The organism is Pantoea sp. Cy-639, assembly GCF_011752525.1.
In the GTDB taxonomy this organism is placed as follows: domain Bacteria; phylum Pseudomonadota; class Gammaproteobacteria; order Pseudomonadales; family Pseudomonadaceae; genus Aquipseudomonas.
Genome location: NZ_VWXI01000003.1, coordinates 172,229 through 229,899, shown reverse-complemented (window position 1 = coordinate 229,899; position 57,671 = coordinate 172,229). Strand labels below are relative to the sequence as shown.

Sequence of the window (57,671 nt, the reverse complement as noted above, 5' to 3'; positions counted from 1 at the left end):
GCTCGCGGCCTGTACGATTGCTGGCTCTACAGTCACCTGCAGCGGTGCGGCCAACCCGCTGGCACCGAGCTATTCCAACAGCGCCAACGGACTCACGGTGAACGTCAACCCTGGCGCTACCCTGGGCACGTTGCTGGGGGTGGGCGGCACCTCCCTGTCGCTCGTGGGCAGCGGCAACACGCTGAACAACTCCGGGACCATCGACCCGACATTGCTGGGGCTGTTGAGCATCCAGTCCACTGCCGTGCAGATCGGCAACACCACCACCAGTGGCACCCTCACCATCACCAACAACGCCACCGGTACGATCAAAGGCACCGGCGCCCTGTTGGGCGCGAATCTGCTCGGGCTGACCGGCATGGCCCTGGATGCGCGCAACGGCGCGAGCGGCACGACCAACATCAGCAACGCCGGCAGCATCGGCTCCTCGGCGCTGGCCAGCCTCACGGTGATCAGCGAAGACACCCCAGTCATCGCCGTCACCGGCGGCGGCACGGTGAACTTCACCAACACCGGCACCATCCTTGGCCGGGCGGCTTTCGAGGCATCCACCGCTGGCAACACCTTCACCAACGCCGGCACCATCACCGGCAGCCTGGCGATGGGCGCCAACAGCACCAACCGCTTCAACGCGATCACCGGCTCCAGTGTCAGCGCCGGCTTGGGTATCGGCGTGACGCTGCTGGTCACCAGCAACCCGAACCTGGCCTTCGCGGCAGCGGGCAAGATCGACGGCGGCGCTGGCGGCACCAACACCCTGGCACTGCAGAACCTCGTCGGTGGCGGCAGTGGCACCTCTGGCAGCGGCACCATCAATGCCACCAACTACATCAACTTCAATCGCCTGATCGTCGACAGCGGTACCTGGTCCCTGATCGGGCAGTTGCTCAACGGCACCACCCTGACCACCCTCAACGACGGCCAGGTCAACTTCGACAACGCCAGCGCCTTCGGCAGTGGTGCCATCACCGTCAACGGGGGCGGCCTGGCCGGCACCGTCAATGGCCTGAACCTGGCCAACGCGGTGACGCTCAATGCCGGCCTGAATGTCGGTGGCGCCACCGACATGGGGCTCAACGGCGTGGTTTCCGGTGTCGGCAGTCTGACCAAGACCGGTACCGGGCTGCTGACCCTGGGTGGCACCAACCTCTACAGTGGCGGCACCACGTTGTCTGCGGGCGGGCTGAACCTCACCAACGCCGCAGCGCTCGGCACCGGTGGCCTGACCGTCAGCGGTGCCGGCAGCCTGCAAGGCAGCGTGCCGCTGGTGTTGAACAACGCCGTGGCGCTGAATGCGGCCCTGAGCTTGCCTGGCAGCAACGCCCTGACCCTCGGTGGCGTGCTCAGCGGCAGCGGCTCGCTGGTCAAGAGCGGCACCGGCAACCTGTCGCTGAACGGCATCAACACCTTCACCGGTGGCACCAGCCTGGGTGGCGGCACGCTTACCCTGGGCAACAATGGGGCCCTGGGCAGCGGTGGCCTGACCGTGACTGGCAGTGCCACCCTGGACAGCACCTCGGCACTCAACCTGGGCAATGCGATTGCCCTGAGCGCCGGTACCCTGACCCTGGCCGGCAACAACGCGACCACCCTCGGCGGCGTGATCAGTGGCACCGGCGCACTGGCCAAGGCCGGTGCTGCCGACCTCACCCTCAATGGCATCAACACCTACAGCGGTGGTACCACCCTGGCGGGGGGCAAGCTCATTCTCGGCAGCAGCAGCGCGCTGGGGACGGGCGCCCTGACCCTGGGCGGCAACGCCAGCCTCGATAGCAGCGCGGCCGTCAGCCTGGGCAACGCCGTCAACCTGGGGGCCAACACCCTCAACCTGCTGGGCAGCAACGCGACCACCCTGGGCGGGGTGATCAGCGGCACCGGCACGTTGATCAAGAACGGCGCCGGCAGTCTCACCCTCAACGGCAACAACACCTTCAGCGGCGGTACCACCCTCAATGGCGGCGCCCTGACCGTAGGCTCCAGCACCGCCCTTGGCAGTGGTGCGCTGAGCCTGGGCGGCAATGCCAGCCTCGACGCCAGCACGGCGGTCAGCCTCGGCAATGCGATCAACCTGGGAGCCAACACCCTCAACCTGCTGGGTACCAGCAGCACGACCCTGGGCGGGGTAGTCAGCGGCACCGGTGCGCTGGTCAAGAACGGCAGTGCCGGCCTGACCCTCAATGGCAACAACACCTTCAGTGGCGGCACCACCCTCAATGGCGGGGTGCTCACCGTTGGCAACAACAACGCCCTGGGGACCGGTGCCCTGACCCTGGGCGGCAACGCCAGCCTCGATGCCGGCGTGGCGGTCAACCTCGGCAATGCCATCAACCTGGCGGGCAACACCCTGACCCTGCCGGGCACCGCTGCCGCGACCCTGGGCGGTGTGATCAGCGGCACCGGCGCGCTGGTGAAGAACGGCAGCACCAACCTGACCCTCGGTGGCGCCAATACCTTCAGCGGCGGCCTCACCCTCAACGCCGGTACCCTGACCCTGGCCAACGCCGCCGCGCTGGGCACTGGCGCGCTGGCCGTCGGCGGCGCCTCGACCCTGGCCAACACCGTGGCCATGACCCTGAACAACGCCGTCGGCCTGGGCGGCAACCTGACCCTGACCGGGGCCAACAACCTTACCCTGGCCGGCAATCTCAGCGGCACCGGTGGCCTGATCAAGAACGGCAGCGCCACCCTGACCCTGAGCGGCAGCAACACCCAGAGCGGCGCCACCACGCTCAACGCCGGTACCCTGGTGGTCGGCAGCAACACGGCCCTGGGCAGCGGCGCGCTCAACGCCGCGGCCAACACCACCCTGGACAGCAGCATCGCCGGACTCAACCTCACCAACGGCCTGAACCTGACCGGCAACCTGAACCTCGCCGGCAGCAACGACCTGACCCTGAGCGGCGTGATCGCTGGCCCCGGTGGCCTGACCAAGGCCGGCAACACCACCCTGACCCTGACCGGCGCCAACACCAACAGCGGCTCCACCTTCCTCAACGGCGGTACCCTGGTGGTCGGCAGCAACACCGCCCTGGGCACCGGTACGCTCAACACCGCCGTCGGCACCCACCTGGATGCCAACACGGCGGTTACCCTCGGCAACGCCGTCATCGCTGCCGGCCCGCTGACCCTCGACGGCACCGCCGACCTGGGCCTGAGTGGCGTGATCAGCGGGATCGGCTCGCTGGTCAAGAACGGCAACGCCAGCCTGACCCTGAGCGGCAACAACACCTTCACCAACGGCACCCAGCTCAATGCCGGCACCCTGGTCCTGGGCAGCAACACCGCGCTCGGCATCGGCGCTCTGACCCTGGGCGGCAACGCCAACCTCGATACCAGCACCGCCGTGGCCGTGACCAACGGCGTCAACCTGGGCAGCAACACCCTGACCGTGCTGGGCAGCAACGCCACCACCCTCAGCGGTGTGCTCAGCGGCACCGGGGCCCTGGTCAAGAGCGGCAGTGCCGGCCTGACCCTCAACGGCAACAACAGCTACAGCGGCGGCACCACCCTCAACGCCGGGTTGCTGACCCTGGGCAACAGCAATGCCCTGGGCACCGGCGCCCTGACCCTGGGTGGCAACGCCAGCCTCGACAGCAGCGGCACGTTGAACCTGGGCAACGCGATCAACCTGGCCGGCAACACCCTGACCCTGCCCGGCAGCAACACCACCACCCTGGGCGGGGTGATCAGTGGCACCGGCATGCTGACCAAGAACGGCGCCACCAACCTGACCCTGACCGGCGCCAACACCTTCAGCGGCGGCCTCAATCTCAACGGCGGCACCCTGACCCTGGCCAGCGCCGCCGCCCTCGGCAGTGGCGCGCTGAACGTCGGAGGCGCGGCCACCCTGGCCAACTCGGCGGCGATGACGCTCAACAACACCGTCAACCTCGGCGGCGACCTGACCCTGCCCAACACCAGCAACCTGACCCTGGCCGGTACCCTCAGCGGCACTGGCGGGCTGATCAAGAATGGCGCCGCCACCCTGACCCTGACGGGCAACAACACCCAGAGCGGTGCCACCACCCTCAATGCCGGGACCCTGGTGGTCGGCAGCAACACCGCGCTGGGCACCGGCGTGGTGAATGCCGCCAACAACACCACGCTGGACACCAGCGCCGCCGGCCTGAACCTCGGCAACGCGTTCAACCTGGCCGGCAACTTCATCCTGCCCGGCAGCAACGACCTGACCCTCAGCGGCCCCATCAGCGGTGCTGGCGGGGTGACCAAGAACGGCGGCACCACCCTGACCCTGAGCGGCAACAACAGCAACACGGGTCTTACCCGCCTCAATGCCGGGACCCTGGTGGTCGGCAGCAATACCGCGCTGGGCACCGGTACCCTCAATACCCTGGCCGGCACCCACCTGGATGCCAGCACGGCGGTCAACCTGGCCAACGATGTCAGCATCGCCGGCCCGTTGACGATCGATGGCACCGCCAACCTGGGCCTGAGCGGCGTGGTCAGCGGCATCGGCTCGCTGGTCAAGAACGGCAACGCCAACCTGACCCTGAGCGGCAATAACCTCTACACCAACGGCACCCAGCTCAATGCCGGCACCCTGACCCTGGGCAGCAACACCGCGCTGGGCATCGGCGCCCTGACCCTGGGCGGCAACGCCAACCTCGACGCCAGCACCACCGTGGCCGTGACCAATGGCATCAACCTTGGCGTCAACACCCTCAACGTGCTGGGCAACAACGCCCTGACCCTCGGCGGGCTGATCAGCGGCACGGGTTCGCTGACCAAGAATGGCAGCGCCGGCCTGACCCTCAACGGCAACAACACCTACAGCGGCGGCACCACTCTCAACGCCGGGTTGCTGACCCTGGGCAACAACAACGCCATCGGCAGCGGTGCCCTGACCGTGGGCGGCAACGCCAGCCTCGACTCCAGCGCCGCGCTCAACCTGGGCAACGCCATCGCCCTCGGCAACGGCGCCACCCTGACCCTGCCGGGCAGCAACGCCACCACCCTCAGCGGGGTTATCAGTGGCGCTGGCGCGCTGACCAAGAACGGCAGCACCAACCTGACCCTGTCCGGCGCCAACACCTTCAGCGGTGGCCTCAATCTCAACGCCGGCACCCTGACCCTGGCCAGCGCCGCGGCACTGGGGACTGGCGCGCTCAACGTCGGCGGCGCCTCGACCTTGGCCAATGCTGCGGCGATGACCCTGAACAACGCCGTCAACCTCGGTGCCGACCTGAGCCTGGCCGGTGCCAACAACCTCAGCTTGACCGGCACGATCAGCGGCACTGGCGGCCTGATCAAGAATGGCGCCGGCACCCTGAGCCTGAGCGGCAACAACACCCAGAGCGGCAACACCACGCTCAATGCCGGCGCCCTGGTGCTGGGCAGCAACACGGCGCTGGGCACCGGCACGCTGAATGCCGCCAACAACACCTCGCTGGACACCAGCGTGGCGGGCCTGAACATCGGCAATGGCCTCAACCTGGCCGGCAACCTGGTCCTGCCTGGCAGCAACGACCTGACCCTGAGCGGCGTCATCGGCGGCAGCGGCGGGCTGACCAAGAACGGCAGCACCACCCTGACCCTGACCGGCAACAACAGCAACACCGGCAACACCAACCTCAACGCCGGGCGCATCGTCGTCGGCAGCAACACCGCGCTGGGCAGCGGCGCACTGAATGCCACCGCGGGCACCGGCCTCGATGCCAGCACAGCGGTCAATCTCGGCAACAACGTCAACCTGGCTGGCGCGTTGAACATCGGCGGCACCGCCAACCTCGGCCTGGGTGGCGTGGTCAGCGGCATCGGCAGCCTGGTCAAGAACGGCGCCGCCACCCTGACCCTGTCCGGCCCCAACACCTACCTGGGCGGTACCCTCCTCAATGCCGGCGGCCTGGTCCTCGGCACTGCTACTTCGCTGGGTTCCGGCAAGCTCACCGTGGCGGGCGCCGGCAGCCTCGACAACAGCGCGGCGATCAGCGTCGGCAACGCCATCACCTTGAACGCCGACCTGACCCTGGGCGGCAGCAACAACCTGACCCTCGGTGGCCTGATCGACGGCTCTGGCCGCCTGATCAAGAACGGCGCCGCCACCGTCACCCTCAATGGCGTCAACACCTATGCCGGCGGCACTGTGCTCAACGCCGGTGGACTGGTGCTGGGCAATGCCAGCGCCATCGGCAGCGGCGGCCTGACCGTGGGCGGTGCGTCGAGCCTGGACAGCAGCACTGGCCTCACCCTGGGCAACGGCATCACCCTGAACGGCGACCTGACCCTGGTGGGCAGCAACAACCTGACCCTCGGCGGCGTGGTCGGCGGCACGGGGCAACTGGTGAAGAACGGCAGCACCACCCTGACCCTCAATGGCGTCAACACCTATTCGGGCGGCACCACGCTCAATGCCGGTGGGCTGGTACTGGGCAACGCAGGCGCCCTGGGCAGCGGCACCCTCACCGTGGCCGGGCCGGCCAGCCTCGACAACAGCTCGCCGCTCAACCTGGGCAACAACATCAACCTCGGTGCCAACCTGACCTTCGCCGGCAACAACAACCTGAGCCTCTCCGGCAATATCAGCGGCGCGGGCGGCCTGACCAAGAACGGCCTGGCCGACCTGACGCTCGGCGGCAACAATACCTTCACCGGCCCGATCGACTTGCTCGGCGGCAGCCTCAGCACCCTTACCGGCACGGCCCTGGGCAATACCTCGGGCGTCAACGTCGCAGCCGGCGCCAGCTTGAACCTCGGCGCCAGCGCCACCATCGGCGGCCTGACCGGCGCTGGCGCGGTGGATGTGTCTGGTAGCAACAACCTGACCGTGGGCGGCAGCAACCTGAACAACGTGTTCAGCGGAGCCCTGGCAGGCAGTGGCGGGCTGATCAAGGTCGGCACCGGCAGCCTGGAGCTGTCGGGCGTGAACACCCTGGTCGGCAACACCACCGTCAACGGCGGCCTGCTCAACGTCAGCGGCTCGCTGGCCAGTGCCAACGTGCAGGTCAACAGTGGCGCCAGCCTCGGCGGTACCGGCAGCCTGCTCGGCGCCGTCGACATCGCCAACGGCGCGCACCTGCTGGCCAACAGCGGGGCCACGCTGAACACCGGCAGCCTGACCCTGCACAGTGGTTCGATCCTCGATTTCGGCCTTGGCTCGCCGGCTACTGGCGGCACCGCGCTGGTCAACGTCAACGGCAACCTGACCCTCGACGGCACGCTCAACGTCACCGACATCGGCGGCTTCGGCGTCGGTGTCTATCGCCTGTTCGACTACACCGGCGCGCTGGTGGACAACGGCCTGGGCATCGGTAGCGTGCCAGGCAGCATGCTGCCCGGCGACCTCCAGGTGCAGACCAGCATCGGCAGCCAGATCAACCTGCTGGTCGGTGGCGCCGGTGGTACGGTGCAGTTCTGGGACGGCAGCCAGAGCATCGCCAACGGTGTGATCGACGGTGGTACCGGCACCTGGAACAGCGGCAACACCAACTGGACAGACGTCAATGGCGTGCTCAACACCACCTGGGGCGATGCCTTCGCCGTGTTCCAGGGCACGGCGGGCGATGTGACCGTGGTCGGCAGCCAGAGCGCTACCGGCCTGCAGTTCGTCACCAACGGCTATCGCCTGATCGGCAGCGGCAACCTGAACCTGGTCAACGGCAGCAACGGCGCCTTCGCCGTGCGTGTCGACCCCGGGGCCACCGCGACCCTCAATGTCGGCCTGACCGGCAGTGGCGAGCTGGCCAAGCTCGACAGCGGCGTGCTGGTGCTCAATGGCGCCAACAGCTACAGCGGCGGCACCTTGCTGCAAGGCGGGAGCATCGTCGTCGGCAACAACACGGCGCTGGGCAGCGGTGCCGTGAGCACGGCGACGGGCACCACGCTGGACAGCAACACCGCGGTCACCCTCGGCAACGGCTTCACCCTCGGCGGTGCCCTGACCATCGCTGGCAGCGCCGACCTCGGCCTGACCGGCGTGGTCGCCGGGGCCGGCAGCCTGGTCAAGAATGGCCCGGGCAACCTGACCCTGGGCAACGCCAACAGCTACAGCGGCGGCACCACCCTCAACGGCGGTACCCTGACCGTGGGCAATGCCCTGGCGCTGGGCAGCGGCGGGCTGGTGGTCAGCGGCGTCTCGAACCTGGCCAGCAGCGGCAACCTGAGCCTGGCCAACAGCATCGCACTCAATGCCAACCTGACCCTGCCCGGAACCAGCGACCTGAGCCTCGACGGTGTGGTCAGCGGCACCGGTGGCCTGACCAAGGCCGGCAGCGGCACCTTGACCCTCAATGGCAGCAACAGCTACTCGGGCGTCACCAACCTCAACGGCGGCACCCTGGTGCTCGGCAGCAACACCGCGTTGGGCAGCGGCGTCTTGAATGCCCTGGGCGGCACTACCCTGGGCAGCACCGCCAGCGTGACCTTGGCCAACCAGGTCAACCTGCTCGGTAACCTGACCCTCAACGCCGCGCAGAACATGGTGCTCAACGGCAGCGTCAGCGGTGTCGGTGGCCTGATCAAGAACGGCGCTGGTTCGCTGAGCCTGAACGGCAACAACACCTACCTGGGTAATACCAGCCTCAACGGCGGCACCCTGGTGCTGGGCAGCAACACCGCCCTGGGCCTGGGCGCGCTCAACGCGGCAGCAGGTACCACCCTGGACAGCAGCAGCGCGCTCACCCTCGGCAACATAGTCAACCTCGCCGGCAACCTCACCGTGGCCGGCAGCAATGACCTGACCCTGGGCGGCCTGGTCAACGGCGCCGGTGGCCTGACCAAGAACGGCGCGGCCAACCTGACCCTCAACGGGGCCAATGGCTACCTCGGCGGCACCACCCTCAATGCCGGCACCCTGACCCTCGGCAACAACCAGGCATTGGGGCTTGGCACCCTGGTGGTCGCTGGCGCCGCGAACCTCGGCACCAGCACTGCGCTGAACAACGTCGCCAACCAGGTGGTGCTCAATGCCAATCTGGACTTCGTCGGCAGCAACGACCTGACCCTGGGCGGTCAGATCAGCGGTGCAGCCGGCCTGACCAAGACGGGCAGCGGCAACCTGACCCTGGGCGGCAACAACACCTATACCGGCGGCACCACCCTGGCCGCCGGCCAGCTGACCCTGGGCAACAGCAATGCGCTGGGCAGCGGCAACCTGTCGGTCACCGGCAACAGCGCCCTCGGCAGCAGTGGCCCGCTCAGCCTGGCCAATGCCATTGGTCTGGGCACCGGCGCCACCCTGAGCGTCGGCGGGACCCAGGCACTGACCCTGGGCGGCATCATCAGCGGCGGCGGCGCGCTCACCAAACAAGGCACCGGCAGCCTGACGCTCGGCGGCAACAACACCTACACCGGCGGTACCACCCTGCAGGCCGGCAGCCTGATATTGGGCAGCGTCAACGCCATCGGCAGCGGTGCGCTCAACGTCGATGGCCCGGCGGTCCTGGACAGCACCCAGGCGCTGAGCCTGGCCAACGCCGTCAACCTGACCGGCGCCGCGCTGACCCTCGGTGGCAGCCAGGACCTGGCCTTGACCGGCGTGGTCGGCGGCAACGGCGGCCTGGTCAAGAACGGTGCCGCGACCTTGACCCTGAGCGGCGCCAACAGCTACACCGGCGGCACCACCCTCAACGCTGGCGGACTGCTGGTGGGCAGCAACACGGCCCTTGGCAGCGGCGCCCTGAGCGTGGCCGGCAACACCAGCCTGGCATCGACCGGCAGTGTCAACCTGGGCAATGCCGTGCACCTGGGCGGTACTCTCAACATGCCGGGTAGCGGCGACCTCACCCTCAGCGGTGTGATCGACGGCGCCAGCGGCTTGAACAAGTCCGGCAGTGGCACCCTGACCCTGACCGGCGCCAACAGCTATGCCGGTGGCACCACCCTCAACGGCGGCAGCTTGCAGGTCGGCGGTGTCAGCGCCCTGGGCCTTGGCGGCCTGACCGTCGCTGGCGCTTCCACCCTGGGCAGTACCGGCAACACCCTCCTGGCCAACAACATCACCCTCAACGCCGGGCTGACCGTCGCCGGCAGCAACGACCTGGCGCTCAACGGTGTCATCAACGGCACGGGCGGCCTGGTCAAGAGCGGTACCGGCACCCTGGCCCTGAACGGCAACAACGGCTACCAGGGCAACACCGAACTGGCCGCCGGCACCCTGAGCCTGGGCAGCAGCGGGGCCCTGGGCACGGGCTCGCTGAACGTCACCGGCAACGCCACCCTGGCCAACGGCTCGCCAATGGCCCTGGGCAACAACATGGACATCGCCGCTGGCAGCACCCTGACCCTGGATGCCGCCAACGCGCTGGTACTCAGCGGCAACCTCAGCGGCAGCGGCAACCTGGTCAAGACCGGCCTCGATGACACCACCCTGGTCGGGGTGAAGAGCCTCACCGGCAGCGTCGACATCCAGGCCGGCTCCCTCACCACCCTCGGTGCCGGCCTGCTCGACAGCGCCTCTGGCATCAACATCGGTGCCGCCGGACAGCTCATCCTCAATGGCAACGCCAATGCCGCCAGCCTGACCGGCCCCGGCCAGGTGCAGGTCGGCGCGGGCGCCACCCTGAGCGTGGGCAGCAACAACGCCAACGGCACCTTCGCCGGCAGCCTCGGCGGTGCGGGCAACTTCGACAAGGTCGGCACCGGCACCCTGACCCTGGGCGGCACCAGCACCTTGCTGGGTACCAGCCAGGTCAGCGCCGGTACCCTCCAGGTCAACGGCGGCCTGACCAGCGCCGGCCTCAACGTCGCCAGCGGCGCCAGCCTCACCGGTAGCGGCAGCGTCGGCGGGCCGGTGACCATCGCCAACGGCGGTCACCTGGTCGGCAACAGCGGGGCCACCCTCGGCCTCGGTTCGCTGGCGCTCAACAGCGGCTCGATCGTCGATGTCGGCCTGGCTTCGCCGTCCACCGGCGGCACCGCGCTGTTCAACGTCGGTGGCAACCTGACCCTCGCCGGTACCCTCAACGTCAGCAACATTGGCGGCTTCGGCAACGGCGTGTACCGCCTCTTCGACTACGCCGGTGCGCTCACCGACAACGGCATGGCCTTCGGCACGCTGCCGCTGGGCGTGGGCCTGGGCGATGTGAACCTGCAGACCGCCCTGGCCAACCAGGTCAACCTGCTGGTCAGCGCCGCTGGCCTGAATATCCAGTTCTGGGATGGCAGCCAGACCGTGGCCAACGGCCAGGTCGACGGCGGGACCGGGGTGTGGAACGCCACCAACACCAACTGGACCGACCTCAACGGCCTGACCAACACCGCCTGGGGCAGCACCTTCGCCGTGTTCCAGGGCACCGCCGGCGATGTCACCGTCAACGGCAGCCAGAGCGTCAATGGCATGCAGTTCGTCACCAACGGCTACCGCCTGCTGGCCGGTACCGCCGGTGCGCTCGACCTGGTCAACGGCAGCGGTGGCGACACCAGCGTGCGGGTCGACCCGGGCGCCGTGGCCACCCTCGATGTCGGCCTGACCGGCAGCGGCACGCTGAACAAGCTCGACAGCGGCACCCTGGTGCTCAACGGCAACAACAGCTATAGCGGCGGTACCGTGCTCAGCGGCGGCACCCTGATCGTCGGCAGCAACACCGCCCTCGGCACGGGTGCGGTGGATACCACCGCCGGGACCACGCTCGACAGCAACGCCTCGGTGGCCCTGGGCAATGCCTTCGCCCTCGCGGGCCCGCTGAACATCGCCGGTACCAACGACCTGGCGCTCGGCGGCACCCTCAGCGGTGCTGGCGGCCTGGTCAAGGCCGGTGGCGCGCGCCTGGCCCTGAGCGGCAACAACACCTACGCCGGGGGCACCGCGTTGAACGGCGGTACCCTGGTGGTCGGCGCCAACACCGCCCTCGGCACCGGCGCACTGAACGCGGCCGCCGGCACCAGCCTGGACAGCAGCCAGGCCGTGACCCTGGGCAACGGCGTCAACCTGGCCGGCAACTTCACCGTGCTGGGCAGCAACGACCTGACCCTCGGCGGCACCGTCGCTGGCACCGGGCGCCTGTTCAAGGCCGGCCTGGCCCGCTTCGCGCTGCTGGGCGCCAACACCTACAGCGGTGGCACCGAGCTGCAGGCCGGCACCCTGGTGGTCGGCAACAATGCGGCGCTGGGCACTGGCGGCCTGGACGTCACCGGCAACGGCAGTATCGACAGCAGCACTGCGGTCACCCTGGCCAACCCGGTGAACGTCAGCGGAGTGCTCAACGTACTCGGCAGCAACGACCTGCACCTGAGCAGCGTGCTCAGTGGCGCCGGCACGTTGAACAAGAGTGGCCTGGCCGACCTGACGCTGTCGGGCAACAACAGCTTCAGCGGTATCCTCAACCTGCTGTCCGGCAGCCTCAGCACGATCGGCACCACCGCCCTGGGGACCCAGAGCGAGCTGAACGTCAGCAATGGCGCGACCCTCAACCTCGATGGCAACACCACCCTGGGCGACATCGGTGGTACCGGCGCGATCCAGATCGCCGCCGGCAACAGCCTCAATGTCGAGGGCGGCACCTTCGACGGCAACATCAGCGGTACCGGCACGCTCAACAAACTGGGCGCCGGCACCCTGGCGCTGCGCAGTGCCAACAGCCTGACCGGCAACACCAACGTGCAGGCCGGTGGCCTGAAAGTGGACGGCTCGCTGGCCAGCAGCGCGGTCAACGTCGCCAGCGGCGCCACCCTGTCTGGCGCCGGCAGCCTCGGCGGCACGGTCACCGTCGCCAGCGGCGGCAACCTGGCCGCCACCAGCGGCGCGACCCTGTCGGCCGGCAACCTGACCCTGGACAGCGGCTCGAACTTCAACGCTGCCCTCGGCACCGCCAGCAGTGGCAGCACGCCGCTGGTGAACGTCGGCAACAACCTGACCCTCGGCGGCACGCTCAACGTCACCGACATCGGCGGCTTCGGCGCCGGTGTCTACCGCCTGTTCGCCTACGGCGGCAGCCTGGTCAACAACGGCATGGCCATCGGTACCACGCCAGTACCGGCCAGTGACCTGGTCGTGCAGACCGCCGTTGCCAACCAGGTCAATCTGGTGGTCGGCGGGGCCAGCAACGTCTTGTTCTGGGATGGCAGCCAGACCGTCGCCAACGGTGTGATCGACGGCGGCAGCGGCATCTGGGATGCCACCAGCACCAACTGGACCGACGCCAACGGCGTGCTCAACACCCCGTGGAACGATACCTTCGCGGTGTTCCAGGGCGCCGCCGGCACGGTCACCGTCAATGGCAGCCACACCATCACCGGCCTGCAGTTCAGCACCGACGGCTACGTGCTCAACGCCGGCAGCGCTGGCGAGCTGCTCGGCAACGGCATCACCAACCTGCGCGTCGACAACGGCGTCACCGCCACCCTCAACGTCGCCCTCGATGGCACCGGCAGCCTCGCCAAGCAGGACGCCGGCACCCTGGTGCTCAATGCCGCCAACGGCTACAGCGGCGGCACCGCGCTCAACGGCGGCACCTTGGTGGTGGGCAACAACAGCGCGCTGGGCAGCGGCACCCTGACCGCCGCCGCTGGCACCACGCTGGACAGCAACACCGCCGTCACCCTGGGCAACAACGCCGTGCTCAATGGCGCCCTGGCCATCGCCGGCAGCAACGCCCTGACCCTCAACGGCGCCATCAGCGGCGCGGGCGGGCTGGTCAAGAACGGCGCCGGGCAACTGACCCTGGGCGGTGCCAACAGCTACACCGGCGGGACCCAGATCAACGCCGGCAGCGTGGTGGGCAACACCAGCAGCCTGCAGGGCGCCATCCTCAACAACGCCGCGCTGACCTTCGAGCAGAACACCGACGGTAGCTACACCGGCAACCTCACCGGTAACGGCACCCTGGCCAAGAACGGCACGGGCCAGTTGCTGCTGACCGGCGTCAACAGCTTCACCGGCGCCACCAGCGTCAATGCCGGCAGCCTGATGGTCAACGGGCTGCTCGACAGCGCCACGGTGCAGGTCGCCACCGGCGCCCGCCTTGGCGGCAGCGGTACCCTGAGCGGTGCGGTCCAGGTCGCCAATGGCGCCACCCTGGCCGCAGGCCAGAGCGCCACGCCGCTGACCGTGGGCAGCCTCGACCTGGCGTCGGGCAGTACCCTGGACTTCAGCCTCGGTGCCCCAGCCGCCTCCACCACGGTGGTCAAGGTCAACGGCAACCTGGTGCTCGACGGTACCCTGAACATCACCGACGCCGGCGGCTTCGGCACCGGTGTCTACCAGTTGTTCAACTACGGTGGCGCGCTTACCAACAATGGCCTGGTGTTCGGTGCCATCCCTGGCAGCGTGGCCCTGGCCGACCTCAGCCTGCAGACCGCCATCGCCAACCAGATCAACCTGGTGGTGCTCAATGCCGGAGACAACCTGCAGTTCTGGAACGGCGGCAAGACCAACCCCGACGGCACCATTGGCGGCGGCAGCGGCACCTGGAGCTCGACCGGTGGCTGGACCAACGCCAGCGGCACCACCAACGAAGGCTGGACAGGTGGCTATGCGGTGTTCGGTGGAACGCCAGGCACCATCACCGTCGTCGGCAACCAGCCGTTCAGCGGCCTGCAGTTCCTCAGCGACGGCTACCAGGTGGTGCCCGGTGCAGGTGGCAGCCTGACGCCGGTCAATGGCGCCGACGGCAGCCTCGCGCCGGTACGGGTCAACGGCGGCGCCACCGCCACGGTCAGCGTGCCTCTGATCGGCAGCGGCGGTATCGAGAAGCTCGATGCCGGCACCCTGGTGCTGACCGGCGCCAACACCTACAGCGGTGGCACCACCGTCAGCGGCGGTACCCTGGTCGGCAATACCACCAGTCTGCAGGGCAATATTCTCAACAACGCCAACCTGGTCTTCGCCCAGGGCAGCAACGGTACCTTCAACGGCACCCTCAGCGGCACCGGCACCACCACCAAGCAAGGTGGCGGCACCTTGTTGCTGACCGGCAACCAGCCGTTCAGCGGTGCCTTCAACGTCAACCAGGGCGTGCTCCAGGTCGGCGACGCCGGCCATCCGGGCAGCAACCTCGGCGCCCAGGTGACCGTGGCCAACGGCGCCGCGCTGACTGGCAACGGCACCGTCGCCAGCCTGACCAACAACGGCACCGTGATACCGGGGCCTGCCGGCAACCTCAACGTCTCGGGCAACTTCACCAATGGCCCGAGCGGCACCCTGGTCATCGACCTGGGCACCTCGCCGGTGAACTACCTGAACGTGGGCGGCACCGCCAACCTGGGTGGCAGCCTGATGGTGGCCAACCTCGCCAACGGCAATGGCCAGTACACCGTGGTCAGCGCCACGGGCGGGATAAATGGCACCTTCGCGACCACCAACCTGGTCAACTCGGCGTTCCTCAACAGCTCGCTGAACTACGGTGCCAACCAGGTGACCTTGTCGGTCAGCCGCAACGGCAACTCCTTCGCCGATGTTGCCGCCAGTGGCAACCAGCGCGGCGTGGCCACTGCCCTGGGCAGTGCCGGGGCACCGGCGGCGCTGGTCAGCAACCTGTTGCCGCTCGACCGCCAGTCCGCCCAGTCCGCGTTCGACAGCCTGTCCGGCGAGATCCACGCCAGCACCGCGACCGTGCTGATCGAGGATTCGCGCTACATCCGCGACGCGGTCAACGACCGCTTGCGCCAGGCTGACTGCAGCAACCCGAACGACCCACGACGCACCCTGGCACCGACCGCCAACCAGCAATTGACCAGCGAAGGCTGCCAAGGCCAGGCGGTGGGCTGGATCCGCGCCATCGGCGGTTGGGGCAAGTACGACGGCAATAGCAACCACGCCAGTGTCGATCGTGACCTGTCGGGCTTCCTGCTGGGCGTGGACCGGGCGCTGGACGAGCAGTGGAAAGTCGGCGTCGCCGCCGGCTACACCCGCTCCAGCATCGACGCGCACCGCCGGCATTCGGATGCCACCGTCGACAGCTACCACCTGACCAGCTACCTGGGCTACCAGGCCGACGCGCTGGCTGCACGCCTGGGCGTGGCCTACACCTGGCACGACATCGACACCAAGCGTGATGTCGAGGTGGGCAGTTACAGCGACCGCCTGAAAGCCAAGTACAAGGCGCGCAGTGCCCAGGTGTTCGGCGAGGTGGGTTACGCCATCGATGCTGCTGGCGTGGCGGTGGAACCGTTCGCCGGCCTGGCCTACGTCAACTACGACAGCGACACCGCCCATGAGAAAGGCGGGGCAGGGCGGCTGCAGGGCAAGGTCGATCAGGACGTGACCTACTCCACCCTCGGCGTGCGGGTCGGCAAGCGGCTGAAGCTGGACAACGGCAGCGAGATCACCCCACGGGCATCCCTGGGCTGGCGTCATGCCTTTGGTGACAACAAGCCTGATGCTGACCTGCGCTTCATCGACGGTGGCGCCGGGTTCAGCACCGAAGGTGTGCCGATCGCCAAGGATGCGGCGGTGGTCGAGGCTGGACTGGACCTGTCGGTGGGCGAGAGCGGCAAGCTCGGGGTCGGGTACTCCGGGCAGCTGTCCAGCGACAACCGCGACCATGGGGTCGTGGTCAGCTTCAGCATGGGGTTCTGAGGTAGATCGCCGGGGGCTGCGCAGCGGCTCCCGGCGTCCTCAAGGCCAGTCATTTTCAGGATCTTTGGGCGCTAAGGCTATTGATTGCATCAGGGCCGGCAGGGGTTCGCCGCAATCTTTGTGGCGCCTACAAGATCGAGCGCCGCCCGCGCGGCGCATCGCGGGCTATCGCCCACTCCCACATTTGTTTCGGGCCAGTCTCTCCTGTGGCATTGCCTGGTTCGCCTTGTTGGCATGGCGAGGTTTCAGCGTGGGCGCTGCTGGCGCTTCGCCTGACTTGAGACATGCACCAAGGCGTACAGCGGTACCCTCACAGGACTGCATCGCCCGAAACAAATGTGGGAGTGGGCGATAGCCCGCGATGCGCCGCGCGGGCGGCGCTCGATCTCAAGGACGCTGCAAGGGTTGCGGCGAGCACCTGGCGGCCCTGATGCGGTCAAGCGCCCTGCGTCCAAGACCATGAAAGGGATGGGTCTTAGCACGCAATCGCAGCTACCCGCGCGGTGTTACATCTGCAACGGAATCCCTGCCGACTCAAGAAATCAGGTGCTTTTTTTTAAAAATCAGACGCCGAGAGTCTGGGTCAGCCGGGCAATTTCAATCGAGTCAAGCCCCTACTAACGGCGAACTTTTCTCCACATAGCCAAATGGATGACGTGCAAAGGCGAGTTTCCGCCCTTTGGATTCATTCGTTCAGCAGAACTGTCATTGCCCTTCGGCTTCAAATGCATACCTTGCGCGAGACGTGCCTTTATAACTGCTCTAGTACGGCGGTTTTACGCGTATAAAAATATTTAAATCCAGTTACATCTCTGAAATAAACTGAAATATAGAAACGGTTTAAACGTGTGTGTCTTTGTAAATTAATATTTGTATTATTTTGATACAAATACTGGGTCGACAAAAAAATCCCCCGGCCATTTACTTGCCCCCGACTTCGGCATGCACCAAGTGACTAGTGAGAAAGTTGCGCGGATACCTCGCACTGCCAAATAAGTCCGTAGTTGAACACCCGACTTTGCCGAATAAAATCGGCGCCTTGCGCTTAACACTTTCAGACGTATCCGCCTTGTTGCGGATCGCCAGACATGCTGGCCAAAAACAGAGGGCGTATGTGCCATCTTAGATGGTGAGCGTGGTGTAAGTTGCGAGTCTGCTAGTTGTTAACGTCAAACTTTGATAAGGAATATCAGGCATGACGCAACTCCCCATCCAAGGTGTCCTTCCGGTCGCCATCCTGCCTTACAACAACGACCTCTCCCTGGATACCTCGGCCCTGCGCCTGCAGGTCGAACACATCCTGCACACCGGCTGCGACGGCGTGGTCATCGGGCAGATTTCCGAGGTCTCGCGGCTGACCACCACCGAACGCTTCCGCGTGGCCGAACTGATCGCCGAACAGACCGGCGACAAGGGCCTGGCCATCATGAGCACCGGTGGCGAGAGCATCGCCCAGGCGATCGAATACTCGCGCCAGGCCGAGCAGGCCGGCTGTGACGCGTTGCTGGTGATGCACCCATCGATGTGGGCGCTCGATGATGAGCAGATGTACACCTACTTCGCCAATGTCGTCGAAAGCGTGCAGATACCGGTGCTGGTGCACCACGCCAAGTCGCTGGCCAAGCGGCCGCTGTCGATCGACGTGCAGGCCCGCCTGCTCAAGGCGTTCGGCCCGCAGAAGGTGCAGTTCAAGCCCGAGTCCGCGCCCACCGCGCCCAAGGTCTCGCTGCTGCGCGATGCCACCGGCGGCCAGGCGCGGATCTTCGAGGGCGACGGCGGCATGATGCTGGTCGATACCTACCAGCGCGGCCTGGCGGGGGTGATCCCGGCCACCGAGATCGCCGAGATCACCGTGGCCCTGTGGCGCGCATTGCAGGCCGGCGACGAGCGAACCGCCCGAGCCATCGCCTACCCGCTGTCCTACCTGATGTGCCACATGATGGCGAGCATCGACTGTTACTTGCAGTTGTCGAAACACCTGCTCAAACGCCGCCGGTTGATGAACAATACATTGATCCGCCCACCCGTGGATTTCACCATGGATGTGGAAACCCTCAATGAAGTTGAAAAAGTCTACGACCAACTTTTTGAATTCGTGACCCAGTAATAAGGAAGTTACTCATGAAACGTATTGGTTTCTCCATTGAATTGACCAGCCTCGAAGCCGCCGAACTGTATAAAGCCAAGCACCGCGATGTCCCCGTGCAAATTTCCGGTGAACAAGGCGTACTGCGTGAAATCGGTTTGCAGCGTATGTCGATCTACCTGTTGCCACCTCGCACCCTGTTCATGCAAGTCGAAGCCCACGATCAGTTCGACCCGCTGCGCGACTTTACCCACGCTCTGTCGGTGCACCCGGTGATCCAGGCCTGGGACGACTGCATGCACGGTGACGACAACCCGCTGCTCAAGCGCATCGAAGGCAACCTCACCGACCTCAACTGGTGGCGCCTGGAGCAGGTGTACGACTGGACCCTGGAAACGGCGGGCCAACAAAAATGACCGCGCACAACCAGTCATTCGTGTTGATGGATTGCACCTTCCGTGATGGCGGGTTCCAGACCGACTGGCGGTTTTCCGATGCCATGGTCGGGCACTACTTCGGTATGTGCCAGGTCGCCGGCGTGGACATTGTCGAGATGGGCTACCTGAACCTGGACCCCGCCGCGCGGGTCAGCCACCCTGGTTCATACAAGGCATTGCCCGAGTCACTGAGCGATGTGCAGCGCCAGCAGGTCGACCTGGGGCCGATGCGCGCGGCGGTGATGATCGATGCCTGGCGCATCCTCGATCAGCCAGTGCAGGCTGCCGCCGAGGTGATCCTGGCGGCGATCCGGCGTTCGCCGTTCCCCATCGCCATCCTGCGCATCGCGGCCATGAGCAGCCAGCTCGAGGGCAGCCTGGCGCTGACCAAGGCCCTGGCGGGGCAGGACCTGGCGGTGATGATCAACCTGATGCAGGCCGCCGAGCTGACGCCGGAGCAACTGGTCCATGACCTGCCGGCCCTGGCCGTCGAGCCGGTCACGGCGCTGTATTTCGCCGACAGTTTCGGGCGCATGTTGCCCGAGCAGGTTCATCGCCTGTTCAGCCAGGCGCGCGAGCTGACCCCGTTGCCGCTGGGCTTCCATGCCCACGACAACTATGGCCTGGCGGTGGCCAACACCCAGGCGGCGCTGGACGCCGGTGCCCGTCATGCCGACGGCACGTTCGCCGGGATCGGACGGGGGGCCGGCAACGCGCCGACCGAAACCCTCGCCCTGCTCAAGTCGGGAACCCAGGAAATGGCCGATTGCGAGGCGTTCCTGGCGGCGCACATCGAGCCGCTCCGGCACACGGCGAACTGGGGCTACTCGCCCACCTACCGTTGCCAGGCCAAACACAAGGTGCACCCGACCTACGCCCAGCGCCTGTTCGAAGGCACGCCGCTGACGGGCCTTGAACGTATCGACATCCTCGGCAAGATCGCCGGGCATGCCGGGGCGCACAAGTTCGACGCGGGCATTCTCAGCCACTACCGGTGAACGAACATGGTCAAGCTCGGTGAACTGCTGGCGGACTGCAAGTTGGTGTTCTTCGACTGCGACGGTGTGCTGCTCGACTCCAACGGGGTGAAGCTGGCTGCGGTCGATCACGCCCTGGCCGCCTACCCGGCGCTGCTGCGTGAACGCTGCAAGGACAGCTTCCGGCTCAACTTCGGCCGCCCGCGGCGCTGGCACTTCGAAGCCTTCCAGCGCTTGATCGGGGTGGCCCAGGAGGAGGACTTCGTGGCGGCGAGCATCGCGCGCTACGAGCAGTACCTGCAAGCGCACTATCGGTATTCGCCGGCGGTGGCGGGCGCACCGCACCTGCTCGCCCGGTTGACGGCCCGTGGGGTCATCTGCACGGTGGTCAGCGGCGGCGTGGAGGCGGAGATCAATGCCGCGCTGGCCGAGTGCGGGATGGATCGGCTGCTGGCACGGGTGGTGGGTTCGCCGGTGACCAAGATCGCGGCGATCAACGCGCTGCTCGAACAGTACGACTGCAGCGCTGCCCAAGCCGTGTTCCTCGGTGATGCCAGCGCTGACGCCGAGGCCGCCATCGCCTGCAAGGTGCCGTTCATCTTCGTCAGTGGGCATGCGCTGATCGCGCGCTCGACCCTCAGCGCCAGCTGGCCTGAGGGCCATTGGGGCGGCGAGGTGCCCAACCTGCTGGCGGACAACGCTGTATCGCGCTTTTGCGTGAGCAGCCAAACGATCAAGGAGGAATCATGAACACAACCACGCAGCGGCCGCTGCGCATCGCCATCACCGGTGTGAGCCGTGGCCTGGGGCTGGCCTTGAGCCAGGCGCTGGCCGCCCGCGGCCACCAGGTGTTCGGTTGCCAGCTGTCGGCCGAGGCCGCGCCGGCGGCCCAGGCCAACCCGGCACTGTTCAGTGCTTCGGTGGCGGTGCCCGAGGACATGCGGCGTTTCGCCGAGGCAGCGTGCCGCGAGGGGGCGATGGACATCGTGGTGTGCAATGCCGGGGTGATCAATGCGCGCAAGCCGGCCTGGGAAATCAGCCAGGAGGAGTGGGCGCAGGTGATGGAAGTCAATGTGCTGGGCGTGGTCAACACGCTGCACGCCTTCCTGCCGGCGATGCTCGACCGCGGCCAGGGCCTGTTCGTCGCCATCAGCTCCGGCTGGGGGCGTTCGCCGTCCTGGGGGCTCGGCCCGTACTGCGCGAGCAAATTCGCGGTGGAGGGGCTGATCGGCTCGCTCAGCGCCGACCTGCCGGAGGGCTTGCACGCGGTGGCGCTGGACCCTGGCAACGGGGTGAACACCAAGATGCTCGCCCAGTGCCTGCCGGATGACCATGCGCAGTACATCGCCCCAGGGCTGTGGGCCGAGCATGCCGCGGACTACATCGTCGACCAGCTTCATGGGCAAAAGCTCTCGGGCAGCCGCACGGTGCCGCACCCCGGCTGTTGACGGATTTCATGACAGGGAGGCAGACAATGCTGAAGGACAAACGTGTAGTGGTCACCGGTGGTGGCCGTGATTTCGGCCAGGCGGTTTCGGTCTGGCTGGCCCGCGAGGGTGCCCATGTGGACCTGTGCGCGCGCCAGTTGGACAGCGCCCGGGCCACGTGCGAGATCATCCAGGGTGAAGGCGGCTCGGCCCGTGCCTATGCCTGCGACATCGCCGACGCCCGCTCGGTGCGTGCGTTCGCCGAGCAGTTGCAGGCCGACGAGCGTCCGGTGGATATCCTGGTGCTCAGTGCCGCGCAGTGGCTCGAAGGGCCGTTGGGCGAGGGTGACAGCGATGAAGAGATCGTCAGCACCATCAATTCCGGGCTGACCGGCTCGATCACCCTGACCCGGGCACTGCTGCCCAGCCTGCGCCGCTCTGGCGCGGCGGACATCATGGCGATGGTCTCGGTATGCGGTGTGCCGCAGTTCACCAATTCCGTCGCCCACCCGGCGTTCTTCGCGGCCAAGCATGGCATGAGCGGTTTCTGCCAGAACATGACCCACCACTTGGCGCCGGAAGGTATCCGCGTCACGGGTTTCTACCCGCCCGACTTCGAGGTGACCAGCCTCGATGAAACCGTCGACCCGACAGGCCGCCTGCTCAACGGGCGCTCCATCTGGGAAACCATGCGCTTCGTGCTGACCCAGCCGCGCAGCTGCCATATCGACGCGGTACATTTCCGTGGCCCGACCCGGCAGGACTTGACGTGATGCGCGCGGCCAACGCCCAGGTTCCGGCGGCGTATCAGCTGGCGGCCGATGACCAGCAATTGCGCCAGGTCATGGCCACCAACATCGCCGCTGGCTACTTCAGCGCCGATTGCGATCCGGCGGTGTTCTACGACAAATGCGCGCAGCATCGCGCTGTCAGCCGGATCGACCCGGGCCTGGCGTTCACCGCGCAGTCGCTGGCGTCGTTGGACGCATTGCCGGGGGATGCCGGGCGGACCTGGGTGGTGCGCCCGTCGATTTCGCCGGCGTCGCGAGGCTCGGCGTTGCTGCTCGGGCTTGGTGGCATCGATGTACCGGCGCTGGCGGTGGCGATGCAGGGCGTAGCGGGGCCGTTCCTGCTGCATGAGAACGAGCCGGGCGAGCCGTTGTTCATCAATGGCGTGTTCGCCCAGGGGCAGTTCGTCGTCAGCGATGCCTGGCACTGCTACACCCTGGATCTGGAAGGCCGCAGGATTCTTACCGCGGTCACCAGCCTGCCCACGTCCCGGTTGCCCGACGGGCTGGTGCCACGGCTGGCTGCCGTGGCCAGCGGGCTGGGCATGGTGCATGGCCCGCTGCATGCCGAAGTGGTGGTCACCCAGCATGGGCCACGCCTGGTCAAGCTATCGCCGCGCCTGGCCAGCACGCCGTTGCCCGAGCTATGCCGGCTGGGGGGCTGGCCTTCCCAGGAAGACAGCTGGCGCCAGTTGCCCCGCATCGGCGCCGGCGCGGAACAACCGGTGGCGGACTACTCCTTCGTGGTGACCCGCCCGGGGCGTGTCAAAGCGTTTCGCTTCGACCGGGAGGTGCGTGGCCTGGCCAGTTTCAGCCACTACTTCGTCGCGCCGCCGCTGGGCGAGTACATGGCGATGACCACCGATGGCACCACCTATGGCTGCACCGTGTTCCTGCGTCATCGCAGCCTGTCGGTGCTGGAGGAGGATATCGCCCAACTGCAGGCGCTCAACCTGGCCGACGCGTTCGAGTTCGACTAGCCCGCAGGCACTTTGCAACACCCAAACCGGACCGCCCGGGGCCGTCATCATGGATGACGACCTCGTGGCCCCGCTCAGCCTGAAATTCAGTAGAAAGGGAGTTCACATGAGTTTTGCAACAGATGTGGCCAGAAGCCCTTGCGAGCGCAAGGTACATGATGTGGTGGGCATTGGGTTCGGCCCGTCGAACATTTCGTTGGCCATCGCCCTGCAGGAGTTGGCCCCGGAGCTGTCGGTGGCCTTCGTCGACAGCGCCCCAGGCTTTGCCTGGCACAAAGGCATGCTGTTCAAGAACGCCACCATGCAGGTGTCGTTCTTGAAGGACCTGGTCAGCTTCCGCAATCCGCGCAGCCACTTCACCTTCGTCAACTACCTGCACAGCAAGGGCCGCATCGCGGCGTTCTGCAACAAGAAGGACTTCTTCCCCGGGCGCGTGGAGTTCCATGACTACCTGAGCTGGTGCGCAGCCGAGTTCAGCGAGCAGGTGTTCTATGGCCACCGGGTACTGCGCATCGCCGAAGGTGGCGTGGCGGACGACGGCGCTCCGCTGTTCCGGGTCGAGATGCAGGTCGGCGACACCACCACCTCGATGCTGACGCGTTCCGTGGTGCATTCGCTGGGGCTGGAGCCGCAGATGCCGGACGATGTCCAGTCTGGTGAGCGCGTCACCCATGTGCATCACCTGCTGGCGCGGCTGCAGGACGCCAACTTGCCGGCGGACGGCCATTGCGTGGTGGTCGGTGGCGGGCAAAGCGCCGCCGAGGCGGTGGAGTACCTGCTCGAGACCTACCCGGCGTTGAAAGTGACGGCGATCCACGCCCGTTATGGCTACACCCCCGCCGACGACAGCCCGTTCGTCAACGAGATCTTCGATGCCGAGGCCGTGGATGGCTTCCATGCGGCGCCGGCCCATGTGCGCAAGCACGTGCTGCGCACCCATGCCTCCACCAACTACGCCGCGGTCGACCTGGCGCTGATCGAGAAGCTCTACCGCCAATGGTACGACGACGAGGTCAGCGGCCAGCAGCGCCTGACCCTGGAGCGCCTGAGCCGGTTCCAGAAGGTGCAGGCGCAGGGCAATGGGCTGCAGGTGACGTTCGCTCGGCAACTGAGCGGCGAGGCACGCCAGGTCCACTGTGACTACCTGGTGTGCGCCACGGGCTTCCGCCCGCGCAATATCGCCGACCTGCTGTGCGCGCCGCTGGCGTCGCGGCTGGTCAAGGAGGAGGGCGGTGCGCAGTTGTCGCGCCATTACCGCCTGGCCTTCAAGGGCGAGGCCGCACCGTTGCTGTATTCCACCGGTGTCGCCGAGGGCTCCCACGGGCTGAGCGCGACGCTGATCTCCAACATGGCCATCCGTGCCGGCGAAATCGTTGGTGATCTGAAGACCACCTTGAGGCACAGGCAGTATGAAAAAGCCGTTTGATGTGATCATCGTTGGCGCAGGGATCGTCGGCGCGACCTGCTTCCATGTGCTGAGCCAGGCGGGCAAGCGCTGCCTGCTGCTCGACGAGAAACAACTGGCCTGCGGCATCACTGGCGCGTCGGGCTGCATCGTGCGGGTCACCCACGCCTCGCGCGAAGCCACGGCGGCGGCGGCCGAGGGTTACCGCTTCTACCAGCGACTGAGCGCTGCCGCGCAGGGGCGGGTGCCGTTCGCCCGCACGGGTTATCTGCATTTTGCCGAAGTGGCGGACCTGGACCGCATGCACGGTTGGCTGGCAGAGGAGGGCATCGGCGCCGAACTGCTCGATGCCCAGGCGCTGGCCACGCGCTTCCCCGCCTTGCCGATCAACGCCGAACTGGCGCTGCTCGAACCTGGCTCGGGCTACATGGAGGCCAGGCCGACCCTGGAATACCTGGTCAGGGCGGGTACCGCGCTGGGCGGCGTCTACCAGGACGCGGTCACGGTGCACGGCCTACGGGTCGATGGCAGCGGCAACCGGGTGGCCGGCGTGGAGACTTCCTCTGGCGCCTTCGAGGCCGGGCATGTGGTGTTGGCCATGGGCAATGGCGCCCCCGCGTTCCTCGCGCGCCACTTTGGCGATGCGTTCGGCCTGTGGAACCAGCACATCCAGGTCACCCGCTTCAAAGGGCCCGCCGCGCTGGCCACGGCCCCGTGCTTCATCGATGACGTCAACGAACTCAATGGGCGCTGGTGCCCGCTGACCGGCGGCTTCTACGTGGGCACCCCCACCGGCCTGCGGGTGCCGGCCAGCCAGGCCTATGCCGCGGCCAGCCCGGCGCACGCGCAGTTGACCCGCGAACGCGGCGAGCGGCGTTTCCCCTGGCTGCGCACGGCCACTGCCGAGGGCGCGCTGTGCCACAGCGACTGCTACAGCGCTCAACCCATCGCCCTGCTCGGCGAGCAGCCCGGGTTGCCTGGCGGTGTGCTGGTGGCGTCGGGCTTCAGTGGCGGTGGCTTCAAGATGGCGCCGTACGCCGCCATGCGTGTTGCCCGTGTGATCACTCAAGGATAGAGACCAGAACAATGAAAAAAATCAGCATGTTCGCGCCGGCCAAGCGCTTCTACAACGTCGAGTCGCGTGCCGTTGATCTTGAAGGCACCAATATCAACCTGATGGGCTGCACGCTGGCGCCGGGGCAGGAGAGCCAGCCGCACAACCACTTCGAGGACGAGCTGTTCGTCTTCACCGCGGGCCACGGCTTGGTGCGCACCGCCCAGGAGGTGCTCGAAGTGCATGCCGGCGACGCGGTTCATTGCCAGCGTTTCGAGCCGCATACCATTCGCAACCTGAGCGCCAGCGAACCGTTGCAGTTCCACTCGCTGTACTGGGATGCCGGGCAGATGAAGCCGGTCGAAGCGCAGCCGGTGCTCGACACACTGATCTTCGCCACCCCGCCCACCCCCAATGGCGACCTGCACCTGGGCCACCTGTCGGGCCCCTATATCGCCGGCGACGTGCTCAAGCGCGTGCTGGCGGGGGCGGGCGCGCAGGTGTTCTATGGCAGCGGCCGCGACGACAACCAGACCTACGTGGTGACCTGCGCGGCGCGGGAAGGGTTCAGCCCCAGCGAGTGCGCCGACCACTACGCCGAGGCGATCCGCGAGACCTGGCAGGGCTACGGGATCGACATGGACTTTTTCATCACCCCGGACAACCAGGGTGAGTATGCCGATTTTGTCCACCACTACCTGCAGCGCCTGTACGACCAGGGGTTGATCTACGCCAAGGATACCCCGGTGTTCGTCGACAACCAGGGCAACGCGCTGCACGAAGCGTTCATCCACGGTGGTTGCCCGCATTGTGGCGAGAGCAGCGATGGCAACGCCTGCGAGGCCTGTGGCCAGCCGAACCAGTGTGTCGACCTGACCCAGCCGCGGGTCAAGCAGGATGGCCGGCAGCCGCAACTGAAGATCGAGACACGCTTGTTCTTCCGCCTGAGCGCGTTGGCCGATGAGCTGGCCAGCTATGTGCAGACGGCGAACATGCCGGCGCACGTCTACCAGCTGTGCCACACCATGCTCAGCCAAGGGCTGCCGGATATCTGCATCAGCCACCGCAGCGACTGGGGCATCCGCCATCGACTGCCGGGGATGCAGGACCAGGTGGTGTACGTCTGGTTCGAGATGGCCTTCGGTTACCTGTGGGCCGCCAGCGAACTGCCGGGCGCGGACGGCGACCGCGTGGCCAGGGCCGCGCAGCGCTACGCGGGGGCCATGGACATCGTCCATTGCTACGGCTTCGACAACGCCTACTACCACACCCTGCTGTTTCCCGCGGTGTACCTGGCACTGGGGCTGACGCCACCGCGCCACCATGTGGTCAACGAACTGCTCGACCTCAACGGCAGCAAGTTCTCCACCAGCCGCCGACACCTGATCTGGGGCAAGGACTTCCTCACCGAGGCCGGGGCCGACTATGCGCGCATGGCGTTGATGCTGACCCGGCCCGAGGGGGTGAGGACCAACTTCACCGTGGACCAGGTCTGCGAGCGGATCAACGACCTGTTCGCCGACAAGCTGACCCACTGGGTTCAGCGCCTGCAGCAGCATGTCGCCCGGCAGGCTGGCCAGGTGCCTGAATCGGGAGCCTGGCTGAGCGACCAGAAGATCTATCACGGCGAACTGATGCAATGGATGGCGGGCTACCAGCAGGCGGCAGCGACCCAGACCTTCTCGCCACGGCGCATGGCCGAGCAGGTTGCCCAGGTGATCGACCGGGCGTGGCGCTTCGGCCTGGCCCAGGAACACCTGCTGGCGCCCGGGCAACCCTTGTCCAACCACGCGCGCACCGCCGTGGCGCTGCTGGCGCTCACCGCACGCTGGCTGGCCCATGCCACCGCCCCGTTGATGCCGGGGGTGAGCCGCCAACTGAACGAGGTGCTGAACATCGAGGCCCAGGCCAACGATGCGGCCCAGGCCTGCACGTTCTTCGCTGCCAACCACGTCCTGGCCCAGGGCGCCACGCTGGAGCTGCCCAAGCTGTCGCCAGAGGCGCTGGCGCAACTGATGCCAGGGCGGGCGGGATGAGCCGGGTCTCGTCATTGCGCCCGGTGGGTATCGTCGGGCCGCTGAGCGGCGCGCGCGCGGCCTATGGGCAGTGGCTGCGTCGAGCCGCCGAAGGCACGACCTTGCCACTGCTGTGGGCGGACGACGGTGCCGACCCGGCCATGGCGCAGGCGGCCGCGCGCTACCTGCTCGATGCCGGCGTGGAGGTGGTGGTCGGCCACTTCAACAGTGAATGTGCCCGGGTGGCCGGGCGCCTCTACCAGGCGGCCGGGGTGCCGCTGCTGTTGCCCGCCGCCACGGCGCCCGACCTGTGTCATGCCGTGGGTGCCTGGCGCCTGTGTGCCAGTGAAACGCGGCAGGTGGCGGTGATGCTCGAGTACCTTGCCCGGCATGCCGGGCGGGTCGAGCAGCCCTGGGCGCAGCCGGGGGCCTATGGCGAGCGGTTGGCCGGGGCGCTTGGCGAAGGGTTGGGCCAGAGGGCCGCGTCGAGCGCCGGGCCGGTGGTCCAGGCCTTGATGGGTTCGCACGTGGCCGTGGCGCGGGAGATCCATCGCCGCGCCCAGCCCGGCGCGGTCTACCTGGTACCCGACGATTGCCTGATCGACGAGTTCGACAGCCTGCTGGCGGGCTCCGGCGTGGTGACGCTGTGCCCGCACGCTACGCCGGACTTCGGTGAGTGCGTGGGCCTGGCGCTGGGCCTGGTCGAGGCGGCGCGGGCGGGCGGTCACGACCTGGCCGGTTACCTGGAGGCTCACCCCGACTTCGACCAGCGCCAGTACCGGCACGCCGACTACCGCATGGTGCGGCGTGAATACCCCATTGAATTGCCCCAGCCTCTGTAGGACACATTGAACATGCAAATGCGCAAACCGATCGCCATGGATCAGCCACGGCTACTGCCCGCCATCGGCGAGAGTGATCTTGCCGCCGGCGATATCGACCTGATGCTCGAGGCGCTGCGCCAAGCGCTGAGCCGACCCCGTGGCACGCTGTCGGCTCCAGACGAAGCCGCGGGCATCAGCCGTGCCGTCGAGCAGCGCGTCGGCCATCCCATCAGCGCGGCTGGGCTGGGGCTGCCGGCCGCGCTCGATGTGTTCGGCAGCCTGCTGGCACAACAGGGCGTGCCCACCGACCATCCCGGCTATCTCGCCTACATAGGTTCCGCGCCGACCCCGGCCGCCGCGCTGATGGATGGGCTGCTGTCGGCCACCGGCATGATCGGCTCCGGCTGGCTGGGGGGCGCCGGGCTGATCTGGGCCGAGAACCAGGCCTTGCGCTGGCTGGCCGACCTGGCGCAGTTGCCGGACGAGGCGAGGGGCTGTTTCGTCAGTGGCGGAACGGCCGGCAACTTCTCCGCGCTGGCGGCCGCCCGGCAGCGCTACCGCGAGCGCACCGGGCGGCGCGGCGGGCTGGTGCTGGCGGGCTTGGCGGCCCATGCCTCGATCGACGTCAGTGCCGGGCTGCTGGACCTTGAAAGGGTCGACGTGGCCTGTGATGAACAGGGGCGAATGAGCGCAGCGGGATTGCAGCAGACCTTGGGCGAACTGGCGACCGATGGTCGGTTGGAGCAGGTCGTGGCCATCGTCGTAGTGGCCGGCTCGACCAACGCAGGCCAGATCGACGACCTGCCGGGCGTAGGTGCCATCGCCCGTCGGCAGGGCATCTGGTTCCACATCGATGCCGCCTACGGCGGCGCGTTTCTCTGCGTCCCGCAGGTGAGCCCGCAGTTCCAGGGCATCGAACTGGCCGACTCGCTGATCATCGACCCGCACAAAGGCCTGTTCGTGCCCTATGACTGCTGTGCGCTGCTGTATGCGCAGCCGCAACAGGCAATGTCGGCGTTCACCCAGGATGCGTCCTACCTCGACCAGATCAACGAGTCGCAGCAGTTCAACCCCATGCACTATGCGTTTCACCTTTCCCGCCGCGCACGGGGCGTGCCGTTGTGGTTCTCGCTGGTGGTGCATGGCAGCGACGCCTACCGGCACACCCTGGAGCGTATCCTGGCGCTGACCGAGGCCCTGCGCCAGCGCATCGCCAGGCACCCCCGGCTGGAGCTGATCGAGGCATCGGGGTTGAGCGTGATCCTGTTCAAGCGCCGCGGCTGGCAAGCGGCCGACTACGAGGCCTGGGCACAGGACTGCCTGCGCGCAGGGATCGCCCTGGTGGTGTCGACGCGTTGGCAGGGGGAAACGGTGATGCGGCTGTGCATCATGAACACCGGCCTCGACGAGGCGCGCTGCGAGCGCCTGCTGGCGGGGTTGTAGGGCGCGCGGGTGAGTCTTGCCGGGGCGGCTATGCCCGCCCGGGCGCTGACGCTAGACTGTCACCTTCCCCACAATCGGACAGGAGTCCCGGTGTGCCCGACCCCCGCAGTTTCCCCAGCGACTTGTGCCTCGACAGCCCACGCCTGCAGCTGCGCCCCATGCGCCACGGTGATGCGCAGCAGTGGCTGACGATCATGGCCGACCCCGAGGTCATGCGTTACTGGTACCACGCCCCCTGGCAGACCCTGGCCGAGGCCGAGAGCGCCCTGGCCGCCGACCGCGAAGCCTATGCCGCCGGGCACCTGCTCAAGTTGGGCATGTACCGGCGTGACAACGGCGAGCTGATCGGCATGGTCCAGCTGTTCAACCTCGAGGACAGCTCGCGCCGTGGCGAGATCGGCTACTGCCTGGCCAAGTCCGTCCAGGGCCGTGGCTATATGGACGAGGCCCTGACCTGCTTCATCGACTACCTTGCCCACACCCTGCACATGCGCCGCCTGGAGGCGGAAATCGATCCGCGCAACCAGGGTTCGGCACGCACGCTTGAACGCCAGGGCTTCGTGCTGGAAGGCACCCTGCGTGCCCGTTGGTGCGTGGCCGGCGAGCTGTCCGACTCGGGGCTCTACGGGCTGCTGCTGGAGCCCCCTGTTGCCTGACACCAGGGTGCGCTATGGTCGCGCCTTGCATTCGACGGAGGGAGCCAACGATTGCCTGCCTATTACCTGACCCTCAGCCTGGCGCTGTACCTCTGCAGCCTGGCTTTCGACGGCGCCCAGATGGACGCCGGACGGCACATGCCCGCACTGCAGATGCTGCTCTACGGCCCTTGGGGCATGCCGTTCGGGCTGTTCCACTGGTTCGCCAACCCGCTGCTGGCGCTGGCCATCCTCGCCCACCGGCGCTTTCGCCGGCTGGCGCTGCTCCTGGGCCTGCTGGCGCTGTACCTGGCGGCCGGCAGCTTCGGCATCGACCGCCTGCCGGACAACCAGAGCTACACGTTCCAGGACGTGACTAGCCTGGGAGCCGGTTTCTACCTGTGGCTGCTGGCGATGCTGGTGTTCTGCCTGGGGCAGGGCTGGTGGTGCTGGAAGGCCCGCTCGGCGGCGGATGTGCCGGGCTGGCGCTGGCTGGATGTGGTCTTGGTCGCGGCACTGGCGCTGACACTGTATGCGGCGACCCAGATGCCGGCGCTGCAGTTCGAACTGCACAAGGTGATCGTGCCGCCGGAGCAGTCGCGGATGTTCTGAACCCGGGCGCGGGGCGAGCCTCGCGGTCCGGCGCTCAGCGCGTGGTCCCCCACTGCACCACCAGCATGCCCACCACGATCATCCCGACTCCGGCCAGGCGCAGCAGGTTCACTGGCCGTTCCGGCAAGCCCATCAGCCCGAACTGGTCGATCAGCAGCGACGACAGCACCTGCCCGGCGATCACGCAGACGATGAACCCTGCCGCCCCCAGGCGCGGCGTGAGCACCAGCGCGGCAGTGATGTAGAGCACCCCGGCCACGCCGCCGAACCAGGCCCACCACGGTGCCTGGGCCAGGTTCTGCACCTGTGGCAGCGGTGCACGCATCAGCAGCAGTGCCGGTACCAGCATCAGCAGGCTCACCAGCAGCGATACCCCCGCAGCCCACAAGGGATGGCCGAGCAGGCGGCCAAGGGCGGCGTTGCTGCCGGCCTGAAAAGGTACGGCGGCCCCGGCGAGCAGGGCGACCAGAAGTGGCAAGGCGGTGAGAAGGCTGTTGGGCATGTGGGCGACTCCTGAAAAAGAACACTGGCCCGAGTCTGCGATATGCACTTGAATGATGGAAATTCGAATTTCGCACAGGCTGTATTCGCCTTATGGATGATCTGCGCCGCATCGACCTCAATCTGTTGCTGACCCTGCACGCCCTGCTCAGCGAGCAGCATGTCTCCCGCGCCGCCGTGCGCCTGCACCGCAGCCAGCCGGCAGTGAGCCACGCGTTGGCGCAACTGCGCGAGATCTTCGCCGACCCGCTGCTGGTGCGCCGTGGCGGCCGCCTGCAACCGAGCGCTCGCGCCGAAGCCCTGCGCGAGCCATTGCAACAGGCCTTGCAGCAGCTCGACAGCCTGCTCGGCAGCCCGGGTTTCGAGCCGGGGAGGGCGCGGCGCACGTTTCGCCTGGTGATGTCGGACTATGGCGCCCGGGTCGTGCTGCCGGGGTTGATGCGCCTGCTACGGCGCGAGGCGCCGGGCATCGACCTGGTGGTGTCCCAGGGCAGTCGCGAGGCGATGCTCGGGCAACTGATCGATGGCGAGGCCGACCTGGCCCTGGGCGTGTTCCCCGAGCTGCCGGCGGAGATTGGCCAGCAGGTGTTGTTCGAGGAGTCGTTCGTCTGTCTAGCCGACCGCGCCGGCCTGCCGCCCCGGGGCGGCCTCGACCTCGCGCAATGGCTGGCGCGGCACCATGTGCTGGTGGCGGTGCGCCCGGGTATCGACAACGAGATCGACCTGGCCCTCGCGGCCTTGGGCGAGCGCCGGCGCATCGCCCTGACCCTGCCGCACTGGGGCGTGGCCCAGGGCCTGCTGACCGGCACCGACCTGGTGCTTACCGTGGCCCGCCGCAGTCTGGCCGGTGCGCGTCTTGACCCGGTGTTGCGACGGTTTGCGCCTCCTCTGGCGATCGCGCCGTTCGCCTTCACCCAGGCCTGGCATTCACGCCGCGAGGGGGATGCCGGGCATCGCTGGTTGCGGATGCAGGTCCAGGCACTGTGTGGCGATGAGCTGCTAGGCTGAGGCGCATTCATAAGTGCAAGGAGTTGCCATGCTCAAGCGTCATCTGCTCGGCGCCGCGGCGCTGCTGGCCGTGGCCACGGTCCAGGCCGACGATTATTCACCTGCCTACACCCAGTGCATGGACAAGGCATCCAGTACCCAGGGCATGCTTGCCTGCATCCAGGCCGAGACGCGTTTGCAGGACGAGCGCCTGAACCGCGTCTACAAGCAACTGATGGGCAAGCTCGATGGCGCGCGGCAGCAGGACCTGCGCGAGGTGCAACGCACGTGGGTGAAGTACCGCGACGGCAACTGCGCGTTCCACGGCAAGCTGAGCGAGGGCAGCCTCTATCGCCTCGAAGGGGCGATTTGCGTGATGGATATGAGCAAGGATCGCGCAGCGGAGCTGGAGCGGGTGCTCAGTCCGGGACAGTGACCGAACGGCGCTGTCGTGGGGGCGGGCAAGCCCGCTCCTGCGACATGTGCACTCCTGCCGACGGTGTTCTCAGGCGCTGTGGCGTTGGCGAAGCGCCCGGGCCTTGAGGTATTCGCGCACTTCCACGCCGTCGCCGGCGAACTCGATGCGGCTGGCCTTGGCCTCGCGCTGGTAGGCGTACATCGGGTCGTAGTACTCGTTGAGCAACCCCTCGATCCAGCCCCGGTGCAGGCTCACGTCGCCGCTGTGCAACTGCTCGTCCAGCGCCTGCCCGAGCAGGGCCGACAAGCGTTGGAAGCGCTCGCCGCCAAGACGCTTGTGGATATTGGCCATGCTCTGGCGCATGCGCTCGGCGAACAGCCGGCGGCCATCTTCCTCGCCGTGCACCGTGATGAACTCGGCGCAAAGGTTGATCACGTAGTCGCGCAGGATGCGTTCCACACGGTTGGCGAAACTGTCCTCCAGCCACACCAGCGGGTACTGCTGCATGCCCTGGTACAGCTCCAGCGGCACCGAACAGCTGCCGACGATACGCCCTTCATCCTCGAGCACGAACTGCTCGATGCCGCGGGCGCGTTTCTTCAGCACGTCGATGGCCAGGGCGTTCTCGAAGTCGATCTGCACCGGCTGCGCGGTGGCGCGCTTGCCGAAGCTGGAGCCGCGGTGGTTGGCGTGGCCTTCGAGGTCGAGCACGTTGTCCAGCTGGAGCAGCACGTCGGTCTTGCCGGTGCCGGTGAGCCCGCCCACCAGCACGAAGTCGCACTGCTCGACCGCGTGCTGGGTGGTGTCCAGCAGCAGGTTGCGCATCGCCTTGTAGCCACCGACCACCTTCGGGTACTGGATACCGGCCTCCTTGAGCCAGCCCTGGACGATCTGCGAACGCAGGCCGCCACGGAAGCAATAGAGGTAGCCGTCGGGATGAGCCTGGGCAAAGGCCGTCCAGGCCTCCAGGCGCTGCTGCTTCAGCGCGCCGTTGACCAGTTGGTGGCCGAGGGCGATGGCGGCGGCCTGGCCCTGCTGCTTGTAGCAGGTGCCGACCTTCTGTCGCTCCTGGTCGGTCATCAGCGGCAGGTTGATGGCGCCGGGGAAGGCGCCCTTGGCAAACTCGACCGGGGCGCGCATGTCCATCAGCGGCACGTCGTCGAGGAACAGCTGTTTCAGCTCGGTGCAGTCGGGGCGCATCAGATCACCTCGACCGCGTGGCTCTGTCGCTCGACCAGCGCGCCGATCGGCGCCAGTTGCAGGCCCAGTTCGGCGGCCACGGCGAGGAATTCGCCTTCGCCCTCGGGGGTGACCGCCACCAGCAGGCCACCGCTGGTCTGCGGATCGCACAGCAGGTGCTTCTGGTCGTCGTTCAGCGCGCCGATCTTGTGGCCGTAGCTGTCGAAGTTGCGCAGGGTGCCACCGGGGATGCAGCCCTCGGCCAGGTAGTAGTCGACGCTGGGCAGGCGCGGCACGGCATCGAACTGCAGGCGCGCGGTCAGGCCGCTGCCTTCGGCGACCTCGACCAGGTGGCCGAGCAGGCCGAAACCGGTGACGTCGGTCATCGCCTTGACGCCGTCGAGCTTGCCGAAGCGGCTGCCGGGGGTGTTGAGGGTGCACATCCAGTCGCGGGCCAGACCCTGGTCCTGTTCGCGCAGCTTGGCCTTCTTCTCGGCCGTGGTGAGGATGCCGATGCCCAGCGGCTTGGTCAGGTAGAGCTTGCAGCCGACGCTGGCGGTGTCGTTGCGCTTGAGGTGGCGCTTGCTCACCACGCCAGTGACGGCCAGGCCGAAGATCGGCTCGGGGGCGTCGATGGAGTGGCCGCCGGCCAGCGGGATGCCGGCTTCGGCGCACACTGCGCGGCCGCCGCGGATCACTTCGCGGGCCACTTCCGGCGGCAGCACATTGACCGGCCAGCCGAGGATGGCGATGGCCATCAGCGGGTCGCCACCCATGGCGTAGATGTCGCTGATGGCGTTGGTGGCGGCGATGCGGCCGAAGTCGTACGGGTCGTCGACGATGGGCATGAAGAAGTCGGTGGTCGAGACCACCCCGCGTTCCTCGTCCAGGGCGTAGACCGCTGCGTCGTCGCGCGAGGCGTTGCCGACCCAGAGGTTCGGATCGAGCGCCTGCGTGCCGCTTTCGGCGAGGATCACATCCAGCACCTTGGGAGAGATCTTGCAACCACAGCCGGCGCCGTGGCTGTACTGGGTCAGACGAATCGGCTCGCTCATTACGCACCTCGGGATTTTCGTGATGGGCGATTGTAGCAAAGCTGGCCTTTGCGCCTGCGCCTCTTATAATTCCCTCGTCATCAGGCATCGCGGGGCAAGCCCGCTCCCACGACGCTGCGTTCTGCACGTGGGAGCGGGCTGCTGCGCGATGCGACACCGAAATCTTCCCCGCTATTGAACCGGAGAACCCCCATGTTCAAACGCCCTCTGGCACTCGCTGCCGGCCTTGCGCTGTCCTGCTGCGCGGTATTGGCCCAGGCCGCCGATGTACTGCGCGTCAGCGCCATTCCCGATGAAGCGCCGACCGAACTGTTGCGCAAGTTCAAGCCGCTGGGCGAATACCTCGAGCAGCAGTTGGGCATGAAGGTGCAGTTCGTGCCGGTCTCCGACTATCCGGCGGTGGTCGAGTCGCTGGCCAGCAACCGCCTGGACATGGCCTGGCTGGGTGGTTTCACCTTCGTCCAGGTGCACTTGAAGGACCCGACCGCGACGCCGCTGGTGCAGCGTGAACAGGACGCCCAGTTCACCTCCAAGTTCATCACCGCCAACCCGGACGTGAAGAGCCTGGCCGACCTGAAGGGCAAGACCTTCGCCTTCGGCTCGATTTCGTCCACCTCCGGCAGCCTGATGCCGCGCTACTTCATGCTCAAGCAAGACAACATCAAGCCTGAGAGCTACTTCAGTCGCGTCGCCTACTCCGGTGCCCACGACGCCACCGTGGCCTGGGTGCAGGCCGGCAAGGTCGACGCCGGCGTGCTCAACGCCAGCGTGTGGCAGAAACTGGTCGATGCCGGCAAGGTCGACACCAGCAAGGTGAAGGTGTTCGCCACCACCCCGACCTACTTCGACTACAACTGGACCGTGCGCGGCAACATGGATCCGGCGCTCAAGGAGAAGATCAAGCAGGCTTTCCTCGCCCTGGATCCGGCCAAGCCGGCCGACAAGGCGATCCTCGACCTGCAGGCCGCCAGCCGTTTCATCGAGACCAAGCCTGAGAACTACGCGGGCACCGAGCAAGCCGCGCGCGAGGCCGGTCTGCTCAAGTGAGTATTCGTCTGCAAGGGGCCAGCCTGCGCCACGGCCAGGTCCAGGCCCTGAACGCTGTGGATCTGCGGATCGACAAGGGTGAACGGGTGGCGATCATCGGCCCGTCGGGGGCTGGCAAGTCCAGCCTGCTGCACCTGATGGCCACCGCCGTGCAACCCAGCGGCGGCGAACTGACGCTGCTCGACGCCCAGCCCTGGGCGTTGTCGGCGCGCGCTCGTCAGCGTTTGCGCTCGCGGGTGGCGCTGGTGCACCAGGCCCCCCCTCTGCCGCCGCGCCAACGGGTGGTGACGGCGGTGCTGGCCGGGCGCCTGGGGCAGTGGGGCACGTTGCACGGACTGCTCAACCTGCTGCATCCGAGCGATGTGCCAGGGGCGCGCCAGGCGCTCGCCGAACTGGGGCTGGCGGACAAGCTGTTCGTCCAGTGCGGGCAGTTGTCCGGTGGCCAGTTGCAGCGGGTCGGCATCGCCCGGGCGTTGTACCAGCGCCCGGAAGTACTGCTGGCCGACGAGCCGGTCTCGGCGATGGACCCGGTGCTGGCCGACCATAGCCTGGCGCTGCTCAACCGCCATGCCCAGGCCCACGGCGTGACGCTGGTCGCCAGCCTGCACGCGGTGGACCTGGCGCTGGCGCACTTTCCCCGGGTTATCGGTATCCGTGAAGGCCAGGTAGCTTTTGACTGCTCGGCCGAGGCAGTGACCGAAGGCTTGCTGGAGGCGCTCTACGCCAACGAGCAACTGGCTTCGCCGGTCTCGGCCGGCACGACCCTGACGGTGCAGATCCCGCGATGCTGAGCACCGAGACCCGCGACCCCGCGGCGCTGCCCCGCCTGCTGCTGACCCTGCTGTGCCTGGCCCTGCTGTGGCCGGGGCTGTCCCTGAGCGAGCTGAACCCTGGTGTGCTGCTGCAGGCGGAGAACCGTCAGCAGATGGCCAGTTTCGTCGGTGGTTTCTGGCCGCCGGCCCACGACCGCGAGTTCCTGGCCTTGTTGTGGGAGGCCACCCGGCAGACCTTGGCCGTTGCCACGGCCGGCATGGCCCTGGCGCTGCTGCTGGCGCTGCCGGCCAGCTTGCTGGCCAGCCGCGCCCTGTCGCTGCGCGCGGCCTCCCGCGGCGGGCGTCCGGGCTTCTGGTCACGCACCCTGCGCTTGCCGGTGCGCGGCCTGCTGGTGTTCCTGCGCAGCGTGCCGGAGATCGTCTGGGCGCTGCTGTTCGTGCGTGCCGTGGGCCTGGGGCCGACTGCCGGGGTGCTGGCCATCGCCATCACCTACAGCGGCATGCTCGGCAAGGTCTATGCGGAGATCTTCGAGTCGGTCGACCAGCGCCCGGCCCATGCCCTGTTGCAGGCCGGCAGCGGCCGGCTGGCGGCGTTCTGCTATGGCATCCTGCCCAACGCGGCGGCCGAGGTGGTGTCGTACACCGTCTATCGCTGGGAATGCGCCGTGCGCGCTTCGGTGGTGATGGGCTTCGTCGGTGCCGGTGGCTTGGGGCAGCAGATCGACCTGTCGATGCGCATGTTCGCCGGTGACCAGGTGGCGAGCATGCTGCTGGCGTTCCTCGGGCTGGTGGTGCTGGCCGACCTGCTCAGCCGCTTCCTGCGCGGGAGGCTGGCATGAGTCGCGCGATCAACCTGCTGGTGCTGCTGGGCATCGCCGCCGCAGTGGTGGCTTCGTTCGGTTATCTGCAACTGGATCTGCACGCCCTGGTGGGTGACGGCGGTCTGGGGCAGATGGCCGAGTATGCCGAGCGCTTCCTGCATCCGGACCTGTCGCTCGAGCACCTGCGCGCGGTGGGCCGGGGAGCGCTGGAAACCCTGGCCATGTCTGGCCTTGGCACCTTGCTGGCGATGGTGCTTGGCCTGCTGCTGGCGCTGCCGGCGGCCGGCCGTTTCGGTTGGCCGTTGCAAGGCGCGGCGCGGTTGCTGCTCAATGCATTGCGGGCGATTCCCGAGCTGGTCTGGGCGGCATTGACGGTGCTGGCGGCTGGCCTGGGGCCCAATGCCGGCACGCTGGCGCTGGCGTTGCATACCGCCGGTGTGCTCGGTCGCTTGTTCGCCGAGGCGCTGGAGAATGCCCCGCCAGAGCCAGCAGCGGCGATCCGCCTGCAGGGCGGCAGCCAGGTGACGGCGTTCTGTTTCGGTACCTTGCCCAACCTGTGGCCGCAGTTACTGGCGTACAGCCTGTACCGCTGGGAGAACAACATCCGCATGGCCAGCGTGCTGGGCTTTGTCGGTGCGGGCGGGCTGGGGCAGATGCTCTACACCACCCTGAGCCTGTTCCAGGAGGCCCAGGCCAGTACGGTGATCATCGCCATGCTGGTGCTGGTGCTGCTGGTGGATGCCTTCAGCGATGTGCTGCGCCAGCGGTATGTCAGGGCTTAGGCCGGCGTTACCCCTGTAGGCACCGGCGCCAGCCGGTGCCACGTCGACTCCAGCCGCGCCAGGCGAATGCTATCCAGCCGCCCGGCCTGGTGCTCCCGGGCCAGTACCTGCCGCGCAAAGCTGCGCGAATCGTTCAGCAGCGTCCCCCGCAACGTACGCGTCTCTCGCCAACAGCAGCCGATGTAGCCGAAGGTCTTGACCGCCAGGCGCTATTGGCGGGCGAGGAGAGTTTTCATGTCGATGAGGTCTTGGCGCGGGGCTGCAGATTCTGCACAAGCTCTGGGAGCTGCTATTCGATGACGGCTCCCACAGTCGCTTGGGAATCTGCCGAATAGCTGTGAACAGCGGCTCAAGGCAAGGTTTGCAGCCTCAGGCAACCGACGTACGGCTGCTTGCCGAGTTGATCGTTTGTATCTGTTGGGATACATTTTGGAGGGCTTGGTGACCTACCAAATCGAGAAAACGACCCGTTTCACCCGTTGGCTCCTGAACCTGCGGGACCTGCGTGCGCGAATAGCCATCATGCGACGTATCGAGCGGTTGGGGCTGGGTAATCCTGGTGACTGCCAATACATCGGTGAAGGCGTCAGTGAGCTGCGCATCGATGTATCGGGTGGCTACCGGGTCTATTTCACTCGTCGGCAGAGCCGGTTGATCCTGCTGTTGCTGGGGGGTGATAAATCCTCACAGGCTGGCGATATCCTCAAGGCGATGGCGTTGGCAAAGGAGCTGGAATGAGCGAAACAATCACCCCTTTCGACATGGCCGAACTGCTGGACAGCGATGCGGCAATCAGTGAGTACCTCAGCCAGGTGCTGGCCGACGGTGACAGCGATGAGATTCTTCGCGCCCTGAACCACATCGCCAGGGCACGGGGCATGTCGCAGATCGCCAAGCAGACAGGCCTGGGGCGAGAAAGCCTGTACAAGGCGTTCGTTCCTGGCGCCAAGCCACGATTCGACACGGTGCTCAAGGTTATTCGTGCGTTGGGCATCGACCTGCTGGCTCAGCCACATGCAGCGTCGAATTGAACGGGGTCAGCCGTTCGCCTGCAACTTCATCTGCACCAGCGCCACCCGGCTACCATCCGCTGCTCGTCGCTCTTCGATTCCGAACGGCACAAAGCCCAGTTGCGGATAAAGCAGCAACCCCGCGGTGTTGTGGTTGAAGCACGATACCCACACTTCTTGTGCCGCGAACTGCTCGCGGGCCAGTGCGATCATGCATTGCACCAGTTAACGCGCCACGCCCTTGCCCCGTGCAGCCGGTGCCACCACTACATTGCCGAGCGCGCAGATGCCGCGGTATTGCGCTTTGTAGAGGTTGGCAAAGCCAACGATGACGCCATCGCCCTCGATCACCGTCGAGCCGCTGCGTTGGGCGATGGTGTCGGCCAGTTGTGCAGGTGTCAGCGGATAGGTGGCCTTGGGGAACATGTAGAACAGTTCGTCTGGTCCCTGTGGGAACTGACAGATGGTGGGAATGTCGTCGATTGTGACGGGGCGGTGGTGTAGCTCCACAGTTTGCTTCCTCGGGGGCACGGTGTGCTCTATGGGTGTAAGGAGACCCTCTCCTGCGGCCTTGAACCTGCACTTGATACGCTGGGCTGACTGCACGGTAGTGAACAAAATCTCGGCCTGGGCGCGGCTGGCTGACAGTTTCTGAGCTGCCGTATAGGCAGCTCAGAAAAGCACAGAATGCCTTGAACTGTCATGCCCAGGGTTCACTGCCGTATAGGCAGCTCAGAAAATCTGTCTGGTGCTCGTAGCTGGGCAGGGGGCAAATCCCAGGCACAAAAAAACCGACCATAAGGTCGGTTTTTTCTGGATCTTGGTGCCCCGAGGGAGACTCGAACTCCCACTCCTTTCGAAAACGGATTTTGAATCCGCCGCGTCTACCAATTCCGCCATCAGGGCTTAGGCGCCGCAGTATAGAGAGGTCACCCAAGCCGGTCAATCGGCTTTCATGGTCAATTTTCACGCATTGGGCTAAACTTCCCGGCCCTGTCGAACCCGAACATCATCATGCGCGTCGCCGATTTTTCCTTCGAACTCCCCGATTCCCTGATCGCCCGCCACCCCCTGGCCGAGCGTCACGGCAGCCGCCTGCTCGTGCTCGACGGCCCCAGCGGCGAACTGGCCCACAAGCAATTCACCGACCTGCTCGAGTACCTGCGCCCCGGCGACCTGATGGTGTTCAACAACACCCGGGTGATCCCCGCGCGGCTGTTCGGCCAGAAAGCCTCTGGCGGCAAGCTGGAGGTGCTGGTCGAGCGCGTGCTCGACAGCCACCGCGTGCTGGCCCACGTACGCGCCAGCAAGGCGCCGAAGGAAGGCGCGGTGATCCTCATCGATGGCGGCGGCGAGGCCGAAATGCTCGCCCGTCACGACACGCTGTTCGAGCTGCGCTTCACCGAAGAGGTGCTGCCACTGCTCGAACGCGTTGGGCACATGCCGTTGCCGCCATACATCGACCGCCCCGACGAGGGCGCCGACCGCGAGCGCTATCAGACCGTCTACGCCGAGCGCGCCGGCGCCGTGGCGGCGCCGACCGCCGGCCTGCACTTCGACGAGTCGCTGCTGGAGAGGATCGCCGCCAAGGGCGTCGAGCGGGCCTTCGTCACCCTGCATGTGGGCGCGGGCACCTTCCAGCCGGTGCGGGTCGACAAGATCGAAGACCACACCATGCACAAGGAATGGCTCGAAGTGAGCCAGGATGTGGTCGATGCCGTGCAGGCCTGCCGTGCGCGCGGTGGGCGGGTGATCGCCGTCGGCACCACCAGCGTGCGCTCGCTGGAGAGCGCGGCGCGCGACGGTGAGCTCAAGGCATTCAGCGGCGACACCGACATCTTCATCTTCCCGGGCCGGCCGTTCCACGTGGTCGATGCCCTGGTCACCAACTTCCACCTGCCGGAGTCCACGCTGCTGATGCTGGTCTCGGCCTTCGCCGGTTACCCCGAGACCATGGCTGCCTACGCGGCGGCGGTCGAACACGGTTACCGCTTCTTCAGTTACGGTGATGCCATGTTCATCACCCGCAATCCGGCGCCACGCGGCCCAGAGGATCAAGCATGAGTCGCACCTGTCGAATGTCGTTCGAACTGCTGGCCACCGACGGCAAGGCCCGTCGCGGTCGGCTGACCTTCCCCCGTGGCACCGTCGAGACCCCGGCGTTCATGCCGGTGGGCACCTACGGCACGGTCAAGGGCATGCTGCCGCGTGACATCGAGGCCATCGGCGCCGAGATCATCCTCGGCAACACCTTCCACCTGTGGCTGCGCCCGGGCACCGAGGTCATCAAGAAGCACAACGGCCTGCACGACTTCATGCAATGGAAAGGCCCTATCCTCACTGATTCCGGTGGTTTCCAGGTGTTCAGCCTGGGCGCCATGCGCAAGATCAAGGAGGAGGGCGTGACTTTCGCATCGCCTGTGGATGGCTCGAAGGTGTTCATGGGGCCGGAAGAGTCCATGCAGGTCCAGCGTGACCTGGGCTCGGACATCGTGATGATCTTCGACGAGTGCACCCCGTACCCGGCCGAGCACGACGTGGCGCGCACCTCGATGGAGCTGTCGCTGCGCTGGGCCCAGCGCTCGAAGAACGCCCATGGCGACAACACCGCGGCGTTGTTCGGCATCGTCCAGGGCGGTATGTACCAGGACCTGCGCATGCGTTCGCTGGAGGCGCTGGTCAACATCGACTTCGATGGCCTGGCCATTGGTGGTCTGTCGGTGGGCGAGCCCAAGCACGAGATGATCAAGGTGCTGGACTATCTGCCTGCGCAGATGCCGGCTGACAAACCTCGTTACCTTATGGGGGTAGGCAAGCCGGAGGATCTTGTAGAGGGTGTGCGCCGCGGCGTCGACATGTTCGACTGCGTGATGCCCACGCGCAATGCGCGCAACGGCCATCTGTTCGTCGACACCGGGGTGATCAAGATCCGCAACGCGTTCCATCGCCACGATGATTCGCCGCTGGATCCGACCTGCGACTGCTATACCTGCACCAACTTCTCCCGCGCTTACCTGCATCATCTGGACAAGTGCGGCGAAATGCTGAGCAGCATGCTGAATACCATCCACAACTTGCGCCATTACCAGCGCTTGATGGCCGGTTTACGCGAGGCTATTCAACAGGGTAAATTGGCCGCCTTTGTCGACGCCTTCTATGCCAAGCGCGGGCTGCCTGTGCCGCCCTTGGACTGACTGTTCGCATCCATTATTAGAAAATTACATTAGGAGTGCCCAATGAGCTTCTTGATTCCCGCCGCCTACGCGGACGCTGCAGCCCCTGCCGCCGGCCCTGCCGGTACCGGCTTCGAATGGATCTTCCTGGTCGGCTTCCTGGTCATCTTCTACCTGATGATCTGGCGCCCGCAGGCCAAGCGTGCCAAAGAGCAGAAGAACCTGCTGAGCAACTTGCAGAAAGGTGACGAAGTGGTCACCAACGGTGGTATCGCCGGCAAGATCGTCAAGGTCTCCGATGACTTCGTGGTCCTGGAAGTGTCCGACACCGTCGAACTGAAGTTCCAGAAGGGCGCCATTGCCGCGACCCTGCCAAAAGGTACGCTCAAGGCTATCTGAGTTACCGGTTTCATTTTTCCAGTCGGGGCGCGCAAAGCGCCCCGCGTCTTGAACGGGCGGCGTGATGCTGAACAAATACCCTCTGTGGAAATACCTGCTGATCGTGGTGGTGCTGGCGATCGGTTTTATTTATTCCGCTCCCAACCTCTATCCGGATGATCCGGCGGTGCAGATCAGCGGTGCCAGTTCCGCGCTGCATGTCAGCCAGGCCGACCTCGACCGTGCCACCAAGGCGCTGGCCGATGCCGGGATCACCGTGAAGGGCGGCAGCCTGGGCGAGAAGGGCAGTGCGCTGGTGCGCCTGACCAACCAGGAAGACCAGCTTCCGGCCAAGGATGTGGTGCGCAAGGCGCTCGGCGATGACTACGTCGTGGCCCTGAACCTGGCCCAGACCACCCCGCAGTGGCTGCGCAACCTGGGTGCCAGCCCGATGAAGCTCGGCCTGGACCTGTCCGGTGGTGTGCACTTCCTGCTGGAAGTGGACATGGACAAGGCCATGACCGCGCGCATGAAAGTCTACGAAGGCGAGGTCAAGACCTTGCTGCGCAAAGAGCGCATCCGCTACCGCAGCCTGCCTCAGCAGGACGGCGGCATCATGCTGGGCTTCGCCGACGACGCTACCCGCGAACAGGCCCGTAGCCTGATCCGCAAGAATTTCAATGATTTCGACCTGACCACCACAGAGCGCAACGAGCTCGCCGTGCTGCGCCTGGCGCTGACCCAGGCCAAGGTCGCCGAGATCCGCGAATACTCCATCAAGCAGAACCTGACCACCGTCCGCAACCGCGTGAACGAGCTGGGCGTGGCCGAGCCGCTGGTCCAGCGCCAGGGCGCCAACCGCATCGTGGTCGAGCTGCCGGGCGTGCAGGACACTGCCGAGGCCAAGCGTATCCTCGGCAAGACTGCCAACCTGGAGTTCCGCTTCGGCGCCGAGCCGGGCGCTTCCAAGGCCACCACCGAGGTGTTCGAGTTCCGCGAGGGCGGCCGCTCCGCTGCGGTCGAACGCGGCCTGATCATCACCGGTGACCAGGTCACCGACGCCCAGGCCAGCTTCGACGAGCACGGTCGCCCACAGGTGAACATCCGCCTCGACGGCCATGGCGGCGAGCTGATGAGCCGCGCCACCCGCACCAACGTCGGTCGCAGCATGGCGGTGATCTTCATCGAGCAGAAGCCGGTGACCCGCTACGAGAAGCAGACTGTCGATGGCGTCGAGAAAGACGTCGCGGTGCAGAGCTTCAAGGAAGAGAAGAAGATCATCAGCCTGGCGACCATCCAGTCGCCGCTGGGCAGCCAGTTCCGCATCACCGGCCTGAACGGCCAGGGCGAGTCCTCCGAACTGGCCCTGCTGCTGCGTGCCGGTGGTCTGGCCGCGCCGATGTACTTCGCCGAAGAACGTACCATTGGCCCGAGCCTGGGTGCCGACAACATCACCAAGGGTATCGACGCGTCCCTGTGGGGCATGCTGTTCGTGTCGCTGTTCATCATCGCCATCTACCGCGGCTTCGGCGTGATCGCCACCGTCGCCCTGACCGGCAACATGATCCTGCTGCTGGCGCTGATGTCGCTGCTGGGCGCGACGCTGACCCTGCCGGGCATCGCCGGTATCGTGCTGACCATGGGTATGGCGGTCGACGCCAACGTGCTGATCTTCTCGCGTATCCGCGAGGAGCTCAAAGCCGGCATGTCGGTGCAGCGCGCCATCCACGAAGGCTTCAACCGTGCCTACACCGCGATCATCGACGCCAACCTGACCAGCCTGCTGGTCGGTGGCATCCTGTTCGCCATGGGTACCGGTCCGGTCAAGGGCTTCGCGGTCACCATGTCCCTCGGGATTTTCACCTCGATGTTCACCGCCGTCATGGTGACCCGTGCCATGGTCAACCTGACCTGCGGCGGGCGTGACATCAAGAAGCTGTGGGTTTGAGGGAGCTGCGATGAAAACCATCAACTTCATGGGCGTGCGCAATGTCGCGTTCGCCGTCACCGTGCTCCTCACCGTGCTGGCGCTGTTCAGCTGGTGGCACAAGGGTCTGAACTTCGGCCTGGACTTCACCGGCGGTACGCTGATCGAGCTCACCTACGAGCGTCCGGCGGACCTCAAGGCGGTACGTGCCGAGCTGGTCGACTCCGGCTTCCACGAGGCCGTGGTGCAGAGCTTCGGCGCCACCACCGACCTGCTGGTGCGCATGCCGGGCGATGACCCGCAGTTGGGCAACAAGGTCGCTGCAGCCTTGCAGAAGGCGGGCGGCGACAACCCGGCAACGCTCAAGCGCGTCGAGTTCGTCGGCCCGCAGGTGGGTGAAGAGCTGCGCGACCAGGGCGGCATGGGCATGCTCCTGGCCCTGGGCGGCATCCTCATCTACCTGGCCTTCCGCTTCCAGTGGAAGTTCGCGGTCGGCGCCATCGTCTCGCTGGTGCACGACGTGGTGGTGACCATGGGCATCCTGTCGTTCTTCCAGATCACCTTCGACCTGACGGTGCTGGCGGCGGTGCTGGCGATCATCGGCTACTCGCTGAACGACACCATCGTCGTGTTCGACCGGGTGCGCGAGAACTTCCGGGTGATGCGCAAGGCCTCGCTGATCGAGAACATCAACGTCTCGACCACCCAGACCCTGCTGCGCACCATCGCCACTTCGGTGTCGACCTTGCTGGCCATCGCCGCATTGCTGTTCTTCGGCGGCGACAACCTGTTCGGCTTCTCCCTGGCCCTGTTCATCGGTGTCATGGCGGGTACCTACTCGTCGATCTACATCGCCAACGTGGTGCTGATCTGGCTGAACCTGAGCAGCGAAGACCTCATCCCGCCGGCTAAAACCGATGGTGTGGACGACCGTCCGTAAGGACTTGTCCTACGCCAAATGGTGAAAAGAGAGGCGCGAGTGTTGAACTCGCGCCTTTTTTTTTGCTCCAAGGCTGGGACTGAAGCGGGCCCAGATCCCGCGGGTATGACTAGGAGGTTCACGTGAACAAATCAATGCTGGTGGGTGCGGTGCTGGGGGCTGTCGGTGTGACTGCCGGGGGTGCTGTAGCGACCTACAGCTTGGTCAACAAAGGCCCTGAGTATGCTCAGGTCACCGACGTGCAGCCGATCAAGGAAACCATCAAGACGCCGCGTCAGGTCTGCAAGGACGTGGTGGTGACGCACCGGGCGCCGGTCAAGGACCAGCACCAGATTGCCGGCACCGTGGTCGGTGCGCTCGCCGGCGGCCTGCTGGGCAACCAGATCGGTAGCGGCAACGGCCGCAAGCTCGCCACCGTGGCCGGTGCGGTCGGTGGCGGCTATGCCGGCAACAAGACCCAGGAGTACATGCAGGAGCGTGACACCACCACGACTACCCAGACTCGCTGCAACACGGTCAATGACCTCAGCGAGAAGGTGGTGGGTTACAACGTGACTTATTCCATCGGTGATCAGGTCGGCAAGATCAAGATGGATCGCGAGCCGGGCTCGACCATTCCGCTGGACAAGAACGGCAAGCTGATCCTCAGCCAGAACCAGCCGGGACAGTGAGCGCGCTGAGGCCTGCTTTCCTGTAGGCCGCTCCTGCCGGGAGGGGCGATTGGGGCGCAGACACAAAAAAAGCACCGCGAGGGTGCTTTTTTTGTGTGCCAATCAGCGCTTAGCGCTTCAGGTGCTCGGGCAGGTGCGGCTGGATGGCAGTCAGCACGGCCTTGAAGCACTTGATGTTGCCAGCGACGATGTGGCCCTTCTCGAGGTGGTCATGACCACCGTTGAAGTCGCTCACCAGGCCGCCTGCTTCCTGAATCAGCAGCACGCCCGCGGCCATGTCCCACTCGGACAGGCCCGACTCCCAGAAGGCGTCGAAGCGGCCGGCGGCCACGTAGGCCAGGTCCAGGCTGGCGGAGCCGGCGCGGCGGATGCCGGCGGTCTGGCCGGTCAGGGCGCGGAACATGCCCAGGTAGTTGTCCAGGTCGGCCATCTGGTTGTCGCGGAACGGGAAGCCGGTACCCAGCAGGGCGCCTTCCAGGCTGCTGCGCGAGGTGACGCGGATGCGGCGGCCGTTGAGTTGGGCGCCACGGCCACGGCTGGCGGTGAATTCTTCCTGGCGAACCGGGTCGACGATCACGGCGTGCTCGAGACGGCCGCGGTATTTGCAGGCGATGCTGACGGCGAAGTGAGGAACGCCACGCAGGAAGTTGGTGGTGCCGTCCAGCGGATCGATGATCCACAGGTAGTCCTTGCCTTCTTCGCCGCTGCCGGCGTGCAGGCCGGTCTCTTCACCCTGGATCGAGTGGTTCGGGTAGGCCTTGCGCAGGGCGTCGACGATGACTTTCTCGGCGGCGCGATCGACCTCGGAGACGTAGTCCTTGGCCTGCTTTTCGTCGACTTTGATGCTGTCCAGGCGTTCGATGGAGCGGAAAATCAGTTCACTGGCGCTGCGAGCGGCGCGCAGGGCGATATTCAGCATAGGCTGCATGGGCGTTTCACCTGGGGATGTTAAAGAGGAAAGCCGCATAGTCTATCAGAAATCCGCGACGGCAGAAGGGTGACATGTGCATTCGTGGCGTTACGTCCGTCGCTTCTGTAAGATCGTTTGCCCCTTTATCCCTACTCCGTGAGCTCAACACCTTGTTGCAGAATATTCGTGTTGTTCTGGTCAATACCAGCCACCCCGGCAATATCGGCGGCGCTGCGCGTGCCATGAAAAACATGGGCCTGTCGCGTCTGGTGCTGGTGCAGCCCAAAGAGTTCCCGTCCGGCGATGCCACCGCGCGTGCCTCGGGTGCCGACGACATCCTGGCCAATGCCCAGGTGGTCGACAGCCTCGAGGACGCCCTGGTCGGCTGCAGCCTGGTCATGGGCACCAGCGCTCGTGAGCGCAGCATTCCCTGGCCGCTGATCGACCCGCGTGAATGCGGGGCCAAGGCCGTGGAGCATGCCTGCGGCGGCGAAGAGATCGCCCTGGTGTTCGGGCGCGAGCACGCCGGCCTGACCAACGAAGAACTGCAGCGATGTCACTTCCACGTGCACATTCCCTCGAACCCCGACTTCAGTTCGCTGAACCTTGCCGCCGCGGTCCAGGTGCTCTCCTACGAGGTGCGCATGGCCTGGCTGGCAGCCGAAGGCGCGCCCTCGAAAGTCGAGAAGTTCGATGCCAACTCGCTGCGCAGCAACGAGCTGGCGACCATGGACGAAATGGAGCTGTTCTACGAGCACCTGGAGAAGACCCTGGTGGACATCGGCTTCCTCGATCCGGAGAAGCCCAAGCACCTGATGCCGCGCTTGCGTCGGCTGTATGGGCGCAGCTCGGTCAATCGTTCGGAAATGAGCATTTTGCGCGGCATCCTCACCGAGACCCAGAAAGTCGCACGGGGCGAGCCGCATAAACGGAAGGACTGAAAGATGTTCGAGCGTCTGCGTGAAGATATCCAGAGCGTTTTCCATCGCGACCCGGCTGCGCGCAATGCCTTCGAGGTGCTGACCTGCTACCCGGGCATGCACGCGATCTGGCTGCACCGCCTGGGCAATGCGTTGTGGAAGCGCGACTTCAAGTGGCTGGCACGGCTGGTGTCGAACTTCGGTCGCTGGCTGACCGGCATCGAGATCCACCCGGGCGCGACGATTGGCCGGCGTTTCTTCATCGACCATGGCATGGGCATCGTCATTGGCGAGACCGCCGAGATCGGCGACGATGTCACGCTGTACCAGGGCGTGACCCTGGGCGGCACCAGCTGGAACAAAGGCAAGCGCCACCCGACCCTGGAGAACGGCGTGGTGGTCGGTGCCGGGGCCAAGGTGCTGGGGCCGTTCACCGTCGGTGCCGGGGCCAAGATCGGCTCCAATGCGGTGGTGACCAAGGCGGTGCCGGCGGGTGCCACGGCGGTCGGCATCCCAGGGCGGATCATCGTCAAGAACGAGGATGATTCGGTGGAGGCCCGGCGCAAGGCCATGGCCGAGAAGATCGGTTTCGACGCCTACGGCGTCAGTGGCGACATGCCGGACCCGGTGGCACGTGCCATTGGCCAGATGCTCGACCACCTGCAGGCCGTCGACGAGCGCCTCGAGGGCATGTGTGGCGCGTTGACCCGGATGGGCAGTGACTACTGTGCCAAGGAGCTGCCGGCACTGCCGGCCGATGACTTTGCCGAGACCTGCGCCGAGGCGAAGCAGGGCGACACTCAGTCGCATTGATCAGGCCGGCCCGACACAAGGGGCGTGTGCTCGCGCCCCTTGTCTGCTAAACTCGCGCCCGCCTCCCGCATGCATACCCGACTAAAGCACTAGGTCTAATAGTTGACTTAAATGCTCGGGAATCGCATACTCGCACACATCCTGTAACTCCCGTGGTACCCATACGCCATGCGACTGACTACCAAAGGCCGATACGCCGTGACCGCCATGCTCGACCTGGCGTTGCACGCGCAGCATGGGCCGGTGTCTCTGGCCGATATTTCCGAGCGCCAGGGCATTTCCCTCTCTTATCTGGAGCAGCTGTTCGCCAAGCTGCGCCGCAGCAGCCTGGTTTCCAGCGTTCGCGGCCCAGGCGGCGGCTACCAGCTGTCGCGGGGCATGGAAACCATCCAGGTGGCCCAGGTCATCGACGCGGTCAACGAATCGGTCGATGCCACCCGCTGCCAGGGCCTGGGGGATTGCCACGCCGGTGATACCTGCCTGACCCACCACCTGTGGTGTGATCTCAGCCAGCAGATCCATGAATTCCTCAGTGGCATCAGCCTGGCCGACCTCGTCATGCGCCGCGAGGTGCAGGAAGTCGCCCAGCGTCAGGACCTGCGCCGCGTCGCAGGCCGTACCGCCCAGCTGGACAAGATTGAGACGTCCGCCGTCGACTGAGAACAGCGACGAGCGACGCCACCGCCTGATAGGAGATACTCCATGAAGTTGCCGATCTACCTCGATTACTCCGCGACCACCCCGGTCGACCCGCGCGTTGCCCAGAAGATGGCCGAGTGCCTGCTGGTCGACGGGAACTTCGGTAACCCGGCCTCGCGCTCCCACGTGTTCGGCTGGAAGGCCGAGGAAGCGGTCGAGAACGGCCGTCGCCAGGTCGCCGAGCTGATCAACGCCGACCCGCGCGAGATCGTCTGGACCAGCGGTGCCACCGAGTCCGACAACCTCGCCCTCAAGGGCGTGGCGCACTTCTATCAGACCAAGGGCAAGCACATCATCACCTCCAAGATCGAGCACAAGGCGGTCCTGGATACCGCTCGCCAGCTCGAGCGTGAAGGTTTCGAGGTCACCTACCTGGAGCCGGGCGAAGACGGCATCGTCACCCCGGCCATGGTCGAGGCTGCCCTGCGTGACGACACCATCCTGGTCTCGCTGATGCACGTGAACAACGAAGTCGGCTCGATCAACGACATCGCCGCCATTGGCGAGCTGACCCGCTCGCGTGGCGTGCTGTTCCATGTCGACGCCGCCCAGTCGGCCGGCAAGGTCGAGATCGACGTGCAGAAGCTCAAGGTCGACCTGATGTCGTTCTCGGCGCACAAGGTCTACGGCCCGAAAGGCATCGGCGCGCTGTACGTCAGCCGCAAGCCGCGCGTGCGCCTGGAAGCCATCATCCACGGCGGTGGCCATGAGCGCGGCATGCGTTCGGGCACCCTGCCGACCCACCAGATCGTCGGCATGGGCGAGGCCTTCGCCATCGCCAAGCAGGAAATGGCCGCGGAAAACGTGCGCATCAAGGCCCTGAGCGACCGTTTCTTCAAGCAGGTGTCCAACCTCGAGGAGCTGTACGTCAACGGCAGCCAGACCGCCCGTGTGCCGCACAACCTGAACCTGAGCTTCAACTACGTCGAAGGCGAATCGCTGCTGATGTCGCTCAAGGACATCGCCGTCTCGTCCGGTTCGGCCTGCACCTCCGCTTCGCTCGAGCCGTCCTACGTCCTGCGCGCCCTGGGCCGCAACGACGAACTGGCGCACAGCTCGATCCGTTTCTCCTTCGGCCGCTTCACCACCGAAGAAGAAATCGACTACGCCGCGCAGGAAGTCTGCAAGGCAGTGAACAAGCTGCGTGAACTGTCGCCGCTGTGGGACATGTACAAAGACGGCGTCGACATCTCCAAGATCGAGTGGGCCGCCCACTAAGCAGTCGCCGGCAAGAGCGGCTCCCTGATGAGGAAGGAATTGCACCATGGCATACAGTGAAAAGGTCATCGACCACTACGAAAACCCGCGCAACGTCGGCAAGATGAACGCCGAGGACCCGGATGTCGGTACCGGCATGGTCGGCGCCCCGGCCTGCGGCGACGTGATGCGCCTGCAGATCAAGGTCAACGAGCAAGGCATCATCGAAGACGCCAAGTTCAAGACCTACGGCTGCGGTTCGGCCATTGCCTCCAGCTCCCTCGCCACCGAGTGGATGAAGGGCAAGACCCTGGACGAGGCCGAGACCATCAAGAACACCCAACTGGCCGAAGAACTGGCGTTGCCGCCGGTCAAGATCCACTGCTCGGTACTCGCCGAAGATGCCATCAAGGCAGCCGTTCGCGATTACAAGCAGAAGAAAGGCTTGATCTGAGTCGCCTGACGCAAGGTAAGGAGTTCCGATGGCTATCAGCATGACAGAAGCCGCCGCCAACCACATTCGCCGCTCCCTCGACGGGCGCGGCAAGGGTGAGGGTATTCGCCTGGGCGTGCGCACCACCGGCTGCTCGGGCCTGGCCTACGTGCTGGAGTTCGTCGACGAGCTGGCCGCAGAGGACCAGGTGTTCGAGAACCATGGCGTGAAGGTCATCATCGACCCGAAGAGCCTGGTGTATCTCGATGGCACCGAGCTGGACTTCGTCAAGGAAGGGTTGAACGAAGGCTTCAAGTTCAACAACCCCAACGTGCGCGGTGAGTGTGGCTGCGGCGAAAGCTTCAACGTTTGAGGCAGCCCGTGGGTACTCTTTGCCATTTTGCCCTGTTCGACCTGCAGCCGGGCTTCAGCCTGGACCTCGACAAGCTGGCCACGCGCTATCGCGAGCTGGCGCGCGAGGTCCATCCGGATCGTTTCGCCGATGCCTCCGAGCGTGAGCAACGCATTGCGCTGGAGAAGTCGGCGGCGCTCAACGACGCTTACCAGACCTTGCGCAGCGCGCCTCGTCGCGCCCGCTACCTGCTGGCCATCGGTGGCCATGAAGTGCCTCAGGAAGTCACGGTCCATGACCCGGACTTCCTGCTGCAGCAGATGCAGTGGCGCGAAGAGCTCGAAGAGTTGCAGGACGAAGCCGACCTCGACGGCGTTGCCGTGTTCAAGAAGCGCCTCAAGGCTGCCCAGGACAAGCTCAACGAGGATTTCGCCGCCTGCTGGGATGTTGCAAGCCAGCGCGAACAGGCCGAGCGCCTGATGCGCCGCATGCAGTTCCTCGACAAGCTCGCCCAAGAAGTGCGCCAACTCGAAGAGCGCCTCGACGATTAATCCCGGCGTCGCCCGTGATGACGCCTAAGGTACCCAGACAAGCATGGCCCTACTGCAGATCGCCGAACCCGGTCAGAGCCCCCAGCCGCACCAGCGCCGCCTGGCGGTGGGCATCGACCTGGGCACCACCAACTCTCTCGTCGCCGCCGTGCGCAGCGGGCGCAGCGAGCCGCTGCCCGATGCTCAGGGCCAGCTGATCCTGCCATCGGCCGTGCGTTACCTGGAAGGTCGCAGCGAAGTCGGCCAGGCTGCGCGCGACGCTGCCTCCAGCGACCCGCTGAACACCATCCTGTCGGTCAAGCGCCTGATGGGGCGTGGCCTGGCGGACGTCAAGCAATTGGGCGAGCAGCTGCCGTACCGTTTCGTCGGCGGTGAGTCGCACATGCCGTTCATCGACACTGTCCAGGGGCCGAAGAGCCCGGTGGAAGTGTCGGCCGACATTCTCAAGGTGCTGCGTCAGCGCGCCGAGGACACCCTCGGTGGCGAGCTGGTCGGTGCGGTGATCACCGTGCCGGCGTACTTCGACGACGCCCAGCGCCAGGCCACCAAGGACGCCGCGCGCCTGGCCGGCCTGAACGTGCTGCGCCTGCTCAACGAGCCGACCGCGGCTGCCGTGGCCTATGGCCTGGACCAGAACGCCGAAGGCCTGGTGGCGATCTACGACCTGGGCGGCGGTACCTTCGATATTTCCATCCTGCGCCTGACCGGCGGTGTCTTCGAGGTGCTGGCCACCGGTGGCGATACCGCCCTGGGCGGCGATGACTTCGACCATGCCATTGCCGGCTGGATCATCGAGCAGGCGGGGTTGTCCGCCGATCTCGACCCGGCCACTCAGCGCCAGCTGCTGCAGGCCGCCTGCGCTGCCAAGGAAGCCCTGACCGACGCCGACGTAGTCGCTGTCAGCCATGGCGCCTGGCAGGGCGAGCTGAGCCGCGCCGCCTTCGAGGCGATGATCGAGCCGCTGGTGGCCCGCAGCCTCAAGGCCTGCCGCCGCGCCGTGCGCGACAGTGGCATCGAGCTGGAGGAGGTGGGCGCGGTGGTGATGGTGGGCGGCTCGACCCGTGTACCGCGTGTGCGCGAAGCCGTTGGCGCGCTGTTCGGCCGTGCCCCGCTGACCTCGATCGACCCGGACCAGGTGGTGGCCATCGGCGCCGCGATCCAGGCCGACACCCTCGCTGGCAACCGTCGCGAAGGCGGCGAGCTGCTGCTGCTCGACGTCATCCCGCTGTCCCTGGGGCTTGAGACCATGGGCGGGCTGATGGAGAAGGTGATCCCGCGCAACACCACCATTCCGGTGGCCCGCGCCCAGGAGTTCACCACCTACAAGGATGGCCAGTCGGCCATGATGATCCATGTGCTGCAGGGCGAGCGCGAGCTGATCAGCGACTGCCGTTCGCTGGCGCGCTTCGAGCTGCGCGGCATTCCGGCGATGGTCGCCGGCGCGGCGAAGATCCGCGTGACCTTCCAGGTCGACGCCGATGGCCTGCTCAGTGTCTCGGCGCGCGAGTTGGGCTCGGGCGTGGAGTCGAGCATCCAGGTCAAGCCGTCCTACGGCCTGACCGACGGCGAGATCGCGCGCATGCTCAAGGATTCCTTCGAGCATGCCGGTTCCGACAAGCATGCCCGGCAGTTGCGCGAGCATCAGGTCGATGCCGAGCGCCTGCTCGAAGCGGTGCAGGGTGCCCTGGACGCCGACGGCGAGCGCCTGCTCAGCAGCGATGAGCGCGAGGCGATCGCTTTCCAGATGCAAGAACTGCGTGATTTGCTCACTGGCACCGATGGCGCCGCCATCGAGCAGCAGACCAAGCGTCTGTCGCAGGTGACCGATGCATTTGCCGCCCGTCGCCTTGATTCGACGGTCAAAGCCGCACTGGCCGGGCGCAACCTGAATGAGATCGAGGAGTAACCGATGCCCCAGGTGATTTTCCTGCCGCACGAGAAGTTCTGCCCGGACGGGCTGGTGGTTGAAGTGGAGCCGGGCACCAACATCCTGGAGCTGGCCCACGAACACCACATCGAGATGGAAAGTGCGTGTGGCGGCGTGTGCGCCTGCACCACCTGCCACTGCATCGTGCGCGAAGGCTTCGACTCGCTCGAGGAAGCCGACGAGCTCGAAGAGGACATGCTGGACAAGGCCTGGGGCCTGGAAGCGCAGTCGCGCCTGGCCTGCCAGGTGATCGTCGGCGACGAGGACCTGACCATCGAGATTCCCAAGTACTCGCTCAACCACGCCGCCGAAGCGCCGCACTGAGGTCTGTCCGCATGAGCCTGAAATGGATTGATGTACTTGAGATCGCCATCCAGCTTGCCGAAAGCAAGCCTGAGGTCGATCCTCGTTACGTGAATTTCGTCGATCTGCACCGCTGGGTGCTGGCCCTGCCAGAATTCAGCGACGATCCGTCGCGTGGCGGCGAGAAGGTGCTCGAGGCCATCCAGGCGGCCTGGATCGACGAAGCCGACTGAGCGCACGCTGCAGGTTAGGCAATCCCCTGGAACCCGCGTATAATTCGCGGGTTTAATTTTTCGCAACACTCATATTTCTGGAGTTTTCCATGGCTGTTCAACGTACTTTCTCCATCATCAAGCCTGACGCCGTTGCCAAGAACGTCATCGGCGAGATCACCACTCGCTTCGAGAAAGCCGGCCTGCGCGTCGTCGCTTCGAAAATGAAGCAGCTGTCCAAGGCCGAAGCCGAAGGCTTCTACGCCGAGCACAAAGAGCGCGGCTTCTTCGGCGACCTGGTTGCCTTCATGACCTCCGGTCCAGTCGTTGTTCAGGTTCTGGAAGGCGAAAACGCCATTCTGGCCAACCGTGAGCTGATGGGCGCCACCAACCCTAAAGAAGCTGCTGCCGGCACCATCCGTGCTGACTTCGCCGAGTCGATCGACGCCAACGCCGTTCACGGTTCGGACTCCGAAGCCGCTGCCGCTCGCGAAATCGCTTACTTCTTCGCAGCTACCGAGGTAACCACTCGCTAAGCGAAAGCTTACGGGTGTGAGGGTGAATCCATGACGACATCTACTGGCAAGATCAACCTGCTGGGGCTGACCCTGGCGGAAATGGAACAGTTCTTCGACTCAATCGGGGAGAAGCGCTTCCGCGCCGGGCAGGTGATGAAATGGATTCACCATTTTGGCGTCGATGATTTCGCCGCCATGACCAATGTCGGCAAGGTCCTGCGTGAAAAGCTCGAGGCCGTTGCCGAGATTCGGGGCCCGGAAGTGGTCAGTGAAGACATTTCCGCCGACGGTACCCGCAAGTGGGTGGTCCGCGTTGCCTCCGGCAGCTGCGTCGAGACCGTCTACATCCCTACCGACGATCGCGGCACCCTGTGCGTGTCGTCGCAAGCCGGCTGCGCCCTGGACTGCAGTTTCTGCTCCACCGGCAAGCAAGGCTTCAACAGCAACCTCACCGCCGCCGAAGTGATCGGCCAGGTGTGGCTTGCGAACAAATCCTTCGGGACCGTCCCGGCCAAGATCGACCGCGCCATCACCAACGTGGTCATGATGGGCATGGGCGAACCCCTGCTGAATTTCGACAATGTCATCGCCGCCATGAAGATCATGATGGAAGATCTGGGCTATGGCATTTCCAAGCGTCGCGTCACCCTGTCCACCTCGGGCGTGGTGCCGATGATCGACGAGCTGGCCAAGCACATCGACGTGTCCCTGGCCCTGTCGCTGCACGCACCCAACGACGAGCTGCGCAACCAGTTGGTACCGATCAACAAGAAGTACCCGCTGAAGATGCTGCTGGAGTCGTGCATGGGCTACATGTCGACCCTGGGTGGCAAGCGTGTGCTGACCATCGAGTACACCCTGCTCAAGGACGTCAACGACCAGCCCGAGCATGCCGCGCAGATGATCGAGCTGCTGCGCGACGTGCCGTGCAAGATCAACCTGATCCCTTTCAATCCGTTCCCGCATTCGGGGTACGAGCGGCCTAGCAACAACGCCATCCGCCGCTTCCAGGATCTGCTGCACCACGGTGGCTTCAACGTCACCACCCGCACCACTCGCGGCGACGACATCGACGCCGCCTGTGGTCAGCTGGTCGGCCAGGTGAACGACCGCACCCGCCGCAGCGAGCGCTACATCGCCGTGCGCCAGTTGGCCGCCGACGAGCCGCAAGACAGCGCTGTGCGCCGCTGACGAGCCGCCGCCCATGACCTTGCGCGCCGCGCTGTCGACCCTGACGCTTGCCCTGCTGGCGGGCTGTGTGTCGGGTGGCGCGGGCGATCCCCTGGACTCGCGCCAGGGGCGCGAGGAGGCGGGGCGGGCCTATGTGCAGTTGGGCCTGGGATATTTGCAACAAGGTTTGAGCGAACAGGCCAAGGCCCCATTGGCCAAGGCCCTGGCCCTCGACAGCGCCGACGCCGATGCCCATGCCGCACTGGCGCTGGTGTTCCAGGCCGAAGGCGAGCCAGTACTAGCCGATACGCATTTCCGCGCAGCGTTGGCGGCCAGGCCGGAAAACACACGAATCCGCAACAACTACGGCAGTTTCCTATATGCTCAGGGCCGTTTCGACGAGGCTCGCGAGATGTTTCGCCAGGCTGCCGCCGATACCCTGTATCCTGAGCGTTCCCGGGTCTACGAGAACCTTGGGTTGACTGCCCTGAAGCAGGGGCAGCAAGCGCAGGCGCGGGATTATCTGGAAAAAGCCCTTCGGCTCAACCAGCGGCAACCGAAGGCTTTGCTCGAAATGGCTGAGTTGTCCTACGAAAACAGGCATTATGTGCCGGCCTGGGACTACTACGATCGATTCAGCCAACTGGGCGACCAGAGTGCCCGTAGCCTGCTGCTGGGCAGCCGCCTGGCACGTGCCCTCGATGAGCAGGGCACCGCGGCCCGTCTGGGGCGGCAATTACAACGACTTTATCCCGGTACGCCGGAATATCAGCAATACCTGTCGGAGCAACGATGAAAGCCGCGCACACCGAAGAAGTAGCAGCGACTCGCCAGAATCCCGGTGATGTCT

At 66.0% G+C, this 57,671-nt stretch carries 49 protein-coding genes and 1 tRNA gene (2 of these 50 running past the window's edge); 43 read left to right on the top strand and 7 right to left on the bottom strand.

The genetic code is table 11. The features are described from left to right. The 15 genes from F3J43_RS05410 to F3J43_RS05340 all read left to right on the top strand — a co-directional run. On the top strand, positions 1-16,471 hold the 3' portion of the coding sequence (locus tag F3J43_RS05410; protein ID WP_205297655.1) for an autotransporter-associated beta strand repeat-containing protein. Its footprint begins 107 nt before the window's first position; the window shows 16,471 of its 16,578 coding nt (coding positions 108-16,578); its start codon lies beyond the left edge, outside the window; the stop codon is at positions 16,469-16,471. 1,195 nt (positions 16,472-17,666) lie between these two features. Beyond that, complete coding sequence (locus F3J43_RS05405) at positions 17,667-18,578, top strand: dihydrodipicolinate synthase family protein (protein WP_166883783.1); 912 nt, start codon at positions 17,667-17,669, stop codon at positions 18,576-18,578. 14 nt (positions 18,579-18,592) lie between these two features. Further along, positions 18,593-18,973, top strand: a complete 381-nt coding sequence (locus tag F3J43_RS05400) for an L-rhamnose mutarotase (protein WP_166883782.1) — start codon at positions 18,593-18,595, stop codon at positions 18,971-18,973. Beyond that, on the top strand, positions 18,970-19,992 hold the full coding sequence (locus tag F3J43_RS05395; RefSeq protein WP_166883781.1) for a hydroxymethylglutaryl-CoA lyase-like TIM-barrel protein: 1,023 nt from the start codon (positions 18,970-18,972) through the stop codon (positions 19,990-19,992). Before F3J43_RS05400 ends, F3J43_RS05395 begins: the two co-directional genes overlap by 4 nt. A gap of 6 nt (positions 19,993-19,998) precedes the next feature. Beyond that, a complete protein-coding gene (locus F3J43_RS05390; RefSeq protein ID WP_166883780.1) occupies positions 19,999-20,721 on the top strand; it encodes an HAD family hydrolase in 723 nt (240 codons plus the stop codon). Then, entirely contained in the window at positions 20,718-21,419 is a 702-nt protein-coding gene (locus F3J43_RS05385; RefSeq protein ID WP_166883779.1) for an SDR family oxidoreductase, read from the top strand. Before F3J43_RS05390 ends, F3J43_RS05385 begins: the two co-directional genes overlap by 4 nt. 26 nt (positions 21,420-21,445) lie before the next feature. Beyond that, positions 21,446-22,171, top strand: a complete 726-nt coding sequence (locus tag F3J43_RS05380) for an SDR family oxidoreductase (RefSeq protein ID WP_166883778.1) — start codon at positions 21,446-21,448, stop codon at positions 22,169-22,171. Beyond that, positions 22,171-23,166 carry a hypothetical protein gene (locus F3J43_RS05375; protein ID WP_166883777.1) on the top strand — a complete coding sequence of 332 codons (996 nt, stop codon included), beginning with the start codon at positions 22,171-22,173 and terminating at the stop codon, positions 23,164-23,166. Before F3J43_RS05380 ends, F3J43_RS05375 begins: the two co-directional genes overlap by 1 nt. Before the next feature lie 106 nt (positions 23,167-23,272). Next, the gene (locus tag F3J43_RS05370) at positions 23,273-24,592 is read left to right on the top strand and encodes a lysine N(6)-hydroxylase/L-ornithine N(5)-oxygenase family protein (protein WP_166883776.1); all 1,320 of its coding nucleotides are present in this window, start codon (positions 23,273-23,275) and stop codon (positions 24,590-24,592) included. Further along, complete coding sequence (locus F3J43_RS05365; protein WP_166883775.1) at positions 24,576-25,646, top strand: NAD(P)/FAD-dependent oxidoreductase; 1,071 nt, start codon at positions 24,576-24,578, stop codon at positions 25,644-25,646. Before F3J43_RS05370 ends, F3J43_RS05365 begins: the two co-directional genes overlap by 17 nt. Positions 25,647-25,657: 11 nt before the next feature. Next, positions 25,658-27,661 (top strand): class I tRNA ligase family protein, encoded by a 2,004-nt coding sequence (locus tag F3J43_RS05360; protein WP_205297654.1) that lies wholly within the window; start codon positions 25,658-25,660, stop codon positions 27,659-27,661. Continuing rightward, the gene (locus F3J43_RS05355) at positions 27,658-28,482 is read left to right on the top strand and encodes an ABC transporter substrate-binding protein (protein WP_166883774.1); all 825 of its coding nucleotides are present in this window, start codon (positions 27,658-27,660) and stop codon (positions 28,480-28,482) included. Before F3J43_RS05360 ends, F3J43_RS05355 begins: the two co-directional genes overlap by 4 nt. Positions 28,483-28,494: 12 nt before the next feature. Further along, positions 28,495-29,907 carry a pyridoxal phosphate-dependent decarboxylase family protein gene (locus F3J43_RS05350; protein WP_166883773.1) on the top strand — a complete coding sequence of 471 codons (1,413 nt, stop codon included), beginning with the start codon at positions 28,495-28,497 and terminating at the stop codon, positions 29,905-29,907. A 92-nt stretch (positions 29,908-29,999) separates the two neighbouring features. Further along, complete coding sequence (locus tag F3J43_RS05345; RefSeq protein ID WP_166883772.1) at positions 30,000-30,563, top strand: GNAT family N-acetyltransferase; 564 nt, start codon at positions 30,000-30,002, stop codon at positions 30,561-30,563. 51 nt (positions 30,564-30,614) lie between these two features. Further along, on the top strand, positions 30,615-31,154 hold the full coding sequence (locus F3J43_RS05340) for a hypothetical protein (RefSeq protein WP_166883771.1): 540 nt from the start codon (positions 30,615-30,617) through the stop codon (positions 31,152-31,154). A 34-nt stretch (positions 31,155-31,188) separates the two neighbouring features. Here the strand turns inward: F3J43_RS05340 and F3J43_RS05335 are convergent, their stop codons facing one another. Continuing rightward, entirely contained in the window at positions 31,189-31,656 is a 468-nt protein-coding gene (locus F3J43_RS05335) for a DMT family transporter (RefSeq protein ID WP_166883770.1), read from the bottom strand. A gap of 92 nt (positions 31,657-31,748) precedes the next feature. Between F3J43_RS05335 and F3J43_RS05330 the strand changes: the two genes are divergently transcribed. Together F3J43_RS05330 and F3J43_RS05325 are read left to right on the top strand one after the other, a co-directional pair. Further along, on the top strand, positions 31,749-32,663 hold the full coding sequence (locus F3J43_RS05330; RefSeq protein ID WP_166883769.1) for a LysR family transcriptional regulator: 915 nt from the start codon (positions 31,749-31,751) through the stop codon (positions 32,661-32,663). 28 nt (positions 32,664-32,691) lie between these two features. Further along, on the top strand, positions 32,692-33,078 hold the full coding sequence (locus tag F3J43_RS05325) for a lysozyme inhibitor LprI family protein (protein WP_166883768.1): 387 nt from the start codon (positions 32,692-32,694) through the stop codon (positions 33,076-33,078). 69 nt (positions 33,079-33,147) lie between these two features. Here F3J43_RS05325 and mnmH read toward each other — a convergent pair whose 3' ends face one another. Then, positions 33,148-34,260 carry a tRNA 2-selenouridine(34) synthase MnmH gene (gene mnmH / locus F3J43_RS05320; protein WP_166883767.1) on the bottom strand — a complete coding sequence of 371 codons (1,113 nt, stop codon included), beginning with the start codon at positions 34,258-34,260 and terminating at the stop codon, positions 33,148-33,150. After that, positions 34,260-35,294 (bottom strand): selenide, water dikinase SelD, encoded by a 1,035-nt coding sequence (selD, locus tag F3J43_RS05315; protein WP_166883766.1) that lies wholly within the window; start codon positions 35,292-35,294, stop codon positions 34,260-34,262. Before selD ends, mnmH begins: the two co-directional genes overlap by 1 nt. A gap of 192 nt (positions 35,295-35,486) precedes the next feature. Here selD and F3J43_RS05310 point away from each other — a divergent pair, with 192 nt between their 5' ends. The 6 genes from F3J43_RS05310 (at position 35,487) to F3J43_RS05280 (ending at position 39,748) form a co-directional block, all read left to right on the top strand. Continuing rightward, positions 35,487-36,341, top strand: a complete 855-nt coding sequence (locus F3J43_RS05310; protein WP_166883765.1) for a putative selenate ABC transporter substrate-binding protein — start codon at positions 35,487-35,489, stop codon at positions 36,339-36,341. Next, positions 36,338-37,132, top strand: a complete 795-nt coding sequence (locus tag F3J43_RS05305; protein ID WP_166883764.1) for a phosphonate ABC transporter ATP-binding protein — start codon at positions 36,338-36,340, stop codon at positions 37,130-37,132. Before F3J43_RS05310 ends, F3J43_RS05305 begins: the two co-directional genes overlap by 4 nt. Beyond that, positions 37,126-37,953, top strand: a complete 828-nt coding sequence (locus tag F3J43_RS05300; RefSeq protein WP_166883763.1) for a PhnE/PtxC family ABC transporter permease — start codon at positions 37,126-37,128, stop codon at positions 37,951-37,953. Before F3J43_RS05305 ends, F3J43_RS05300 begins: the two co-directional genes overlap by 7 nt. After that, the gene (gene phnE, locus F3J43_RS05295) at positions 37,950-38,717 is read left to right on the top strand and encodes a phosphonate ABC transporter, permease protein PhnE (protein WP_166883762.1); all 768 of its coding nucleotides are present in this window, start codon (positions 37,950-37,952) and stop codon (positions 38,715-38,717) included. Before F3J43_RS05300 ends, phnE begins: the two co-directional genes overlap by 4 nt. 441 nt (positions 38,718-39,158) lie before the next feature. After that, on the top strand, positions 39,159-39,455 hold the full coding sequence (locus F3J43_RS05285) for a type II toxin-antitoxin system RelE/ParE family toxin (protein WP_166883761.1): 297 nt from the start codon (positions 39,159-39,161) through the stop codon (positions 39,453-39,455). After that, positions 39,452-39,748, top strand: a complete 297-nt coding sequence (locus F3J43_RS05280; RefSeq protein WP_166883760.1) for an addiction module antidote protein — start codon at positions 39,452-39,454, stop codon at positions 39,746-39,748. The genes F3J43_RS05285 and F3J43_RS05280 overlap by 4 nt, the downstream gene beginning before the upstream one ends. 6 nt (positions 39,749-39,754) lie before the next feature. Here the strand turns inward: F3J43_RS05280 and F3J43_RS23775 are convergent, their stop codons facing one another. From F3J43_RS23775 to F3J43_RS05270, 3 genes are all read right to left on the bottom strand, one after another. After that, positions 39,755-39,940, bottom strand: coding sequence for a hypothetical protein (locus tag F3J43_RS23775; RefSeq protein ID WP_205297652.1), 186 nt, complete (start codon positions 39,938-39,940; stop codon positions 39,755-39,757). A 12-nt stretch (positions 39,941-39,952) separates the two neighbouring features. Further along, a complete protein-coding gene (locus F3J43_RS23770; protein WP_205297651.1) occupies positions 39,953-40,237 on the bottom strand; it encodes a GNAT family N-acetyltransferase in 285 nt (94 codons plus the stop codon). Between the two features lie 311 nt (positions 40,238-40,548). Further along, positions 40,549-40,633 (bottom strand) — tRNA-Leu (locus F3J43_RS05270). Between the two features lie 108 nt (positions 40,634-40,741). Between F3J43_RS05270 and queA the strand changes: the two genes are divergently transcribed. From queA to F3J43_RS05240, 6 genes are all read left to right on the top strand, one after another. Beyond that, on the top strand, positions 40,742-41,791 hold the full coding sequence (gene queA / locus F3J43_RS05265) for a tRNA preQ1(34) S-adenosylmethionine ribosyltransferase-isomerase QueA (protein WP_166883759.1): 1,050 nt from the start codon (positions 40,742-40,744) through the stop codon (positions 41,789-41,791). Between the two features lie 14 nt (positions 41,792-41,805). Then, positions 41,806-42,921 (top strand): tRNA guanosine(34) transglycosylase Tgt, encoded by a 1,116-nt coding sequence (gene tgt / locus F3J43_RS05260; RefSeq protein WP_162144435.1) that lies wholly within the window; start codon positions 41,806-41,808, stop codon positions 42,919-42,921. Positions 42,922-42,963: 42 nt separating this feature from the next. Next, positions 42,964-43,299, top strand: coding sequence for a preprotein translocase subunit YajC (yajC, locus tag F3J43_RS05255; RefSeq protein ID WP_008092587.1), 336 nt, complete (start codon positions 42,964-42,966; stop codon positions 43,297-43,299). Positions 43,300-43,363: 64 nt separating this feature from the next. Then, on the top strand, positions 43,364-45,226 hold the full coding sequence (gene secD, locus F3J43_RS05250; RefSeq protein WP_166883758.1) for a protein translocase subunit SecD: 1,863 nt from the start codon (positions 43,364-43,366) through the stop codon (positions 45,224-45,226). Positions 45,227-45,236: 10 nt separating this feature from the next. Next, entirely contained in the window at positions 45,237-46,145 is a 909-nt protein-coding gene (gene secF / locus F3J43_RS05245) for a protein translocase subunit SecF (protein WP_166883757.1), read from the top strand. 122 nt (positions 46,146-46,267) lie between these two features. Then, positions 46,268-46,816 carry a glycine zipper 2TM domain-containing protein gene (locus tag F3J43_RS05240; protein WP_166883756.1) on the top strand — a complete coding sequence of 183 codons (549 nt, stop codon included), beginning with the start codon at positions 46,268-46,270 and terminating at the stop codon, positions 46,814-46,816. A gap of 109 nt (positions 46,817-46,925) precedes the next feature. Here F3J43_RS05240 and suhB read toward each other — a convergent pair whose 3' ends face one another. After that, positions 46,926-47,744: a type III secretion system regulator SuhB gene (suhB, locus tag F3J43_RS05235; RefSeq protein WP_166883755.1), complete on the bottom strand. Its 819-nt coding sequence runs from the start codon at positions 47,742-47,744 to the stop codon at positions 46,926-46,928. Positions 47,745-47,896: 152 nt separating this feature from the next. Between suhB and trmJ the strand changes: the two genes are divergently transcribed. The 14 genes from trmJ to F3J43_RS05165 form a co-directional block, all read left to right on the top strand. Then, positions 47,897-48,667, top strand: a complete 771-nt coding sequence (trmJ, locus tag F3J43_RS05230; RefSeq protein ID WP_166883754.1) for a tRNA (cytosine(32)/uridine(32)-2'-O)-methyltransferase TrmJ — start codon at positions 47,897-47,899, stop codon at positions 48,665-48,667. A gap of 3 nt (positions 48,668-48,670) precedes the next feature. Beyond that, the gene (cysE, locus tag F3J43_RS05225; RefSeq protein ID WP_166883753.1) at positions 48,671-49,459 is read left to right on the top strand and encodes a serine O-acetyltransferase; all 789 of its coding nucleotides are present in this window, start codon (positions 48,671-48,673) and stop codon (positions 49,457-49,459) included. A gap of 168 nt (positions 49,460-49,627) precedes the next feature. Continuing rightward, positions 49,628-50,119, top strand: a complete 492-nt coding sequence (gene iscR, locus F3J43_RS05220) for a Fe-S cluster assembly transcriptional regulator IscR (protein ID WP_008092572.1) — start codon at positions 49,628-49,630, stop codon at positions 50,117-50,119. A gap of 42 nt (positions 50,120-50,161) precedes the next feature. Further along, positions 50,162-51,376, top strand: coding sequence for an IscS subfamily cysteine desulfurase (locus F3J43_RS05215; protein WP_166883752.1), 1,215 nt, complete (start codon positions 50,162-50,164; stop codon positions 51,374-51,376). Between the two features lie 46 nt (positions 51,377-51,422). Further along, positions 51,423-51,809, top strand: a complete 387-nt coding sequence (gene iscU / locus F3J43_RS05210) for a Fe-S cluster assembly scaffold IscU (RefSeq protein ID WP_007929523.1) — start codon at positions 51,423-51,425, stop codon at positions 51,807-51,809. Between the two features lie 28 nt (positions 51,810-51,837). Beyond that, the gene (iscA, locus tag F3J43_RS05205; RefSeq protein WP_023630636.1) at positions 51,838-52,161 is read left to right on the top strand and encodes an iron-sulfur cluster assembly protein IscA; all 324 of its coding nucleotides are present in this window, start codon (positions 51,838-51,840) and stop codon (positions 52,159-52,161) included. A gap of 8 nt (positions 52,162-52,169) precedes the next feature. Then, complete coding sequence (gene hscB / locus F3J43_RS05200) at positions 52,170-52,691, top strand: co-chaperone HscB (RefSeq protein WP_166883751.1); 522 nt, start codon at positions 52,170-52,172, stop codon at positions 52,689-52,691. A gap of 43 nt (positions 52,692-52,734) precedes the next feature. After that, the gene (hscA, locus tag F3J43_RS05195; protein WP_166883750.1) at positions 52,735-54,597 is read left to right on the top strand and encodes a Fe-S protein assembly chaperone HscA; all 1,863 of its coding nucleotides are present in this window, start codon (positions 52,735-52,737) and stop codon (positions 54,595-54,597) included. A gap of 3 nt (positions 54,598-54,600) precedes the next feature. Next, a complete protein-coding gene (fdx, locus tag F3J43_RS05190; protein ID WP_134689986.1) occupies positions 54,601-54,942 on the top strand; it encodes an ISC system 2Fe-2S type ferredoxin in 342 nt (113 codons plus the stop codon). Positions 54,943-54,953: 11 nt separating this feature from the next. After that, positions 54,954-55,154 carry a Fe-S cluster assembly protein IscX gene (iscX, locus tag F3J43_RS05185; protein ID WP_016713204.1) on the top strand — a complete coding sequence of 67 codons (201 nt, stop codon included), beginning with the start codon at positions 54,954-54,956 and terminating at the stop codon, positions 55,152-55,154. A gap of 89 nt (positions 55,155-55,243) precedes the next feature. Continuing rightward, positions 55,244-55,669, top strand: coding sequence for a nucleoside-diphosphate kinase (ndk, locus tag F3J43_RS05180; protein ID WP_023630072.1), 426 nt, complete (start codon positions 55,244-55,246; stop codon positions 55,667-55,669). A 30-nt stretch (positions 55,670-55,699) separates the two neighbouring features. Beyond that, positions 55,700-56,842 (top strand): dual-specificity RNA methyltransferase RlmN, encoded by a 1,143-nt coding sequence (gene rlmN / locus F3J43_RS05175; RefSeq protein WP_166883749.1) that lies wholly within the window; start codon positions 55,700-55,702, stop codon positions 56,840-56,842. Between the two features lie 13 nt (positions 56,843-56,855). After that, a complete protein-coding gene (pilW, locus tag F3J43_RS05170) occupies positions 56,856-57,617 on the top strand; it encodes a type IV pilus biogenesis/stability protein PilW (RefSeq protein WP_166883748.1) in 762 nt (253 codons plus the stop codon). Next, positions 57,614-57,671 carry the beginning of a RodZ domain-containing protein gene (locus F3J43_RS05165; RefSeq protein WP_166883747.1) on the top strand. It continues 956 nt past the right edge of the window, so 58 of the gene's 1,014 nt are visible here — the first part of the coding sequence; the start codon lies at positions 57,614-57,616; its stop codon lies off the right edge, out of view. The genes pilW and F3J43_RS05165 overlap by 4 nt, the downstream gene beginning before the upstream one ends.

Excerpts from the sequence above, each read along its gene's own strand:
- tgt (WP_162144435.1), top strand. The coding sequence starts at position 41,806 with ATGTCGTTCGAACTGCTGGCCACCGACGGCAAGGCCCGTCGCGGTCGG.
- F3J43_RS05350 (WP_166883773.1), top strand. The coding sequence starts at position 28,495 with ATGCAAATGCGCAAACCGATCGCCATGGATCAGCCACGGCTACTGCCC.
- rlmN (WP_166883749.1), top strand. The coding sequence starts at position 55,700 with ATGACGACATCTACTGGCAAGATCAACCTGCTGGGGCTGACCCTGGCG.
- iscX (WP_016713204.1), top strand. The coding sequence starts at position 54,954 with ATGAGCCTGAAATGGATTGATGTACTTGAGATCGCCATCCAGCTTGCC.
- F3J43_RS05375 (WP_166883777.1), top strand. The coding sequence starts at position 22,171 with ATGCGCGCGGCCAACGCCCAGGTTCCGGCGGCGTATCAGCTGGCGGCC.
- F3J43_RS05360 (WP_205297654.1), top strand. The coding sequence starts at position 25,658 with ATGAAAAAAATCAGCATGTTCGCGCCGGCCAAGCGCTTCTACAACGTC.
- F3J43_RS05300 (WP_166883763.1), top strand. The coding sequence starts at position 37,126 with ATGCTGAGCACCGAGACCCGCGACCCCGCGGCGCTGCCCCGCCTGCTG.
- F3J43_RS05330 (WP_166883769.1), top strand. The coding sequence starts at position 31,749 with ATGGATGATCTGCGCCGCATCGACCTCAATCTGTTGCTGACCCTGCAC.
- F3J43_RS05355 (WP_166883774.1), top strand. The coding sequence starts at position 27,658 with ATGAGCCGGGTCTCGTCATTGCGCCCGGTGGGTATCGTCGGGCCGCTG.
- suhB (WP_166883755.1), bottom strand. The coding sequence starts at position 47,744 with ATGCAGCCTATGCTGAATATCGCCCTGCGCGCCGCTCGCAGCGCCAGT.
- yajC (WP_008092587.1), top strand. The coding sequence starts at position 42,964 with ATGAGCTTCTTGATTCCCGCCGCCTACGCGGACGCTGCAGCCCCTGCC.
- F3J43_RS05215 (WP_166883752.1), top strand. The coding sequence starts at position 50,162 with ATGAAGTTGCCGATCTACCTCGATTACTCCGCGACCACCCCGGTCGAC.
- queA (WP_166883759.1), top strand. The coding sequence starts at position 40,742 with ATGCGCGTCGCCGATTTTTCCTTCGAACTCCCCGATTCCCTGATCGCC.
- F3J43_RS05370 (WP_166883776.1), top strand. The coding sequence starts at position 23,273 with ATGAGTTTTGCAACAGATGTGGCCAGAAGCCCTTGCGAGCGCAAGGTA.
- fdx (WP_134689986.1), top strand. The coding sequence starts at position 54,601 with ATGCCCCAGGTGATTTTCCTGCCGCACGAGAAGTTCTGCCCGGACGGG.
- F3J43_RS05400 (WP_166883782.1), top strand. The coding sequence starts at position 18,593 with ATGAAACGTATTGGTTTCTCCATTGAATTGACCAGCCTCGAAGCCGCC.
- ndk (WP_023630072.1), top strand. The coding sequence starts at position 55,244 with ATGGCTGTTCAACGTACTTTCTCCATCATCAAGCCTGACGCCGTTGCC.
- F3J43_RS05310 (WP_166883765.1), top strand. The coding sequence starts at position 35,487 with ATGTTCAAACGCCCTCTGGCACTCGCTGCCGGCCTTGCGCTGTCCTGC.
- F3J43_RS23775 (WP_205297652.1), bottom strand. The coding sequence starts at position 39,940 with ATGATCGCACTGGCCCGCGAGCAGTTCGCGGCACAAGAAGTGTGGGTA.
- F3J43_RS05325 (WP_166883768.1), top strand. The coding sequence starts at position 32,692 with ATGCTCAAGCGTCATCTGCTCGGCGCCGCGGCGCTGCTGGCCGTGGCC.
- selD (WP_166883766.1), bottom strand. The coding sequence starts at position 35,294 with ATGAGCGAGCCGATTCGTCTGACCCAGTACAGCCACGGCGCCGGCTGT.
- F3J43_RS05390 (WP_166883780.1), top strand. The coding sequence starts at position 19,999 with ATGGTCAAGCTCGGTGAACTGCTGGCGGACTGCAAGTTGGTGTTCTTC.
- F3J43_RS05335 (WP_166883770.1), bottom strand. The coding sequence starts at position 31,656 with ATGCCCAACAGCCTTCTCACCGCCTTGCCACTTCTGGTCGCCCTGCTC.
- F3J43_RS05380 (WP_166883778.1), top strand. The coding sequence starts at position 21,446 with ATGCTGAAGGACAAACGTGTAGTGGTCACCGGTGGTGGCCGTGATTTC.
- iscA (WP_023630636.1), top strand. The coding sequence starts at position 51,838 with ATGGCTATCAGCATGACAGAAGCCGCCGCCAACCACATTCGCCGCTCC.
- secD (WP_166883758.1), top strand. The coding sequence starts at position 43,364 with ATGCTGAACAAATACCCTCTGTGGAAATACCTGCTGATCGTGGTGGTG.
- F3J43_RS05395 (WP_166883781.1), top strand. The coding sequence starts at position 18,970 with ATGACCGCGCACAACCAGTCATTCGTGTTGATGGATTGCACCTTCCGT.
- cysE (WP_166883753.1), top strand. The coding sequence starts at position 48,671 with ATGTTCGAGCGTCTGCGTGAAGATATCCAGAGCGTTTTCCATCGCGAC.
- F3J43_RS05385 (WP_166883779.1), top strand. The coding sequence starts at position 20,718 with ATGAACACAACCACGCAGCGGCCGCTGCGCATCGCCATCACCGGTGTG.
- F3J43_RS05280 (WP_166883760.1), top strand. The coding sequence starts at position 39,452 with ATGAGCGAAACAATCACCCCTTTCGACATGGCCGAACTGCTGGACAGC.
- iscU (WP_007929523.1), top strand. The coding sequence starts at position 51,423 with ATGGCATACAGTGAAAAGGTCATCGACCACTACGAAAACCCGCGCAAC.
- hscA (WP_166883750.1), top strand. The coding sequence starts at position 52,735 with ATGGCCCTACTGCAGATCGCCGAACCCGGTCAGAGCCCCCAGCCGCAC.
- phnE (WP_166883762.1), top strand. The coding sequence starts at position 37,950 with ATGAGTCGCGCGATCAACCTGCTGGTGCTGCTGGGCATCGCCGCCGCA.
- F3J43_RS05405 (WP_166883783.1), top strand. The coding sequence starts at position 17,667 with ATGACGCAACTCCCCATCCAAGGTGTCCTTCCGGTCGCCATCCTGCCT.
- pilW (WP_166883748.1), top strand. The coding sequence starts at position 56,856 with ATGACCTTGCGCGCCGCGCTGTCGACCCTGACGCTTGCCCTGCTGGCG.
- F3J43_RS05365 (WP_166883775.1), top strand. The coding sequence starts at position 24,576 with ATGAAAAAGCCGTTTGATGTGATCATCGTTGGCGCAGGGATCGTCGGC.
- mnmH (WP_166883767.1), bottom strand. The coding sequence starts at position 34,260 with ATGCGCCCCGACTGCACCGAGCTGAAACAGCTGTTCCTCGACGACGTG.
- secF (WP_166883757.1), top strand. The coding sequence starts at position 45,237 with ATGAAAACCATCAACTTCATGGGCGTGCGCAATGTCGCGTTCGCCGTC.
- iscR (WP_008092572.1), top strand. The coding sequence starts at position 49,628 with ATGCGACTGACTACCAAAGGCCGATACGCCGTGACCGCCATGCTCGAC.